This window comes from Trueperaceae bacterium (assembly GCA_023954415.1).
Classification (GTDB): Bacteria; Deinococcota; Deinococci; order Deinococcales; family Trueperaceae; genus JAAYYF01.
Window position 1 is genome coordinate 56,808 of record JAMLIB010000009.1, and the last position, 57,083, is coordinate 113,890.

Below are 57,083 nucleotides of genomic sequence, written 5' to 3' on the forward strand. Positions count from 1 at the left end.
ACCGTCCACCCGGACTTCGACGACACCCCGTTGTGGGACGAGGACGGCGACTACGACTACGCCAACGACGGCTGGGTCTTCCACACCCACTGGGTCGTGCTGGCGCCGGACGACCGCGTGGCCGGCGGGTTGTCGGCCGTCGAGTTCGAGCCCGGTTCCGGCGCTACGCTCCCGCCGACCAACGCAGGTATGCCCATGTACCTCGACTCGCCGGGGTTCTCGGTAGTCGTCGACGGCCCGCACCTGCGCGTCCTCGTGCCGGCGCAGAGGGTGAGGGGGCGGACCGAGTTCGGCTTCGACGCCGTGGCCGCCTACCTGCAAGTGAACACGAGCGACGAAGGCCGGCCCATGCTCGGCGTGTACGCCGTGTACGACGTGCTCTCCGGCGACCTCAGCCTGCCGTACCAGGTCACCGTCCGCTGAGCTTGGGCGCGGGTCAGGGGGTAGAGGTACCATCACGACGACGGTGCCCGGAACCTTCGACCTGGATGACCAGCACTCGGACCTGAACGCCAAGGTCGTCGCGGCCCTCGAGCGCCTCGGCACGGCCCTGCGTGGGCTGCTGCGCGCCGAGGCGAGGAAGCACGGCCTCAGCCCCATCCAACTGCAACTACTCATCCAGATCGGCCAGCGCGCCGCCGACGAGCAGGTCGGCGCGCTGGCCGAACGCTTCGACGTGACCGCCCCGACGGTGAGCGACGCCGTCGCGTCGCTGACGGCGAAAGGGCTCGTGGAGCGCCGCGCGGGCCAGGACCGCCGCACCGTGCTGCTCGCGCTGACGGAGCGGGGAGAGGGCGTGAAGCGCGCCGCGGAAGGGTGGGCCGACGGCGTGACGAGGCACGTGGCCGACCTCGCCCCCGCGGTGCGTTACGCCGTCTTCGACGGGCTCACGGCGCTGATCGAACGGCTGCATGACGACGGGGTCGTGACAGTGGCGCGAATGTGCCGGACCTGCCGGTTCCTGCGTGGGGGAAGCGCGCTCCAGGAAGCTACCTTCGCCGGGTCGGCACCGTACTGGTGTGCGCTCCTCGAGATCCCGCTACGGAACGAGGACCTGCGCGTCGACTGCCCCGAGCACCGACCGAGATAGAGGCGGTCCGGTCCGCGACGGTGGCGTCGCGGGCCGCTGTCTTGCGTGGCCGCCGCGACGGGTCGTCGTGTCGACCAGCGTGCCTCGCGGCTTTCCGTCTTGCTACAGTCGGGTGTTTGAAGCGCCAACGCCGCGGCCCCATGCTTCGGGTGCTCGGCGGGAACGGAAGGGGAACCACATGTGGCCATTCGGTAAGAACGCGCAAGGTCGGGTAGAGGACGCCATCAAGGACCAGGAGCTCACCGCCAAGCTCGGCTTGAAGGTGAGTGTCAAGGACAAGGTCGCCTTCATCTCCGGCCAGGTCCCGAACGAGCGGTACAAGAACCTCCTCAAGGCCATGGCCACCGGCATCAACGGCATCGAGGACGTGGACCTGACCGGCATAACGGTGGCGGAGGAGGCCCAAGCGGCCGGTGCCCAGGCGCAGGCGGGCGCCGTGGTGTCTACCGGCACCATGGCGTCGCCAGCCCCTGGCGGCTCCGCCGGTGCGGCGCAGCCCGCGGTTGACCCGAGCGCGTTGGCCAAGGCCGCGTTGGCCGGTATCAAACAGGAGCCCAGCCTGCAGAACAACCCGCTCGACGTCCTCCAGAAGGGCAGCACCGTCGTGCTGCGCGGCGCGGTTGACGATCAGGGCGAGTTCGACAAGGCGCGCGCCATCGCGCTCGCGGTCCCCGGCGTGACGGGCGTGGACGTCTCCGGCCTCCAGGTCATCGCGCACGCCTCCGAGCTCAACGTCACGGACAAGGACGGCGACGTCGTCTACACCGTGAAATCCGGCGACACGCTCTCGCACATCGCCCTCAAGTACTACGGCAGCGCCGGCCGCACGAGCTACATGAAGATCGCCGAGGCCAACGGCATCGCGGACCCCAACAAGATCCGCGTCGGCCAGGTCCTCAAGATCCCCGGCACCACGCAAGGCCCCGATCAGGTCCTGGCCTAGGGGCAGCTCGGGCTGTAGGAACCGGCGGCCAGGACTGGAGACCCGTGCCGGCGACCGGCTCGCGCCCCGCAAGCGTCGGGAGTCCGGCCGCGCACCCTTCCCGAACGCAAAGGTAGAGGCGCCCGTGATACGACGGGCGCCTCTGCTACTTCCGCTGGGCTGGCTGCTGCCCGGCCGGCCGCCTCGTGGACCTCGGCAGGCGGCGTAGGCTTAGGGCGGAAAGCCCGCCGAACCCTGTTACTGCATAGGGGCCTCGGCGCCGCCCGGCTGGTCGGCGGCGCGACCAAGACCCGTGCCCTGCGGGGTGACCAGGAACCACACGTCGTTGGCGCCCTGCCCGGTCGTGTCGCCAGGCAGCTGGTCGCCGCGGAAGTAGTAGAGCGGCCAGCCGTTGTACGTGAGCTGAAGGGTGCCGTCGGCACGCTCCGCGGTGCCGAGCAACGCAGCGTCGAACTCGTCGGAGACGGTCGGCAGGGCCTGCGCGTCGGCCACCAGGACGGGTGGCCAGTTCGCGGCGCAGGCGTCGCTACAGTTGCTCACGTTGCTCGTGTCGTTCAGGAAGAGGTAGAGCGAGCGGCCTTCGGCGTCCACCACGTAGGTGGCGCCGTCTTCGGCGGTGGCCACCGCCAGGCTGGCCGTCGGCGCGACCGCTTGGGCTAAGGCGAGCGTCGCGAGGGTCAGCGCTCCGAGCAGCAGAGCGCCGGTCGTCAGTCGGGTGAGGCGGTCGACAGGGCGGGGGCTGGCTAGTCGTTCCTTCATCCTGGTTCTCCCTTCCTCTGGCGGGGCTCCGGCCTCGGCCGTCAGCGTCCGGGCGGGTCAGTGCGCCGCTGCCTAAGGATGGGGGCTCGGGGTGAGTGGGAACGGAGATGGGCATGAGTTACACGGCACCGCGCGGGGCGGAGCCTTAACGTTCGAGCGCCGAGTGGCGCGAGACTCGGGCCTACGCGTCGGCGCCAACGGTCGTGGCGCTCCTGACCGCCGCGACCACCTGATCGGCCAGGCGCTCGACCTGGTCGCGGTCCGAGCCCTCGACCATCACGCGCACGAGGGGCTCCGTGCCGCTCGGCCTGAGCAGGATGCGCCCACCGGCGCCGAGCTCCGTCTCGGCCGCGGTCACGGCAGCGGCCACGACGGGCGCCGCCGCCACGCGGTCCCGGGTGCCGGGCGTCACCGCGACGTTCTTCAGTACCTGCGGGTACACGGGGATCTCGTCCATCCACGCCTCGAGCGGCTTGCCGGACTTGCGCACCGCGGCGAGGGTCATGAGGGCGGTCAGCATGCCGTCGCCCGTCGGCGCCTTGTCCAGGAAGAGCAGGTGACCGGACTGCTCGCCGCCCAGCTTGAGGCCGTGCTTCTTGAGCTCCTCGAAGACGTAGCGGTCGCCCACCTTGGCCCGGTGCATCACGACGCCGCGCTCCTTCAAGAACGTCTCCGTCCCGAGGTTGCTCATCTGGGTGGCCACGAGCCCGGGTTCCCCGCGCGACAGCGCGGTGATGGCCAACATATGATCGCCCGTCACGACTCGCCCTTTCGAGTCGACGAGCAGGGCGCGATCGGCGTCGCCGTCGAACGTCACGCCGACCTCGAACCCCCCCGCGACCACGTGCCGCGCCAGGGCGTCCGGGTGCGTCGAGCCGCAGCCGACGTTGATGTTCGACCCGTCCGGCTCGGCGTTGATGACCTCGAGCCGTGCGCCGAGCTTCGCGAACAGTTGCGGGGCGATCAGGTGGCTGGCGCCATGGGCGCAGTCGACGACGAGGCGCATGCCGTCCAGGTACGGCGCGTTGTCGAGCAGGTGCTTGACGTAGAGGTCGAGCGGCCCCGCCTTGCTGCCGGGCGAGGCGCCGTTCCCGTCCCACGGCTTCGCCACGCTCACGCTGCCGACGCCGTCGCCGACGACCCGGGCGAGGGCCGCCCCGTCGTCTGCTGCGAGGCCCTCGACCAGCTCCTCGAGGCGGGCCTCGACCTCGTCGGAGAGCTTCTCGCCGTCGCGGTTGAAGAGCTTGAGGCCGTTGTCGTCGAAGGGGTTGTGGCTCGCCGACACCATGAGGCCGGCGTCGGCGCCGAGGGCGCGGGTCAGGAAGGACACGCCCGGGGTGGGCAGCACGCCGAGCCATGTGACGTCGGCGCCGCGGGCCGTCATGCCGGCTGCGGCCGCGTGGGCCAGCATGAGGCCGGAGCGGCGCGTGTCCATGCCGATGAGGAGGCGGGGCCTGTCGCCCGTACGCGCGCGCACCGTCTCCGCCAGGGCCATGCCGAGGCGCAGCGCGAAGGTCGCGGTCATTGGGTGGATGCCGGCGACCCCACGAACGCCGTCGGTGCCGAAGTAACGCCGGTCAGACATGGGGGCAATGATACCCAGTCGCTCTCACGGCGCTCTTTCTCGATCCTTCATCGGGTGGCGTGTCCCCCGCGCGGTCGTTTGCACTAGAGGGCGAACCGCGCCGACGCTGGGCTGCGACGTCCGTTGCGCGCCCGCCGAACCGCGCCGCGGCTGGGCTACTTGGCGTCCAGCCAGTTCGCGCCAAGGCCGACGTCCGCGACGAGCGGCACCTTCAGGTCGATGACGCCGGCCATGATGTCGCGCACGACCGCCGCCGCCTCGCGGGCGCGTTCCGACGGCACCTCGGCGACCACCTCGTCGTGGACCTGGAGCAGCAAACGCCCGCCGAAACCGGCCAGCGCGGGCGCGAGCTCGAGCATGGCCAGCTTCATGACGTCGGCGGCGCTGCCTTGGATGGGCATGTTGTAGGCCACGCGCTCCGCCCCTTCCCGCACGCTGCGGTTGGGGCTCAACAGGTCCGGCACGGCGCGCCTGCGTCCCATGATCGTCTCGACGTAGCCGGTGGCCCTGGCGGAGGCGAGCGTGCCGTCGATGTAGGCGCGCACGCGCGGGTAGCGCTGGAAGTAGGTCGCGATGAAGGCTTCGGCCCGATCGTAGGCGATCTCGAGCTCCCGGCTGAGCCGTTGCGCCGACATGCCGTAGAGGACGCCGAAGTTGATGACCTTCGCCACCCTGCGCATGTCCGACGTGACGGCGTCGGGCTCGACGGCGTAGACGTTCGCCGCAGTGCTCCTGTGGATGTCCTCGCCGGTCATGAAGGCTTCGATGAGCGCGGGCTCCTCCGCTATGTGTGCGAGCATCCGTAGCTCGATCTGCGAGTAGTCCGCCACGAGGAGCGTCCGCCCCTCGCCCGCGATGAACGCGCGGCGTACCTCCCGCCCGCGCGCCGTGCGCACGGGCACGTTCTGGAGGTTGGGGTTGACGCTGGAGAGGCGCCCGGTGGCGACGACGGCCTGCTCGAAGGTCGTATGCACGCGCCCCTCACCGTCCGCGAGCGCCGGCAGGGGGTCAAGGTAAGTGCCCTTGAGCTTGGCCACCTCGCGGTGCTCGAGTATCAGGTCCACCGCCTCGTGCTGACCCCTGAGGGGCTCGATGGCTCCCACGGCCGTGCTCTGCTTGCCCGTCGCCGTCCGGTGCCCGGCGCGAAGGCCGAGCTTCTCGAAGAGGAGCCAGGCCACCTGGTCGCGCGAGGCCACGTTGAAGCCGCCCGTTCCGGCGATGGCGCCGAGCCGCGCCTCCAGGACCGCCAGCTCGGCGGCGGCCTCGGCCGACATGTCCGCCAGGAGCGGCAGGTCCAGGAGGATGCCCGCCACCTCCATGTCGGCCAGCACGTCCTGGAGCGGGCGTTCTATCCTCTCGTACACCTCGCGTTGCCTGCCCTGCAGGCGCGATCCGAGGGCCTTGACGAGCTCCGCGCTCACGGCGGCGTGGTCGCGGGCGCCAACGCCCCACTCGCCGACCCCGAGGCGCCGCGCCAGCGTCTCGGCACTGGCGCCGGCCGAGTCGAGGAGGTAGGCCATGAGCAGCGGGTCGTCGCCCGCGACCGCCTCCGCGCCGGCCAACCGGGACGCCACGACCAGCGCCTTGGCGTCGGCCGCGTTGACCACCCCGAGGCCCGCCACGCGCTCGGCGACGCCGGCACCGGCCTGCGCCTCCGCCACCCGACCGGCGGCGGCGAGCGCCAGGTCCGTGACCCGGGCGGCCGTCGGACGGACGTCGCTGAGGAGGTAGCCGTACGCCCAGTGAGCTTCGACGCCGGCGTCGACATCGAGGTCGGCGGCGACCTCGTCCCAGGGGGCCCGCTCGTACGCCGTCCGTTCGCTGAGGCCCAGCTCGAAGAGCAGGCTGCCGAACTCCAACTGCTGTAGGGCGGCCGTCAGCTCCTGGCGCTGCATGCGCCGCTCGCCGGCGGGCACCACCTGAAGCGCGACCTCGGCGTCCGTGACGATGCGCGACAGCTCGCGCGAGAGCTCCAGGGCCTCTAGGCCCTCGCTGATGGCGGTCGCCTGGGCCTTGCTCGGCAGGGAGCCCAGGTTCGCGAGCAGCGCGTCCAGGTCGCCGTAGAGCTCGAGGAGCTTGCGGGCGGCGATGGGGCCGATACCCTTCACGCCCGGGATGTTGTCGGAGGAGTCGCCGGTGAGGGCCCGGTAGTCCACCCACTGAGCGGGGGTCACGCCGTACTTGTCCACGACGGCAGCTGGGTCCATGCGCTGCTTCCCGTCCGGGCTCACGACGGTGACGTCGTCGCTCACGAGCTGCATGGCGTCGCGGTCGCTCGTGACTATCTCCACGAGCCACCCGGCGCGCGCGGCGCGCACGGCGAGGGAGCCGATCAGGTCGTCGGCCTCGAGGCCGGGGGTCTCGACCCGCTGCACGCCGATGAGGTCCAGGAGCGACCTGATGGCGTTGAGCTGGAGCGGGAAGTCGTCCGGCGCCTTGGGCCGGTGGGCCTTGTACTCCGCGTAGCGCGCCTTGCGGAACGTCGGGGCGGGCGCGTCGAACGCCACGATGAGCCCGTCGGCGGGTTCTTGGGCCCTGAGCAGGTCGAGGATGGCCCGCATGAAACCGTAGACTGCGTTCGTCGGCATGCCGGCGGACGTGGAGAGCTGGCGGATCGCGAAGTAGGCGCGGTAGGCGAGGCCGTGACCGTCGACCAGGACCAGGCGGGGGCGGCCTGGCGCGCGGCCGCCGCCCGTTCCAGCGCCCTCGGCGGCGGGCGCGTCCGGCCCGACGTCCGCTCCGAAGAGCGACGGCTGCAGTGGGTCGGCCCGCTTCTTGGCGCTCATGTCACACGTTCCAGGCTCCCGCGACCTCGAGAGTCGTACCGGTCACGTAGTCGGCCGCCGGGCTCAGGAAGTACCTGACCGCGCCGACCACCTCGTCCAGCCGGCCGACCCTGTCCATCGGCAGCTCGTGCAGCGGCTTGGTGACGCTGTTCTCGATGACGCCCGGGCTCACCACGTTGACCGTGATGCCGTTCTTCGCCTCGGCGAGGGCGAGGGCCTTCGAGTAGAGGATGACGCCGGTCTTGGCTATCCCGTAGGCCGCGATGCTCGGGCGGGCCTTGATGAGCTCGGCGCCCGCGTAGCCCAGGTTGACGATCCTGCCGCCGTTCGGGGCGAGCCGCAAGTACGGCACGGCCCGCTGGCACGTGTAGAAGGTGGCGTCGAGGTTGCTCGCGAACATCTCGCGCCAGACCTCGCCGGAGAGGTCCGCGAGAGGGCCCTGGTGGTAGTTGCCCACGTTGTTGACGAGCGCGTCGAGGCGTCCGAAGAGGGAGTGAGCGGCGTCGACGAGCCCGCGCGCCTCGGCCTCGTCGGTGACGTCCGCTTGCGCCGCGACTGCGTGGGCTCCGAGGGCGGTGGCCGCCTCGACCACGCCGTCGGCTTCCGCGCGGCTCCTGCGGTAATGGATCATCACGTCGTAACCGTCCGCGGCCAGCGCCAGCGCGATCGCCTTGCCGATCCCCTTGGCGGAGCCCGTGACGAGCGCGGCGGGGCGCCCGTGCCGGGCGCCGCGCGCGGGACGGCGCGTGGCCCCCTCGGGTCCGGACTCGCTCACGGGCGCCCCGCCGCGCGGTAACGCGCGACCCTCAGGGCCTGGACGCCAAGGAGGTACGGCAACTGACACCAGCAGATCACGACGTAAGCGTAGGGCATGCCGAGCGCGAGGGCCACCCCGAGCGCCAGGTACTGGGTGCTCAGGCCGAGGTTGACGAGCGCGCCGGTGGAGAAGAGGTCGGCCCAACGCTGCCGCTGTTCCGCGGTGGCGGCGGCCCACGGTGTGCCGCCCGCGAGCCGGAACAGAGCGGCGTCAGCGGCCTCGAAGGCGCGGTCCTGAGGGGCAAGGACGATCAGGTAGACGCGGCGCACGACCGCCAGGTACCAGGGGTCGCGCCGGCCCCTCGCTGCCGGCGTCGCTCGGGCTCGGAGCCCCCTCACCTCCTCGTAGCGTTTCTGGGCACCGAAGTCGGCGCTCAACGCGAGTGTGACGATCACGAGGGCCGCCGCGCTGCCCAACGCTGCGCCGCGCGCCGCCAGCGCCGCGAAGAGCGCCACGTTGACGGCGAGGTCGCAGACGGTGTCGAGGTAGCGCCCGAACTCGGTGACGCGTCCTGTCGCTCTGGCCAGGCCGCCGTCGGCGTTGTCTAGCACGGTCTTCACCTGCAGGAGCACCGCCGCGGCGAGCCAGTTGCCCGGGTGCGACGTCGCCACGAGGCCGGCGGCGAGGAAGCCGAGGAGCGTGTGCCCGGCGACGACGTGCCACGGCTCGAGGCGCGTGCGCGCGAGCAGGCGCACGACCGCGTTCGCCGCGGGCTGTACGACCGCCATCACGGCCTCTCGTCTCGGGCGAGGCTTGGCTGCTGTCGGCACGGGCCCAGGCTAACAGGGGTCGGGTCGTGGCGCCGGCGGCGGTTATCATCTCCTTCGCCTGCGGTGGGATGGGTCGGCGGGCGGCAGCCGCCCGCCGCGGCTCGAGGAGGGTGAGCGCATGGACGCGAAGTTCAAGTTGGTTACCTCGCGCAGCGTCGAGAACTTCGAGCGCCAGCTGGACGATTTCATGGCCGGCCTGGCTCGCGACGACATCGTGGTGGACATCAAGTTCTCGACGGCACCGATCGGCTCCGGCGTGGAGTACAGCGCCCTGGTGCACTACCAGACGACGGAGCAGTGGCTCGACTGATGCCGCGCGTGCCCCGCAGCATCGTCGTGTACTTCATAGAGGCCGCGCCCCGGGGCGTTGGTAAACTCGACGCGTGACGACAACGTTGGTGCTAGTCGTCGACGATGAGCCGTCGATGCTCAAGGTCAGTGAGCTGACCCTGGCCTCCGCCGGTTACGACGTGATCGCTTTCGAGGACCCGATCGAGGCCCTGGCGGAGCTCAGGGACGGGTTGAGGCCCGACGTGATCGTGTCCGACGTCTCCATGCCGCCCATGGACGGCTTCGAGTTCCACGGTCACGTGCGCGAGATCTCCGAGTTGCGCGGCGTGCCGTTCCTCTTCCTCACTGCCCTCGAGGACCGCAACTCCATGCGCAAGGGCATGACCCTCGGCGCCGACGACTACCTCACGAAGCCCGTCAAGAAGGAGGAGCTCCTGGAGGCCGTCGGCGTGCGCTTGAGGCGCGTCGAGGAGCTGAGGCGCCCGCTCACGGGCGTCGTGGCCGCGCACGGCTTCGGGCACCCCATGGTCGTGCGCGAGGGGCAGAGACTCGACTGGGACTCGTTGAAGGCGCTCGAGTTCCTCTTCTACCTGCTTGAGCACCGGTCCGGTGTCACCACCTTCGAGGTCGCCGAGGCCCTGTGGCCCGGCAAGACCGAGTCGAAGGCGTCTAGCAGCTTCCACACGACCCTCTACCGGCTCCGCAAGGTGATGGGCGGCGACGTGGTCGAGAGCGCCAACCGGCGCTACTACCTCCAGGAGAGCTTCCAGATCGGTTACGACGTCGACTCCTACCGGCAGTTGGCGCGGCAGGCGCGCGAGACGGGCGGCATGCGGGACTTCCTCGCGGCCATCAGGCTCTACACCGGTCACTTCATGGCCGGCTTCGACTCCAACTGGGTCGACAACGTCAGGCTCAGCCTCCAGGCGTCGCACCTGACGCTCCTGGAGACGGCGGCAGCCAAGGCCGTGGCGAGCGACGACGTCACGCAAGCGACGACGCTCTACCAGCTCATGACGGAGCACGAGCCTTACAGCGAGACGGCGTGGGAAGGGTTGGCCGACGCCTGGGAGGCGCGCGGGGAACGCGCACGCGCCGCCGAGGCGCGCGAACGCTTCGAGCGACTGATGATGGAAGGCTGAGGCGCGCGGCCGCTACCGCCGGCGCGAAGGAGAGAGCATGTACACGATCGACCTAAGCGGCAAGACGGGCCTCGTCATGGGCGTCGCCAACCAGCGCTCCTTGGCCTGGGCCATAGCGCAGCCCCTGGCCGACGCCGGCGCGCGCCTCGCGTTCAGCTACCAGTCCGACCGCCTGCGCCCTACCCTCGAGAAGCTCACCGAAGGCTTGGACGCGCCCCTCCTGGTCGAGTGCGACGTAGGGAGCGACGAGCATATCGACGCCATGTTCGAGCGGGTCGGCCGCGAGTTCGGCAAGCTCGACTACCTCGTGCACGCGCTCGCCTACTCGCCCGCGGCCACGTTCGAGCACCCGTTCGTCGAGACGACGCGGGACGACTGGCGTACCGCCATGGACGTGAGCGCCTACTCGCTCGTCGCCACCACCAACCGCGCCGCGCGCCTAATGACCGACGGCGGGAGCGTCGTAACGCTCTCCTACCTGGCCGCGGAACGCGTCGTGCCGCACTACAACATGATGGGCGTGGCCAAGGCCGCGCTCGAGGCGAGCGTGCGCTACCTCGCGTACGACCTGGGCCCCAAGGGCATCAGGGTCAACGCCATCAGCGCCGGCCCGATGCGCACCATCGCGGCGCGGTCCATCGCCGGCTTCGGTGACCTCTACTCGCAGGCGGGGGAGATGTCGATGCTGAAGCGCAACATCGACCACGAGGAGGTCGGCGGCCTCGGTCTCTCCCTGCTCGCCGACCGGCTGGGCGGCGGCATCACGGGCGAGACCGTGTACGTCGACGCCGGCTTCCACGCCATCGGGCTCTTCCTCCCGCATGGCAAGGAGTAGGCCCCAAAGCCCTCCCCACGAGGTAGGGGCTTTGAGGCTATACTCACGCGCATGATCCCACTCCACCGTCGGACGGGAACCACCTGGCGATGGCGGCGGCACTGAACCTGCCGTTCACCACGCGACTGCCCGAGCCCTGACCGGCAGCGCGACCACCCAGAGTCGTCCACGAACGGAGTCATCCATGCACGTTGTTGAAGCGGGTGAGGGCGTGCTCGGCCATCGAGCGCCCATCGAGCCCATCTACCGCGAGGTCCTGGCCGACCTCGAGACGCCGCTGACCGCCTACCTGAAGCTGGCCGGCCACCCGTCCTTCCTCCTCGAGAGCGTGGAGCAGGGCGAGCGCGTCGCGCGCTACTCGTTCATCGGCACGGGCCAGCGGCTGCGCATAGAGGCGCGCGGCGACCAGGTCACCTTGACGCGCCCCACGGGCACCGACACCGTCACGAGCAAGGACCCCCTGCGCGTCATGTGGGACGAGGTGGTGCGCGACACGCGGCCCGCCCCCGACCTACCCGCCTTCTGGGCCGGCGCCGTCGGCTACGCGAGCTACGACCTCGTGCGTCAGTACGAGCGCCTGCCTGACGCCAACCCCGATGTCATCGGCGCGCCGGACATGCTGTTCGTCGAGCCCGAGCTGGTGGTCGTGTTCGACCACCTCAAGCGCCGGCTGTTCATCGTCGCGCCGGCCGAGGTCGGCAACGCCGCGGACGCCGCGAGGGCGTCGGCGCTGGTGGACGCCGCCTACGACCGCCTGCGCGGACCGTTGCCGGGCGTGCCTGGCGACCGCGCCGGGCGCCTGGCCGAGTTCGAGCCCAGCTTGTCGCGCAAGGAGTACATGGCGGCGGTGACGCGCGCCGTGGAGTACATCCACGCCGGCGACGTCTTCCAGGTCGTGCCGAGCGTCCGGCTGTCGGCGGACCTCGGCGCCCACCCGTTCGCCATCTACCGCGCGCTGCGCACCATCAACCCCAGCCCCTACCTCGGCTACCTCGACCTGGGGGGCGTGACGCTCGTGGCCAGCAGCCCGGAGAGCCTCGTGCGCTCGGACGGCGCGCGGGTCGAGACGCTGCCCATCGCCGGCACGCGACCACGCGGCCGCGACGCCGCGCACGACGAGGAGCTGGCGGCCGAGCTGTTGGCCGACGAGAAGGAGCGCGCCGAGCACGTGATGCTCGTCGACCTGGGCCGCAACGACCTCGGCCGGGTCAGCGCACCGGGGAGCGTGGAGGTCGTGGACCTCATGCGCGTCGAGCGTTACAGCCACGTCATGCACATCGTCTCCGAGGTCGTTGGGCGGCTGGCGGCCGGTCGCACGCCCCTCGACGCCCTCTCGGCCGCCTTGCCGATGGGCACCGCCTCCGGCGCCCCCAAGGTGCGCGCCATGGAGATCATCGACGAGCTCGAGACCGTGCGGCGCGGGCCGTACGCCGGCGCCTTCGGCTACTTGGCGGCCGGCGGCGCGATGGACATGGCCCTCACGCTGCGCACCATGGTCGTGAAGGACGGCCGCATCCACCTGCAGGCGGGTGCCGGCGTCGTAGCGGACTCGGACCCCGCGGCGGAGTGGCAGGAGTGCATGAACAAGCTGGCCGCGCTGAGGCGTGCCGTGGAGATGGCGACGCGGGGGCTCGGCTGATGGCCGCTCCCAGGCTGCTGGTGGTCGACAACTACGACTCGTTCACCTATAACCTCGTCCAGTACGTGGCCGCGTTGGGCGCCGACGTGACCGTGTGGCGCAACGACGCCTTCGCGGTGGCCGACGTCGAGGAGCTGAGCCCGGACGGCGTCATCGTCTCGCCCGGCCCCTGCACGCCGCGGGAGGCGGGGGTGTCGGTCGAGCTCGTACGCGGCCTCGGCAAGCACCTACCCATGTTGGGCGTCTGCCTTGGTCACCAGGTCATCGGCGAGGCGTACGGGGGGCGGGTCGTGCGCGCCAACCGCCTCGTGCACGGCAAGACGGCCACCATCGAGCACGACGGGACCGGCGTGTTCGCCGGGCTGGGGAGCCCCGTCACGGCCACGCGCTACCATTCGCTGGTGGTCGTCGACCCGCCGGACGAGCTCGTTCCCAACGCCTGGACGACCGAGCCGGGCAGCGGCGAGCGGGTGCTCATGGGGGTGCGCCACGCCACGCACCCTGTCTGGGGGGTGCAGTTCCACCCGGAGAGCATCCTCACGGAGAGCGGCTCGGCCATGCTGGCGAACTTCCTGCGCTTCACACAGGGCAGCCGCGGCTAGGACGTGGCCGGAGCCGCCCCAGCCGTCTCCGTCGTCGTGCCGACCCACGACCGGCGCGCCCTCCTCGAACGCAAGCTGCGCGCGCTGGAGGGGGAGGGCGTCGACTTCGAGGTGATCGTGGTCGCCGACGGTTGTAGCGACGGCACGGAACGTTTCCTAGCCCGTTACGAACCGCCCTACTGTTTCTCCTGGTTGACGACGCCAGGCAAGCACGCCGCCTTCGCCCGCAACCAGGGCGCGCGCGTGGCGCGTGGCGCCGTCCTGCTCTTCAGCGACGACGACGTGATCCCCCGCCCCGGCTGGGTGGCGGCCAACCTCGCCCTCCACAAGGCGCCCATGCGGGTCGGCCTCAGCCGGGAGGCGCTCCCGGACCACCTGAGCAAGGGGTGGACGCTCAAGGTCGTGCGCGGCTGGTGGAACGTCGTCAGCCGCTCGCTGAGCGTCCCGGCCGCGCTGTTCTGGGAGGTGGGCGGCTACGACACGAGCTTCTCCTCCTACGGCGGGGAGGATCCCGACCTCGCGCTGCGCCTCAAGGCGGCCGGCGCCGTGTTCGAGCTGCTGCCGGAGGTGCTCGTCGAGCATTGGGACGAGGGGTTCCTTGACGACCTGGAGGCCAAGGCCGGCTCGGCCGGGGCCGCGCACGTGCGCGTCTGGCGCAAGCATCCGCGGCGCGACGTCGCCCTCGCCTTGGGCGTCCACCCCCTGTCGCTCGCCCTGAAGAGGGCGCTGCTCTCCGCGGCCGCCAGGCCGTTCTGGGACGACGCCCACTACCGCTACGAGCGAGCGTACGCCGCGGCCGCGCGGCGAGCGCTCGCGGAAGGAGCTGGACCTACGCGATGACTGGACTTCCGATCGGCGAGCTTCTCAACCGGATCTTCGACGGCGAGACGCTGGACAGGCAGATGGCGAGGGACGTCCTCGGCCGGCTCATGGACGGGCAGCTCTCGCAGGTGCAGGCGTCCGCCCTGCTGGCGGCCCTGCGCATGCGGGGCGAGACCGTCGAGGAGATCACGGGCTTCGCGGAGGCGATGCGCGCGAGGGCCATCAGGATCCCGGTGAACGTCGACGGTCCGCTGGTCGACACCTGCGGCACGGGCGGCACGGGCGTCGACACGATCAACATCAGCACGACGGCCATGTTCGTCGCCGCGGCCGGGGGTGCGCGGCTCGCCAAGCACGGCAACGTCGGCGTGACGCGCAAGTCGGGTTCTGCGAACGTACTGGCCGAGCTCGGCGCGGACCTGGACGCGAGCCCTGAGCGCCTCGCCGAGTCCGTCGCGGTCACCGGTATGGCGTTCATCTTCGCGCGCCGCTTCCACCCCGCCATGGGGTTCGTCGCGCCCATCCGCGCCGACCTGCAGGCTCGCACCATCTTCAACAACTTGGGGCCGCTCACCAACCCGGCCGGCGCCGACCGCCAGCTCATGGGCGTGTACGACCCGCGCCTCACCGAGACGCTGGCGGCCGTGCTGCGCGGCCTGGGGTTGAAGCGCGCCCTCGTCGTGCATGGCGACGTCATCGACGACTTCACGGTGACGGGGCCCAGCAAGGTGACGGAGCTCGCGGAGGACGGCAGCCTGACCACCTACGTGGTCACGCCGGAGGAGGTCGGCCTCGGCCGGCACCCGCTGGCGAGCTTCGCGGGCGGCGACCCGGCGACCAACGCCAGGCACCTGCGCGCCGTGCTGGCAGGGGAGGCCGGGCCGGGCATGCGCGACGTGACGCTCTTCAACGCCGGCGCCGCCCTCTACCTCGCCGAGCGCGCCGACACGCTGGCGGAGGGCGTCGCGCTCGCGACCGAAGCGTTGGACAGCGGGGCGGCGCTCGCCAAGCTCGAGGAGTACCTGGACTTCTCGCGGCGCCCCGCGGCTTGAGCTCGGGCGTTCGCCGCGGCGGACCCCAGGCCGCTCCGATCAGGCCGGTCGGCGCGGCGCGGGGTGGCCCTGGCGGCCCCGGCGTCGTCGAGCCGGCGTCACGGCTCATCTGCGGTTGCTAGCATGGTGGGCGTGAAGCTCGTCCAAGGCCTGTTCCTGCTGCTCTTGACGGCCGCGCTGTCGGTCGGCGCGCTGCTGGCTTCCTCGGGGCTGAAGTGGGCCCAGGAACTGCCGTCGCTCGAGTCGCTGGACGCGCTCGAGTTCTCCGCCACCTCGCAGGTCTTCGCCCGCGACGGCGTGACGCCCATCGGGGCCATCGTGCCCGTCACGGGAGAGGGGCGCGAGTCCACCAACCGCATCCCCGTGCGCCTCGACGAGGTGTCGCCCGCCGCGCTGCAGGCCATCGTCGCCTACGAGGACGACCAGTTCTACCGTCACTACGGGGTCGACGCGCCCGGCTTCTTCAGGGCCGTCTACGAGGAGTTCCTCGGCGACGCCTCCCGCGGCGGCTCGACCATCACGACACAGGTCATCAAGAACCTCGTACTGCACGACATCCGCTCGGAACGGTCGCTCGAACGCAAGATCAAGGAGATCATGCTGGCCCTCGAGCTCGAGCGGCGCCTGACCAAGCCCGAGATCTTGCAGCGCTACATCAACATGGTCTTCTGGGGCGGCAACGTCTACGGCATCCGCGCCGCGGCCCAGACGTACTTCGGCAAGGACCCCATCGAGCTGAACCTCGCCGAGGGCCTGTACCTGGCCCGGCTCATCCCGGCCCCGAACGCGCGCCACGACGACCTCCCCACGACCCGCCGCAGCATCCGCGAGGTCCTCGACAAGATGGTGAGGCAGGGCACGATCAGCTCGGAGATGGCCGAGCGGGCATGGCGCTACCCCCTGGAGCCGCTCGGTTGGGACGTCACCTACGACAGCGAAGGCAACATCGTCACGGCCGTGAGGACGGGGGCCGAGGTCGTCGTCCAGTCGAGCGTCAGCTCGGACTTGTCGCGCGCCGTCCTGATCGCCGTGCGCAACTGGCTGACCGAGCGGTACGGCGAGAGCGTCGTGTTCAGCAGCGGGGGCCTCAGGGTGACGACCACCATCGACGTGCAGGCGCAGGTGGCGGCCAACCAGGCGAGCCTCAACGGTGAGGTGCCGCCGGGCGCCCAGATGGCGCTGGTCGGCATCGATCCGAGCACGGGGGCCGTGCTCGCCATGGTGGGGCAGAAGCTCGTGGACGGCGTGGCGCCGGGCGAGTTCAACCGCGCCACCCAGGCGCTGCGGCAGCCGGGCAGCTCGTTCAAGCCCATCGTCTACGCCACCGCCATCGAGCAGGGCGCCATGAACCAGTCCACCATCCTGGTCGACGAGCCGACGAAGTTCCAGATCCGCGGTCAGCCGGCGTACGAACCCGGCAACCACGACCACACCTACGACGGCTTCCAGACGATCAGGGCGAGCCTCAACCGGAGCCGCAACATCCCGGCCGTCAAGGCCCTCGAGGCGGCCGGAGTCGACGCCGTCGCGGAGAAGGCGCGCGAGCTCGGCTACGACGTCATGCCCTACTACGCCATGGCGCTGGGCTCCTTCGAAGCGACGCCCCTGCAGCACACGGCCGCCATGGCCGCCTTCGCGAACGGCGGGGTGTACATCGAGCCGTACTTCATCGAGCGCGTCGAGGACTCGGACGGCAACGTCCTCTACCAGGCCGAGCCCCGCTCCGCGCGCGTTTGGAGCGAGCAGACGGCCTACATCATGCTCGACATGATGCACGGCAACGTCGCCGACCGCGAGCCCGCCTTCGGGCTCTCGAACCGCGCCGCCGTCCCCGGCCGCTGGATCGCCGGGAAGACGGGCACGACCAACGACGAGGTCGACATCTGGTTCGTCGGCATGACGCCAGGCATGGTGGCGAGCGTGTGGATCGGGAAGGACGACGCCACGAGCTTGCCGAGCCGTATGACGCTGAGTAACGGCAACACTGACCAGGTCAACAGCTCGCGCCAGCCCATCTACATCTGGAACGACTTCGTCACCGCGGCCCTGCGGGGGAGCCCGGCCACGGGCGAGGGTTTCCCTGTTCCGGAAGGCATCGTGTTCAAGGACATGGACCTGAAGACGGGCGCCGTCGGCGGCGGCGGGGTGCGGACCGCGTTCCGCTCGACCGACCAGGCGGTCGGCGGCGGCATCGACGCGGCCATCAAGCTCAGCCTCCCGATAGACACCGCGACGGGGAAGCGGGCCACCGTCGACACCCCTCCCGACCGCATCGAGATCATCGAGGTCGACCCGCGCGACGTGGGGAACTACCTCGAAGGCACGGGCTGAGACGACTGTGGGGGCGGGGGAGGAACAGGGAAGGAACAGGGCGATGAACGCGCTTCAGAACGAGACCCTAACCGCGGTAGCCGGCCTGCGCGTCGGCCACTACACGGACCTCGAGGCCCGCACGGGCTGCACGGTCGTCCTCACGCCGGAGGGCGGCTGCGTGGCCTCCGGCGTGGCGCTAGGCCCCGCACCCGGTTCGCGCGAGTACGTCTTGTTGCAGCCCGACAAGACGGTCCAGGCGGTCGACGCGGTCGTGCTGACCGGCGGCAGCGCCTTCGGGCTCGCCTCGGCCGACGGCGTCATGCGCTGGCTCGAGGAGCAGGGCCGCGGTTTCGACACGGGCGTGGCCCGCGTGCCCATCGTGCCGGCCGCAGTCCTCTTCGACCTGGCCGTCGGCTCCGCCAAGGTCCGTCCGGACGCCGCGGCGGGGCGCGCCGCGGCCGAGGCCGCCACCGACGCGCCCGTCGCGCAAGGGCGGGTGGGCGCCGGCACGGGGGCGACGGTCGGCAAGCTCCGCGGGCCGGGCAACGCCACCGACAGCGGCCTCGGCAGTCACGCCGCGCTTGTCGGCGGGGCGGTCGTCGCGGCCATCGGCATCAGCAACGCTGCCGGCAACGTGGTCGACCCCGACACGGGCAAGCTCGTGGCCGGGGTACCGGAGACGTTGGGCCTCGCCGCCGCTGCCGGCTTCGCCGCCATGCCGGGCAGCAACACGACGCTCGTGCTCGTCGCCACCGACGCCCCGATCACGAAGGCGCAGGCCAACGCGCTCGCGACGAGCGCGCACATCGGCATCGCGAGGGTGACGCGCCCGTCGCACACGGTGTTCGACGGCGACAGCGCGTTCGTGCTCTCGACGGGCACGGGCCCGGAGGTCCCGCTCGCGGCCCTCTCCGTCGCCGTTCAGGAAGTGGTGGCGGCCGCGCTCGTCAAGGGTGTGCTGGCCGGTCGCTTAAGGCAGGGCACCCCGCGGCCGACCCGGTAGCCGCGCGATAGAAGCGTGTAGGCGCTGGACCCGGGTCCAGCGCCTACACCGTTCAGGGAGGGGGGAGCTGCGCCCCCTTGGGCGTCACTGCCCGACGCGGTAGATCATGCCGCTGTCGTACGCGGCGACGTACAGCTCGCCGGCGGCGTCCTCGCCGAAGGTGCTCACGTTGAAGCCCGTCTCGAAGAGGGGCCTTGGCGCCCAACCGTCCGCCGCGCTCGTGCTCCAGACGCGGCCGGACACGAAGTCGGCGAACACGTAGTTGCCCTGGAGCGCCGGCACGTCAGCGCCGCGATAGACGTAGCCGCCAGTTATCGACGTGCCCCACTGCGGACCGTGCGGGTACTCGAGGACGGGGAGCGTGAGCCCGGCCTGGTCGCAGCTCGAGGCCGCGTAGCAGTGCAGGCCCTCCATGAGCTTCCAACCGTAGTTGAGCCCGCCGCCCGTGCCTGCCGGCGTGAAGTTGACTTCCTCGTACGCCTCCTGGCCGACGTCCGCGATGTAGAGGTCGCCGGTGCCCCTGTCGAACGAGAAGCGCCACGGGTTGCGGAGCCCGTACGCCCAGATCTCGGGCAGGGCGCCGTCCCTATCGACGAACGGGTTGTCGCTCGGCACGGTGTAGCCGGTGTCGCCTGACACGTCGAGGCGCAGGAGCTTGCCGAGGAAGGTGCCGAGGTCCTGGCCGTTGCCCTGAGGGTCGCCCCCGCTGCCGCCGTCGCCGAGGCCGACGTAGAGGTAGCCGTCGGGCCCGAACACGATCTGGCCGCCGTTGTGGTTGGAGTACGGTTGGGCCTGCGTCAGAAGGACCTCCTCGGACTCCGGGTCGGCGCGGTCGGGGTTCCCCGGCGTGACGGTGAAGCGCGACAGGACGGTCTGGCCCCCGTCGCCCGTGTAGTACACGTAGAAGCGCCCGGTCGCCTGGTAGTCGGCGGGGAAGGCGAGGCCGAGCAGGCCCCGCTCGCCGCCCGTGCTGAGCTCGCCGGAGAGGTCGAGGAACGGTTCGCGGAGCAGCTCGCCACCGCTGACGATGCGGACGGCGCCGCTCTGCTCCGCCACGAACAGGCGCTCGTCGCCCGCGTTCGTGATGACGACGGGCTGCCTGAGCCCGTCCGCCACGGGCACGAGCCGTTGCGCGACGACGTTCTGAGTGCAGGCGGCCAATGCCAACGTGAAGGCGAGGGCGGTCAGCGCGCCGATGTAACCGCGGAAGCCGCGCCGGCGCTGCGGGGGAGTGGGCTGCTCGGACATGCCTAGAGCCTAGTCGATATCATCCGTGAGGCCGGTGAGCGGAGGCTCAACCTCCTCTAAGGTCGCCCAGCGCGGCAACCACCTGAGGGTGAGCTCCCGGAGCTCCCGCTCGCTCAGGCTCGGACGGTCGTACATGCCGGCCGCGAGGCGCTGGCGCTGGGCCTCGAAGAGGATCACGGCCGCCGCCACGCTCACGTTGAGCGACTGCACCATGCCGAGCATCGGGATGATCACGTGTTGGTCGGCGAGCTCCGCGGCCCGGCGGCTGACGCCGTCCTTCTCGTTGCCGAGGAGGACCGCGCAGGGCACGGTGTAGTCCACCGCCCGGTAGTCGACCGCGTCGGCCGAGAGGTGCGCGGCGTAGATCCGCTTCCCGCTCGCCTTCATGGTCGCGACGGCGGTGGCGATGTCAGGGTGCACCACCAGGTCGACCCACTTGTCCGCGCTGGCGCTCGTGGCGCTGAAGGTAGCCACACCCCCGGTCGGCTTGACGGCGTGCACCGTGCCGATGCCGACGGCGTCGCAACTCCTCAGGATGGCCGAGAGGTTGTGCGGCTTGTGCACTTCCTCGGCGAGCACCGTCAGGTCCTGCTGGCGCTTCGCGAGGACATCGTGGATGCGCTCACGGCGCCGCAAGGTCATGGGCCGAGGATAACCGGCCGCCCGGCGAATGGGGCGCCGGCTCGCCGGACTGGGTTAAGGTGCTCGGATGTCGTTGCAGGCCGTGAAAGATCACCTCAGGCGGTTCGGGAAGGCGGAAGCGGTCCTAGAGTTCGCGGAGTCGAGCGCCACGGTGGCGCTGGCGGCCGAGAAGGTGGGGACGGAGCCGGCCCGGATCGCGAAGACCCTGGCGTTCTACGACCCGGAAGACCAGACGCGCGCGCTCCTGGTGGTGGCCGCCGGCGACGCCCGGCTCCACAACGGCTCGTTCAAGCGTCGTTTCGGGGGCAAGCCGAAGATGGTGGCGTCCGAGGACGTCGAGGCGCTGACCGGCCACCCCGTTGGTGGCGTGTGCCCGTTCGCCAACCCGGACGGCGTCAGCGTCTACCTCGACGAGTCGTTGCGGCGCTTCGACGTCGTCTACCCCGCCGCCGGCACGGCGGCGTCGGCCGTGCCGTTCACGCCGGCCGAGCTCGAGGTCGCCGCCGGCGCGGCCGGGTGGGTGGAGGTCACTAACGGCTGGCGCGATGGTAGTGGGGTCGAAGCTGCCGAGTGAGCCGCGCGCGAGGCCCACCGAGGGCTCGCGCGCGGTTTCATCGTCGGCAGCTAGCGGGGCGCCGGCTCCAGGACCGTGAAGGTCACGTAGTCCTGCAACGTGTGCGTGTCTACCGAGAGCACGCGCCACATGAGCACGTAGCTGCCCGGGGCGAGGGGCTCGGCCGGCGTCAAAGTGACCTTCGCCGAACGGCCTTGACCGGGAGCCAACTCGAACGCGAGGGCGCGGTCGTCCGGCCCGGAGGTTCCGATCACCTCGGTCACCAGAAGGGCGGCCATGCCGTTGAGCTTGGCCGCGTGATCCTCATCGGCTCCGTCGGGGGCGTCCTCGAGCCTGAACAGCTTGAAGGTGGAGAAGCCGACCTCGAGCTCCTCGCTGAACTCCAGGACGAGCGTTCCCGGCGCGGCATCCAACACGGCGCCGCCCGCGGGCGTGGAGCTCTCCAGGTAGGCGTGCGCCTGCGCGAACGCGAGGAGCGCGGCAGCTGCCAGGACCAGGCCGGCGCGCCTCATGGCGCGGTGCTGGAGGGCGTCGCGGTGGCGGGAACCGTGATGACGGCGGCGTCGAGCACCGCCGGGTCTCTGTGCGCCGGCTTGTCGAAGTAGGCCTCGAAGCTGGCGTCACCGATGAAGCCGTCGACCCTGAACGTGTAGTTGCCCTGGACGGAAGGGATGAAGTTGCCCGTGTACCAGCCTTCCTTCGCCGCGTTGACCCGCAGCGTGAGGGTGAGCTCGCTGCCGTCCGGCGCCACGATGACGGCCGTGAGGCTCTTCTCGAGCCCCGCCACGGCCTCGCCGTTCGCGTTCCGAACCGCGAGGTCGATGCCGTTCATCTGACCGGTGTAGGCGGGGTTCACGAGGAGGCCGACTATGACCGTGTAGGCGCCGTCCAGGACGGCGATGGATTGGTGGGCGTAGGCGGCGCAGGTGAGGGTGAGGGCGGCGAGGGTGCTGGCGAGGGCGGTGGTGATCCGGCGTCTTCTTGTCATGCGGTCGCTCCTGACGGGATGGGGTGATTGTGGTTCGCCCGACCCGCACGGGCCCGCGTCGAAACGTGGCGTGCCGGGCCGGTCGGGGTATGAGTGTGGTCATCGAGCTTGAGTGGCCGCTGGAGGAAGATCGGCCGTGGAGGTGGCCCGCGGGCCAACGTCGGTTCGTGCAGCCACGACCGGAGCCGGGGCTCTCGCCGAGGTGGCAGCGCGTGAACAGGTGACCGTACGGGGGCAGCGCCTACCTCGGCGAGCGGTATCGCCGCGCTGAGCAGGCCGACCTGCTGCAGGTTGTGCACGTGCTCGGACGTGCCTTCCGGATGCTGATGGCCCGGGAAGTCCGTTCGAGCCGCCCAGCTGGGCAGGCTCACGAACAGGAGCAGCAGGGTGCAGATGAAGTGCGCGGCCGCGCCCGCTCGCAACGCTCGTGCCTGTCGTGCCGTGAACGTCATCATGCTCCGACTTGCGAGCATACGCGCATTCGTGCGTGAGCGCTGTTCAAGCGCTCTTCCAACCCGGTGCCCGAGGCCTTGCGCTGGCCCAGCGGAAGCGGGCCCCACCTACCGCCGTGCGGACACGACGCTTCTGCGCCACCGACATCGGTCACGGAGACTCCTGTCGGAGCCCGCTATGCTGGCCTCCAGAACCCATCCTGACGTGTTGGAGGTCGCGAGCTTGACCGACGTTCCGAGGAGCACGAGGATCCCGGTAGGTGAGGACAGGCTTGGCCGGAGCCGGTCCGTGTTCGGCGTGATGCCGTTCGCGATCAAGGTCTCCTCCCGAGACAGTGGGGGCGCCTCTCTCGTGATCGAGCAGGCGAACGCCTACCGCGGAGGGCCGCCTCGACACCTTCACCACGACCAGGACGAGTGGTTCTACGTGGTCGAGGGCGAGTACGTCATCAGCATCGGCGAGGAGACGCACCGCCTCATGCCCGGCGACTCCGTGCTGGCTCCGCGGCGCGTCCCCCATGCGTGGGCGCTGGTCGGGCATGCGCCAGGGCGCATGGTCATCGCGTTCTGGCCGGCCGGGAGGATGGAGGAGTTCTTCGATGCGGCCGTCGAACTCGACGGCACCCCCGCGCCGGATGTGGCGCGCCCACTGTTCGCGGCGTACGGCATGGAGGTCGTGGGTCCGCCGCTAGCCGTGGAGTAGGCACGCGGCGCGGGTCTGTTCAGGCTTCCTGCGCGTCCGGGACGGGCCCGTGAGGCGCAACGCGTCGGTTCGCCACGGTTCCAGAGTAGGCTGATGCACCCATGAGCGAGTCAGCTCCCACGGTCGAGATACGACCGGCCGTCGCTGCGGACGCCCCGGCCATCGCCCAGGTACACGTGACGACGTGGCGCGAGACCTACGCCGGACTGCTGCCAGACGACCTGCTGGCGAACCTGTCCGGCGAGCGGCGCGAGGCCCAGTGGGCGGCTCAGATAGCGGCCGCCGAGGCGCCGGGCAACACGAGCCGCGTCCTGGTCGCGACGGCGTCAGGCCGAGGGGTAGTGGGCTTCGCGTCCTGCGGGCCGGAGCGCGAACCGGAGCACGGTTTCGACGCCGAGCTCTACACCATCTACCTGTTGGCCGAGTTCCACGGCCGCGGCATCGGTAGGGAGCTCTTCGTGCGCATGTGCGAGCAGGCGCTCGCCGTCGGGTTCCGGTCGCTGCGCCTATGGGTGCTGGAGGGCAACCCTACGGCCGGCTTCTACGCTCACCTCGGCGGGGAGCCGGTCGGTCGGAAGAGCCTCGTACTGGGCGACGGCTCGTACTTCGAGACGGCGTTCGGCTGGCGCGACCTCTCGACCCTCACCCCGCGCTAGGGAGCCGGTGCCGCTGGTCGAGGTCGCCCTGCACGCTTGACGCCCCGCCTCCGCGGGCGATATCATCGTTTTCGCCTTGTGGACGGTGTTGCAAGCGTTCACGGCGCCCGAGCCGAGGTGGCGGAATAGGTAGACGCGCCAGCTTGAGGGGCTGGTGGCCGCAAGGCTGTAGGGGTTCAAGTCCCCTCCTCGGCACCAAGGAAAAGGCGAACCGCGAGGTGGGACCGACGCTAGCGTCGGTCCCACCTTCGCTTGGTGAGCGGCGCGAGGCTCGATGCACGGGGCGAGAACGGCCCTCGCTGCGCCGATCGGAGGCCGGCACCGCCGTTGAGGCGGAAGCCCGCGCGCCCGCGGTGGACTTCCGCCTATCCCGCTGGGAGCCGCCTGGGCGACGCGTGATAGCTTGACCCATGCCTCTGGTCGACCGCCGCCTTGGAGCCCGCCGCCTCGGAGCCGATCGCGAAGCGGATGGCGCGGCCGATCGCGGCGGGGGCAGGGGCCAGCCGCCCGCCAGCTTCCCGTTCCCCCGCTTCCGGCCGGGGCAGGGCGAGGCGCTGACGCGCGCGCGCGAGGCGTTCTCGGAAGGCAAGCGTTTCGTTGTCATCGAGGCGCCCACCGGCGCGGGGAAGAGCGCCGTCGCGGTCACGCTCGCGCGCGAGGCCAACTCGGCGTTCGTGCTCACCAACCAGAAGGTCCTGCAAGACCAGTACGTCCGCGACTTCCCCGACCTCGCCCTCCTCAAGGGGCGGGCCAACTACGACTGCCTCGTGGCGCCCACGCACGCCGCGGCCGCCCCGTGCATCGTCGGCCGCCGCTTCCCCCAGTGCGACGACTGCCCGTACTTCACGGCCAAGGACGTCGCCATGCAGGCGAACGTTGCCATGCTCAACTACGCGTACTTCCTGGCGGAACTCAACTACGCCGGCGGCTTCGCCCCTCGTGAGCTCCTGATCCTGGACGAGGCGCACAATGCCGAGGGCGCGCTCATGAGCTTCGTGCAGGTCGTCCTGAGCGAGGGCGCGCTCCTGCGCGCCGGCCTGCAGCGCCCCCTGCCGCCCGATCTGGGCGACGAGCTCGCCTTCGAGTTTGCCGAGCTGCTCCTGCCCGAGCTGCGCGAGCGGTCCACGGCCGTCGAGCTGCTCATCAAGCAGGAGGCCGGCGAGGAGGCCTCGCTGCAACACCTGAAGACGAAGCAGTGGCTCGACGGGCAGGCCGGCCGCATCGAGCTCCTCCTCGACAGCCATGAGTCCGGCGAGGTCGACTGGGTAGTCGAGCGCCGCGTCGAGCGTGACGGCGCCAGCATCGTCTTCAAGCCCATCGAGGTCGCGGCCCTCGCGAACGAGTTCCTGTTCGCCTACGCCGACAAGGTCCTGATGCTCTCGGCCACGATCCTCGACGCGCCCACGTTCCTGCGCAGCCTCGGCATCGAGCCGGAGGAGGCGGAGGTCGTCGCGGTGCCGTCGACCTTCCCGCCGGAGAACCGCCCCATCGTGGTGTGGCCGGTCGCGCGCCTCACTCGTCACTACCAGGACCGCGACCTGCCGCTGCTCGCCAAGGCCGTCAACGAGCTCGCCCTGCGGCACGAGGACGAGAAGGGCGTCGTGCACGCGCACTCCTACAAGATCGCGAGCTACCTGGCCAAGAACCTCGACGCGGAGGTGCGCTGGCGCGTCGTCACCCACGAGGGCGCCAGCGGGAGGGAGGCGGCGCTCGCCAAGCACATGGCGGCCTCCGAGCCGACAATCCTGCTCACTCCGAGCATGACGGAAGGGATAGACCTGGCCGAGGACCTCTCGCGCTGGCAAGTGCTCTGCAAGGTGCCGTACCCGTACCTTGGCGACAAGCAGGTGGCGGCGCGCATGGAGCGCGACCGCGACTGGTACGACTGGCGCACGACCCTGAGCGTCGTGCAGGCCTACGGGCGGAGCGTCAGGAGTGAGGAGGACCAGGCGGTCACGTACCTGCTCGACGCCGACTTCCCGAACTTCCTCCGGCGGCAGTACCGGCGGCTGCCGCCCTGGTTCGTAGAGGCGCTCGAGAACTGAGTGCGGGCCGGCGACCGGCTCGCGGCCTCGATCAGGCGAACGGGAGGCGCGTCTGGCGCTCGAGGTTCGTGCGCAGCACCATCGTCGTCTCGGTGCGCTCGACGCCCTCGGTGGTGAAGAGGCGGTCGAGGAAGGCGTCGAGGGCGACGGTCGAGGCGAGGCGCACCTTGGCGATGAACGAGTACGTGCCCGCCACGGCGTGCAGCTCCTCGATCTCCGGGTACTCTAGGAGCCGCTCGACGAGCCGCTGGGCCGGCTTGCGCGGCTGCGGCGCTATGGCCACGTACGCCGTGATCGTCAGGCCCACGGCGACCGGGTCGATGTCGGCGTGGTAGCCGCGGATCACGCCGGCCTGCTCGAGCTTCTTGACCCGCTCACCGATGGCGGGGGCCGACAGCCCGACGGTCTTGGCCACCGACGCGTGCGACGCCCGACCGTCGACGAGCAAGATCTCCAGGATGCGGCGGTCCACGGCGTCGAACTCCATGCTCAGGCCCGAATGTATCACGTGTCCCGGCAGGAGTATCCTGCCGTGTGCGAGTCCTGTTCATCGGCGACGTGTTCGCCACCCCAGGCATGCGGGCAGCCCAGGCGTACCTGGCGGCGGTGCGGCATGAGTACGACTTCGTGATCGTCAACGGCGAGAACGCGGCCGGCGGCTTCGGCATCACCCGCCGCCACTTCGAGCAGCTGCGCTCGGCCGGCGCCGACGTCGTCACGCTCGGCAACCACGCCTTCGATCAGTCCGAGGTCGTCCCCCTGCTCGAGGAGACGCCGCGCCTGCTCCGCGCCGCCAACTTCCCGCCCGGCACGCCCGGGCTCGGCTGGGCGGCGTACGACGTGCCGAGCGGCGGTCGCATCGTGGTGGCGCAGCTGATGGGCCGGGTCTTCATGGACCCGCTCGACGACCCGTACCGGGTGGTCGACGCGATCCTCGAGGAGGTCCCTAGCGGCATGCCCGTCATCGTCGACTTCCACGCCGAGGCGACGAGCGAGAAGAAGGTCATGGGCTACCACCTCGCCGGCCGCGTGAGCGCCGTCCTCGGCACGCACACGCACGTCACCACCGCCGACGAGCAGGTGTTCAAGGGCACCGCCTACATCACGGATGTCGGCATGACGGGCGTGCAGGGCTCCTCGATCGGCATGGCGTTCGAGGAGGTGCACACCCGCTTCGTCACGAAGCTACCGGCCAAGTACCGGCCGGCCGCCGGACAGGCGAGCGTGAGCGCGGTGGCCATCGAGCTGGACGGGGCGAGGGCCGTATCTGTGACCCGCCTGCGCTGGGAGCACGGCGACAAGGACCCGGAGTGACGGCCGAACGGGCGGCCTACGGGCCCGCCGAGGCCGGACCGCGCCGGCAGCGCGGCGACGTGGACGTGCCGCGATGACCGACCAGCCGCCCGTCGTGGCCGCCAGCTTCAAGCTCCTCTCGAGCGACGTCGACTTCCTCGCCACCGCCCTCGGCGACGTGCTGCGCGAGCTGGAAGGGGAGCGCCTCTTCCGACTCGTCGAGCGCGTCAGGCACCTCACCAAGCGGCTGCGCGCCGGCGACGCCGGGGTGGCGGCGGAGCTGGACGAGCTCCTGCGTTCGCTCGACACGGCGACGGCCGAGCGGCTGGTGCGCGCCTTCACCGTCTACTTCCAGCTCGTCAACCTCGCCGAGGAGATCCACCGCGTCCGCGTCAACCGTCACCGCGAGCGCGGCGCCACCGTCGACGAGCCCCGTGCCGAGAGCCTCGCGGCCGCCGTGAAGGCCCTGCGCGACCTCGGGCTGAACCGCAAGGAGGCCGCGGCGTTCCTGCGCGACCTCGACCTGCAGCTCACCGTCACGGCCCACCCCACCGAGGTGAAGCGCTACACGGTCAGGCTCAAGCTCGAGCGCATCGGCGAGGCGCTCAGGCGCCTGCACGAGACGGAGCTGGCGCCCCGCGCCAGGGAGGTCCTCAAGGAGAGCATCCACGCCGAGATCGCCACGCTCTGGCTCACCCGCGAGGTGGCGCTCGAGCGACCGAGCGTCCTCGACGAGGTGAAGAGCGCGCTCTACTACTTCAGGCGCTCGCTGCTCGACGTGGTGCCGCGCCTGATGGCCGAGCTAGAGGAGGCGCTCGACGCGTACTTCCCCGAAGGCGCCACCGGCCGCGCCGGCCACCGCGGCCCACCGAGCGACGCCCCTGCGCCGGTCCTGCGCTTCCGCTCCTGGATCGGCGGCGACCGCGACGGCAATCCTTACGTGACCCCCGAGGTCATGCGCGAGGCGTTCGCCCTGCAGGCGGGGGTGGCCAACGAGGCCTACGTCGCGGACGTGGAGGGCCTCGTGCAGCGCCTCTCCCAGTGGGAGGGCCGGCTGATGCTCACGGAGGAGTTCCGCGCGGCGCTGGCGCTGCGCGACGACTCCGAGGGCCGCAGCCCGCGCTTCGAGGGTGAGCCGTACCGCCGGTGGCTCGAGCATATGTACAAGGCGCTCGTGCGGGAGGGCTCCGATCCGGGCGCGTACCCCGGCGGTGAGCCGGGCTACCGCGCCGACCTCGCGCGCCTCGAGGCGGCCTTGCGCTTCGGGCACGGTGGTCGGCCGGCCGATGCCTTCGTACGGCCCGCCATGCGCCGCGCCGCCGCGTTCGGCTTCCCGTTGGCGCCGCTGGACATCCGGGAGCACAGCCGTGTGCACGAGGTGGCGGTCGCGAGCGTCCTGGCCGCGGGCGCCGTCCACCCCGACTACCTGGCGCTGCCGGAGAGGGAGCGCATCGCCGTCCTGGCCCGCGAGCTCGCCTCGCCGCGGCCCCTGCTCGGGCGCGGTGCAAGCATGGCGCCGGAGGCCGAGCGGGCGCTCGCCTTCCTGGCCGAGTTCCGGCGCGCCGCCGACCTGCACGGCGCCGGGGCCCACGGCAGCACCATCGTCAGCATGACCGAGGGCGCGTCAGACGTCCTGGAGGCCCTCCTCCTCGCCAAGGAGGCGGGCGTCGGCGAGATCGAGGCCACGCCGCTCTTCGAGACGCTCGCCGACCTGCGCGCGGCGCCGGGAGTGATGCGTGAGCTCTTCGCCGTCCCCGCCTACCTGGCGCACGTGCGACGTCGCGGCGTGCAAGAGGTCATGATCGGCTACTCGGATTCGAACAAGGACGTCGGCTTCGTGTCGGCCTCCTGGGCGCTCTACCTGGCGCAAGAGGAGCTTGCCGGGGTGTGCAGGGAGATCGGCGTCCCGCTGCGCATCTTCCACGGGCGCGGCACGAGCATCGGTAGGGGAGGGGGACCTGCCGGCGCGGCCATCCTCGCCCAACCGCCTGGCAGCCTGGCAGGACGCATGCGCCTCACGGAGCAGGGCGAGGCGCTGTCCGACCGCTACTCCGACCCCGACCTCGCTCACCGCCACCTCGAGCAGGTGATGCACGCCTTCATCCTGGCCAGCGCCCGCGACGCGCGTGAGCTCCCCACCGTCGACGAGCGTTACCGCGCCGCCATGGACGCGGGCGCGGAGGCGGCCATGACCCGCTACCGGTCGCTCGTGCAGGACGAGGGGTTCATGGAGTTCTTCAAGCAGGTCACGCCCATCGAGGAGCTCGCCCAGCTCAACCTCGGCTCGCGCCCGACGCGCCGCGCCGGCGCCCCGAGCATGGCCAACCTGCGCGCCATCCCGTGGGTGTTCGCCTTCACCCAGTGCCGCGCCAACCTCCCGGGCTGGTACGGCCTTGGGGCGGCCCTCGAGGCCATCGGGCCGGAGCCGGGGCGCGAGATGTACCGTGAATGGCCGTTCTTCACGACGATGATCGATTTCGCGCAGATGAGCTTAGCGAAGGCCGACATGCCCATCTTCCGGGCGTACCTCGGCCTCGTCGACGCCTCGCTGCGGCACTTCGGGGAGCGCATCGAACGCCACCACGCCCAGACGACCGCGCTGGTGGAGGAGATCACGGGCGCCCCGCTGCTCGCCCAGGACCCGGTGCTGGCGCGGGCCTTGCAACTGCGCAACCCGTACGTCGACCCCATCAGCCGCCTGCAGGTCGAGCTCCTGCGCCGCCTCAGGCGGCAGCCGCCCGAGGGCCCGGACCGCGAGGCGCTCGCGTACGGGGTGATGCTCTCGCTGATGGGTGTGAGCGCGGGCATGCGGAACACGGGCTGATCGGACTGGTCGGACCAATACCGTCGCGCTACGCGTTTCTCATGTGCGGCGCGCTAGCATGGCGCAAGCTGTAAACCGCGCAAGGAGCGTGGAATGACTGTTACTGAGCTACTCCTAAGCGGCGGACCGATCCTCGTCGTCATCATCCTGGTATCGATCTACGCCGTCTACCTCTTCGTCGAGCGGCTACTGAAGCTCAACCGCGAGCGCTCGGACACCTCGAGCCTCATGCTGCGCGTCAACGCCGCCGTACGCGAGCGCGACCTGGACTCCGCGCTCGACGCGTGCGAGCGCCACGGCGGGCCTACGGCGCGGGTCCTGAAGGCGGCCCTGGAGCGGTTGCCGTACGGCAGGCCGGCGGTGGAAGCCGCGTTCGAGGAAGCCATCATCAGCGAGGAGCAGAACCTCACGCGCGGGCTGACCCCGCTCGCGATCATGGCCAAGATCCTCCCCATGCTCGGCCTCCTCGGCACCGTGACGGGCATGATCATCTCGTTCTCCGAGATCTCCTTGCACGGCTCCGGCGATGCCGGGCAGCTCGCCTACGGCATCGGCCAGGCGCTCGTGACGACGGCCGCGGGCCTCATCGTCGCCATCCCCGTCCTGGTCGGTCACGGCTACCTGAACAGCCTGGTGTCGAAGCTCCTCGGCGACATCGACAAGCGTCGCGAGGAGCTGATGGGCAACATCGTGCGGGCTGTCGCCGACAGGCGCGAGGAAGCCGGGGCGACGACCTACAGGCAGGGCGGCGAGCAGCAAACCGAACGCAACGTCGACATGCGCGGGGTGCGTCCGGCCCCGCAGGCCTGAACCGTGTCCAGAGCGAGACTCAGACGCGGGCGGAGGCTCGCCATCGACCCGGAGCTCGACCTCACGCCGATGGTCGACGTCGTGTTCCTGCTCATCATCTTCTTCATGGTCTCGACCACGTTCATCACCGTCGAGACGGGGTTGCCCGTCGACCTGCCTGACGCCCAGATGAGCGTTGCGGAGCCATCGAACCTCCCAACCGTTACCGTCATGAAGGACGGCGCCGTGTACTTCGCGGGCGCTCGCGTGAGCGAAGCCGAGCTGGTAGAGATGGTCAGGGCCGAGATAAACCGCTCGGGCAACTCGACCATCGTCCTCCGCGCCGACAGGGAGCTCCCGCACGGCACCGCGGTGCGCATCATGGACCTCATCAAACAGGCCGGGGCCCAACGCATAGCCATCTCGACCGGCGGATGATGGTGGAAGGGCCGGCATGACGAGCGATATTCACCGCGAGGTGCGTCCGTGGCAGGACCCGGACAAGCGCCGGGCCATGGCGGTGTCGTTGACACTCCATATGCTCGTCCTGCTCGTTGCCCTCGTCTATGGGCTTCGCCCTCGACCAGAGCCGGTCCCTCCGTACATCGTCATAGACGTCGGTACCCCCGCATACGCGGAGGCGACCACGCTGGCACCGACGGCCGAGAGCCCGGCACCCCCCGCCCCTTCACCGCAAGTGGCGTCCGAGCAGATCGGCACGCCGCGTGACCTGGCAGCGGAGCAGCGCGAGACGACCGCGCCGGAAGAGCGGCCCATAACGTTGCAGCCGCCGGCACCGGAAGCACCGCCGGCCCAAGCAGCCCAGCCGCAGGAGACCGTGCCGGATGAGAGCGCTGCCGCCGAGGCGCCTCTGGCACCCGCGCCGACCCCGCAGGTCGTGGAGGCTGCGCCGCCTACCGAGCCGTTGCCGCTCGCCGAGGCTCCGGCCACCCCGTTGCCCGAGATCGATCCGGTGGCCATCGCGCCTCGTCCGCTCGTCGACCCCGTCGTCATCCCCACACCGCCCGCGAGCGCCAACGTGACGGCCGCGCGTTCGGTCGCGGCCCAGCCGACCGCTACCGTGAGTGAGGCCGCTGCGCTGACCAACCCGCAGGTGAGCGCCGCCATCGCCGCTCCGCAGACGATCTCGGCCCCGACGGCGAGCGCCCAGGTGGCTCAGTCCGTCGGGCTCGCGGCCCCGACCGCCCAAGCGGCCGTCGCGGCAAGCACGGCCTTGGCCGCCCCGGCGGTCTCCGCCCAGATAGCGAGCGGAACCGCCCTCTCCACCTCGGGCGTCGCGGCCAGCGTCGCCGGTACGCGTCCGCTCGCCGAGCCCACGGCCACCGCCCAGGTCGGCACACGGCGCGACGTGAGCGTCGTCCCCCAGGTAGCCGTCGCGCAGGTCGCCGAGATCCCGGCGCCCGCCGTCAGGGCCGACATCGTCTCGGCCATCACCGCGGTCGGTGCTCCGGGTGCAGACGGTACACGTACGGGCGATACCGACGTGGCCGCCACCGTCCAGAACAACCGCACGCCCGGCGGCAACGCTTCTACGGCCGGCCAGACCGGCCCCCTCGACCCGAACGCGACGGCCGACGGTCGCGGTCTCAACGCGGGGCCGGACGGCGTGGGACAGGGGACGGGCGCTCCCGCCCAGGCTGCGCGCCTGCCGTTCTCCTTCACTCGCGAGAGGCCGTTGGCCGTCCTGGTCGACAACGTCGGCGGCTACCCGCAGACCGGCCTGCGCGAGGCGAGCATGATCGTCGAGATGCCCGTGGAAGGCGGCCTGACGAGACTGATGGCCTTGTACGACAGCAACTTTCCCCGGCGCGTCGGACCGGTCAGGAGTGCCCGCGACTATTTCGTCGAGCTGGCGCAGACGAGCCAGGCCGTGCTCGTGCACGATGGCGGTTCGCCCGGTGCGATGATCGCCATCGCCAACTCTTCGCTGCCGACCCTGAACGCCTACAACAACGGTCCGCTCTTCACGCGCGAAGGGGAGCGTTCCGCGCCATACAACCTCTACGGCTCGGGCCCGGACCTCAAGTCGGCGATGCTGCGCCTAGTTCCCGAGACGTCTCAGGTCGTGAGCGGGCAGGTGTTCCAGCCGACGGACGCCGCTGTGGCGGTAACGGAAGTGAGCGTCAGGTACAGCGGCGCCTACACGTCGGGTTTCCGGTACGACGCCGTGCTCAACGCCTACCGTTGGGTGCGCGACGGCACGCCGGCCAGTCACCCTGACGGTCAGATCATGCTCTATGACGCGGTGTTGGTGGGCGAGATCACTGCGCGCGTGCTGCCGGGCGACACGGAAGGGCGTCTGTACATCCCGCTCGAGGGTGGCGAGGCGACGCTCTACTTGAGGGGTCGCGCCGAACCCGGTCGGTGGGTGCTCTCGACCGGTAAGGGCGTGCAGTTCCGCACCCTCGGAGGCGAGGTCGTCGACCTGGCCCCGTTCCGCACGTGGGCCATGCTGACCCCCACGTACGAGGGCCGTCAGGAGCAGTGAGCCGAGCCCCGTTCAGGTAGACGCAGGCAGGCGCGGCACGGTCTCGTCGAAGAACAGCCCGTGCAGGCGCAGCCTGTACTCGGCGCTGCTCGTGTCGATCTCGAGCCACGCGTACTCGTCCTTGTGACCGTTCGTGTCGAGGAGCAGTGCCCGCCCCTGCGACGCCACGTTGACCCCGCCGCGCACTGGGGTGTGCCCGTACACGCCAAGGCGGTAAGGGGTGCCGTCGAGGAAGTCCTTGTCCTCCTGCAGCCAGCGCCGCCGGTTCTCGAGGTAGAAGGCCTGGTCGTAGACGTTGTGCTCGGGGAGCGGCCCGACGTGGGCGAAGTGCAGCCCTTCGACCGCGAGCTCCCTGGGCCAGCCGAGGATCCAGTCGCGCAGCTCCGGCTCGAGCTCCTCGCCGTGGCCAGGCTTCCACTCAAGGTGCGACACGTCGTCGGTGCGCAGCGGACCCTGCTCGACCGTGGCGGCGTTGAAGTCGTGGTTGCCGAGGAGGATGACCATGTTGCCGCTCGGCACGCGGTCCTGGAAGCCCTTGACCTCGCGCAGGAAGCGCACCTGGATCGCCTCGGCCCGCTGCAGGTGGCGCGGGTTGTACTCGTCGTAGCGCCGCACGTTGATCAGGTCGGCGTAGCGCTGCCTGCTCTTGGCGTGCACGAGGTCGCCCAGGAGCACCAGTCGCGTGTCGCTGCCGCGCAGGGCGTCCGTAGGCCGGTTCTGCTCGTCTGCGAGGCCGGCCTCGCGGAGCATGCGCCACAGCTTGTCAGGTTGCACGTGGATGTCGCCGATGACGACGATACGCACTCGGTCAGCTCACTTCCGATCGATCAACGCCCGGCGTACGTATCGAGGCGGGGCAGAGGGTCGATCATCTGGCCGTCTACGCGGATCTCGAAGTGCAGATGCGATCCGGTCGAGTTCCCAGTGCTACCGACGAGCGCGATGACGTCGCCGGCGGCGACCTCGTCGCCTACCTCGACCTTGAGCGCGGAGGCGTGACCGTAATAGTACTCGGTGTTGCCGCTCGTGACTATCACGAGGTTGCCGTACCCACCGTGCCAGCCGGAGAGCGTCACGGTGCCGGCGTGCGCGGCGCGGATCGGGTCGCCCGTCTCGCCGTCGATATCTATCCCCGTATGGAAGTTGCTCCCGCTTACGCGCAACTGCCGGTAGCCGAAGCGCGAGGTGATGGAGCCGATGAGGGGCCACATGAGCGTGCCGTCGCCGGTCGTGGGCGCGGCCGGAACGGCGAGGACGGCCTTGGTAGGCTCGATGTCCGTGCCGGGAAGCACGCGGAGTTGCTGGCCGACGTAGAGCGTGTCGCCCTTGAGCGAGTTGGCGCTCTTGAGGGCAGCGATGGTGCTGTCGTAACGCTGGGCGATCGACCACAGGGTCTCACCCGGACCGACGACGATCTGCATGGGCACAGGACCGCCGACGTCCGTCTCGGACGCGCTGGCGTACTGCCCCGGGATAGAGAGTATGGCTCCGACGCGCAAGGTGGCCGCTGACGAGAGGCCGTTGGCGCTGGCGATGGCGGCCACTGTCGTGTCGTACCGGCGGGCCAACGCCCAGAGGGAGTCGCCCGCGGCCACGGTGACCGTGAGCGGCTCGGGGGCCTTGTCGCCGGTCGCCAGCCGCAGCTCCTGGCCGGGGTGGATGAGCGTGCCGTCGAGGTCGTTGAACGCGATGAGGTCGGCGACCGAGAGGTCGTTGGCCAAGGCGATGTCGTAGAGCGTGTCGCCGGCGCGCACCACCACCGTCTTGACCTGCGCCGCCGGCTCCTCGTCCTCGCCCGGCACGGTCAAGACCTGGCCGGGGCGGATGGCGTCGGAGGAGAGGCCGTTCAGTTGGATGAGATCGGCGACCGTAGTGTCGTAACGGCGTGCCAGTGCCCACAGGCTGTCGCCCGGCTGCACGGTGATGGTCTTGGCGGATGCCGCTGCGGTCCCCAAGACGACCACTGCGAGAACGGAACGGACCAGGCTTGAGGGACGCACGCCGTCAAATGTACCAGAACCGGCGCACCACGCAACAGGAAAAACCCGGCAATCGCACACCGGAACGTCAGGTGCGGTCGGTTCTGATGTTCCCGGCCGGCCTTCTCGCCGTCACCTGCGCTTGAACGACGGCACCCGCCGGGCCGTTGCTTGAGGGGGGAGCGGGTGCCGGTCGCTTCAGTCCCGCGGATCGACCACCAAGTCCCTAGATAGGCGACCACCGAGCTCGACCTGGATCAGGCAGTACCGTTCGGTCTCCATCGCGGAGCTGGTGTCGTGGATGATCTTCAGCTCGAGCACGGTGGCCTCGCGGATCAGATCCAGCGTGGGCAGCGATGTGATGTCGTCATGCATCTCGGGCTCCTAGTGCCGTTAACGTCTCCGCGGCCCCGTCCGAAGGGTTGCCTCGGGCGGATCCGACGCCACGGTAGCCTCGTCGCTCTTACAGGAATCTCACCGGCCCGGCGCGCTCGAAGCGCCTGTGGCTGACGGCCGGGCGGCTCGCCGCGGCGGCTGTCAGTCGGCGAGGACGCGCGTGCCGCCACCCGCCAGCGCCCGCTCCACGCCGTCGGGGTCGCGCCCGTCGGCGACCACCGCGAACGGCGCGCCCATGGCCAAGGCGTCCAGCGCCGCCTCGACCTTGGGGATCATGCCGCCGGCGATGCGTCCGTCCTCGATGCGCGCACGGGCCTCGGCGCGCGTGAGAGTGCTCAAGAGGGAGCCGGGCACGGCGGGGTCGTCCAGGACTCCCGGCACGTTCGTCAGGAACACGACGCCCTCGCCGAGCGCCCCGGCGACTGCGCCGGCCGCCTCGTCGCCGTTCACGTTCAGGGCGTTCCCTTCGGCGTCGAGCGCGAGGCAGGCGAGGACCGGTACGAGCCCGCCGCCGCGTAGCGCGCGCAGGACGCGCGTGTCTACGTGGGTGACGCGCCCGACGCGACCGAGCGCCGGGTCGCGCACCTCGGCGGTGATGCAGCGGGCGTCGCGCGCGGTGATCCCCACCGCCGGGCCGATCTCGAACGCCAGCTCCTTGGCGAGCATGGTCAGGACCCGCTCTATGACCACCACGGACTCGGGGCTCGTGACGCGCAGCCCGCGCTCGAAGCGGTGTTCCAGGCCGGCCTCGTCGAGGGCGGCCTGGATGTAGGGTCCGCCGCCGTGCACCACCACCGGGGGGACTGCTCGGGCCGAAGCGCCGCCGCCCTTGCCGGCGAGGTTCCGCAGGCCGCCAGCCACGGCGCGCCGCGTGGCCGGTTCCGTCATGGCGTTGCCGCCGTACTTGATGACGATGCTCACGGGCGCAAGTGTACGTTGTGGAAGGAGGTGGCATGGAGCGAGATCAGATGGGACCAGGTCGGTTGGATGAGCTCAAGTTCGGCACGGACGGCTGGCGCGAAGTCATCGCGGAGCGTTTCACGGTCGCCAACCTGGGCCGCGCCGCCCAGGCGTACGCCGAGCACCTCCTCGCACACGGCAAGGGAACGGTGCTCGTCGGGTACGACACCCGCTTCCTCGGCCGTCGCTTCGCCAACCTGGTGGCCGAGGTGTTGACGGGCAACGGCATCGAGGCCCTCGTGAGCGCGGACTACGTGCCTACCCCCGCCCTGTCGCACGCCGTGACGCGCTTGGGCGCATGTGGCGGCGTGATGGTCACGGCGTCCCACAACCCTGCCGAGTACTCCGGCTTCAAGCTGAAGGCCGCCTACGGCGGCTCGGCCTCCGACGCCACCTACCGCGACGTGGCCGAGCGCGCCGCGAGGATCGCGCCGACCGACGTGCGCCGTTCCGGGGTGCCTGGCGCCTTCGACGCGCGCGAGGGCTACTTCGCCGCGCTCGACCGGCTCGTCGACATGGCGGCGATCGCTCGCTCCGGCGTGCGGTTGGTGCACGACGCCATGGGCGGCGCCGGCGCCGGCTGGCTCGTCGGCTACTTCGCCAGGCACGACCTGCGCGGTCGGATCGAGGAGGTGCGCGGGAGGCCCGACCCCACCTTCTACGGTGTCAACCCGGAGCCGATCGCCGCCAACCTCGCCGCCACCATCGCCCACATGCGCGCCGCCGCGCCAGGCGTGGCGTTCGCGGCCGCCACGGACGGCGACGCCGACCGCATCGGCGTCGTCCTACCCGGCGGCGAGTTCTTCGACTCCCATCAGATCTTCGCCGTGCTCCTCGACGCCCTGCAGAGGCGTGGCGAGCGCGGCGCCGTGGTCAAGACCTTCACCGTCAGCCGGATCGTCGAACGGTTGGCTCGCGAGCGTGGGTTGGAGGTCGTAGAGACGCCGGTCGGCTTCAAGCACGTGGCCGACGCGATGCTCACCGGAGGGGTCCTGATCGGGGGCGAGGAGTCTGGTGGCATAGGCGTGAGCGCGCACCTGCCGGAGCGCGACGGGCTCGCCAACGCGTTGCTGCTCCTCGAGGCGGTCGCCGTTACGGGGGTCTCGCCCTCCGAACGCTTCGCCGCGCTCGAGGAGGAGGCCGGGTGGCGTCACGCTTACGACCGCCTCGACCTGCACCTGGACGGTGCCGAGGCGCTGGCCCGCGCCGCTGGGAGCCTGGACGTCCCGCCCTCGCGCTTGGCCGGCAAACGGGTGACGAGCGTCGAGCGCCTCGACGGGGTGAAGCTGAACCTGGCCGACGACGCTTGGGTGCTCGTGCGGGCGAGCGGCACCGAGCCGCTCTTACGCGTGTACTGCGAGGCGGCCGATGCAGAGACGGTCAGGGCGGTGCTGGCGGCGGTGACGGCGTTGGTCCTGGGCTGACAAGGGCGGTGGCCGTCGATCTCGGGTGACGATCGCCTCGACGCGACGACCCGACCGCCACGACGGTCGGTCGGCCGCTGGCCGTCAGACGGAGCGGAAGCCTTTCGGGCTCCTCGAGAGGACCTCGTGACCGTCGCTCGTGATGACGGCCAGGTCCTCGATGCGCAGCCCCGTGAACCCCGGGAGGTAGACGCCGGGCTCGACCGTGACGATCATGCCGGGTTGGAGGACCGTGTCGCTCTTCTTGCTCAGGCGCGGCTCCTCGTGGATGACGAGGCCGGTGCCGTGGCCGAGCGAGTGCGTGAAGTACTCTTCCAGGCCGTGCCTGGCCAACGCGGCTCGCGCCACGGCGTCGATCTCGCGGCCCGTCCTGCCGGGCGCGAGGGCGGCAAGCGACGCTTCCTGCGCCTCCAGGACGGCCTCGAACAACCTGCGCTCTTCCGCGCCGACGGCGCCGACCGCCACCGTGCGGGTCATGTCCGCGTGGTAGCCGTTCACGACCGCGCCGAAGTCCAGGGTCACCAGCTCGCCTGCCGCGAGCTCCTTCTGGGACGCGACCCCGTGGGGCATCGCGCCTCGCGTGCCGCTGGCGACGATGATGTCGAACGCCGAGCCCTCCGCCCCGGCCAAGCGCATGGCGCTCTCGAGGCACAGGGCCACCTCGATCTCCCGGACGCCGGGCCCCATCATCGCCAGGGCGGCGGAGAACGCCTCGTCGGTGACGCGCGCCGCCTCCCGGAGGGCCGCGACCTCGCGCTCCGACTTCACCGTCCGCAGGGCGGTGAAGAAGCCGTCGACGGCCACCGGCTCGCTTCCGAGGCGGCGGGCGATGGCCCGGTTGCGCCCCAGCGTCATGTGCTCGCCCTCGACCGCCAGGCGCCGGCCGGCGAGCTTGTCGGCCACGGCCTCGTCGATGCTGGGGACGACCTCGATCTGGATCGCCACCTCTTGACCGGCCTGGGTCGTGTAGCGCGCGTCCGTGTAGAGCGTCACCGCGTCTTGCGTCAGGAGCACGGCGCCGTCCTCGGGTGCGGAGAAGGCGGACAGGTAGCGCACGTTGGGAGGGTTGGTCACGAGCAGCGCGTCGGCCCCCGCCGCGCGCAAGCGTTCGCGGAGGGTCCTCAGGCGCCCCGCCAGCTCCGGGTCCTGAGCGGCCGTCACAGCGAGGCCTCGGCGATCTTCAGGTAGTCGTCCAGTTCGAGGCTGGCGCCGCCGATGAGGCCGCCGTCCACGTTGGGTTGCGCCAGCAGCTCGGCGGCGTTGCTCGGCTTCATGCTGCCGCCGTACAGGATGCGCACCCGCTGGCCGGCGGAGGGGTAGAGGCGGGCCAGCTCCGCCCGCACGGCGGCCCCCATCGCGGCAGCGTCCGCGGCCGTGGCCGTGCGGCCCGTGCCGATGGCCCACACGGGTTCGTAGGCCACCACCAGGCGTTCGGGAGCGTCGACGGCGACGCCCTCGAGTGCGCCCCGCACCTGCGCGAGCACGACGCGTTCGGCGTCCCCCGCGTCGCGCTCCGCCTGCTTCTCCCCGGCGCACACGATGGGCACGAGGCCGTGGGCCAGGGCCGCGCGGGTCTTGGCGTTGACGAGCGCGTCCGACTCGGCATGGTAGGAGCGCCGTTCCGAGTGGCCGATGACTACGTAGCGCACGCCGAGGTCCGCGAGCATGGCGGCGGAGACCTCGCCCGTGAAGGCGCCGGACTCGTGGGCGCTGACGTCCTGCGCCCCCACGGACACGCTAGACCCGAAAGTCAGCTGGGTCAGTGCGGGCAGGTGCGTGAAGGGGACGATCAGGGCGAGTTCGCCGGCGTAGGCGGGCGAATCACCCAGGCGGGCGAGCAGCTCGCGCGTCCAGGCCGCTGCTTCCGATGGGAGCCGGTTCATCTTCCAGTTCCCGGCGATTAGTTGCCTAGGGCGGGACATGCGGTCAAGGATACCGTAGGGCGCGTTACGGCGGCACTTCGCCTCGCGGTGGTGCGCCCGGGCAGCCCGCGCCCTGACCGAGGCACCCACCGGCGCCGTGGTAACGAAAGTCCTCAGCCGCCTCGGGTGATCGAGGCGGCTGAGGACGGCACGGCTTCGGCCGTGGGGCAGACAGTCTCGCGCTTAGGCGCGCACGCCGCTTGGCGGTACCACCTCGCGCTTGCGGCGCGGCTTCGGCGCCCCGCCGGTCGTGCCGGAGCGCGACTCGGCCGCCCGCGCCTCGAGCGCCGCGAGGCCGCCGACGAGCGTCACCTCGAGCACGGAGTCGAGGTCCTGGACCGGATGCATCGTCAGCGTCTTCGTGAGGTGCGCCGCGATGTCCTTCATGTCCGCCTCGTTCTGCGACGGGTAGACGATGTGCTTGATGCCGGCGCGCTTGGCGCCAAGGACCTTCTCCTTCAGGCCGCCGATGGGCAGCACGCGGCCGCGCAGCGTGATCTCGCCCGTCATCGCCACTTCCTTGCGGATGGGAACGCCCGTCAGGGCGCTGATGAGCGAGGTGGCGAGCGCGGCCCCGGCGCTCGGCCCCTCCTTCGGAGTGGCGCCGGCGGGGATGTGGATGTGGATCTCAGAGTCATCCAAGAGCGGGCGCTTGATGCCGAAGCGCTCGGCGTTGGTCTTGGCGTAGGTGAGGGCGGCGCGCGCCGACTCCTTCATGACGTCGCCGAGCTGGCCCGTGAGCACGAGGCCGCCCTTGCCGGGCGTGACCGAGGTCTCGACGAAGAGGATGTCGCCCCCGACCGGGGTGTAGTACATGCCGGTGGCGACGCCGACGAGGTTGTCCTCCGCCTCCGACTCCGGCGTGAAGCGCTGCGCGCCGAGGTACTGCTCGAGGCTGCGTTCCGTGATCTTCACGCGCTTGGCCTCGCCGTCCGCGATGCGCCTCGCGGCCTTCCGGCACAGCGTGCCGATGAGCCTCTCGAGGTTGCGCACGCCCGCCTCGCGCGTGTAGGACGTGATGACCCGCGCCAGGGCCCCGTCGGTGAGGTCGACCTGCTTGGGCTTGAGGCCGTTCTCGACGAGCTGCCGCGGCACCAGGTAGCGCTTGGCGATCTCGAGCTTCTCCTGCTCGATGTAGGAGGAGAACTCGATGGCCTCCATGCGGTCTAGGAGCGCCTCGGGGATCTGCTGGACGTAGTTGGCCGTCGCGATGAAGAGGACCTCGGAGAGGTCGAACGGCACGCCCAGGTAGTGGTCGACGAAGTTGGAGTTCTGGGCCGGGTCGAGGACCTCGAGGAGCGCCGAGGAGGGGTCGCCCTGGTAGGAGCTGCCGAGCTTGTCGACCTCGTCGAGGAGGAACACGGGGTTCTTGGCGCCGGCCTGGCGGATGCCCTGGATGATGCGGCCGGGCATGGCGCCGATGTACGTGCGGCGGTGGCCGCGGATGTCCGATTCGTCGCGCGCGCCGCCAAGGCTGATGCGCACGTACTCGCGCCCGAGCGCCTTGGCGATGGACTGGGCGATGGAGGTCTTGCCGACCCCGGGAGGTCCGACGAAGACGAGGATAGGACCCTTGTTGACCTCGAAGGCGTCCAGCTCGCCCTTGGCGGCCCGCTCGCTCTTGAGCTTGCGGACGGCCAGGTACTCGAGGACGCGGTCCTTGACCTTCTCGAGGCCATAATGGTCGGCATCGAGGATCTCCTCGGCCTTGCGCATGTCGAGGCGGTCCTCGCTGCGCGTGTTCCACGGCAGCTCGACGATGGACGTGAGGTAGGTCCGGATGACCGAGGCCTCCGCCGAGTCGGGGTGCATGCGGCTGAGGCGGTTCAGCTCGCGCTGCGCCTCCTTCATGACGGCCTCGGGGAGCTCGAGCGCCTGTAGCTTCTCGCGGAACGCCTCGACCTCGTCCTCCTCGTCGTCGGAGCCGGAGAGCTCCTTCTGGAGGGCCTTGATCTGCTCGCGGAGGAAGTACTCGCGCTGGTTCCGGTCGATCTCCTCCTTGACCTCGCGCTGCAGGCGGCGCTGGGTCTCCTGGAGCTCGATCTCGGTGTCGATCAGGAGCAGGACGTGCTTGATGCGCTCGGCGAGGGTCGGCGCCTCGAGGACCGACTGCTTGTCGGCGAGGCGGAAGTCGAGGTGGTAGGCGACGTAGTCGGCGAACTGCCCGGGGTCCTCGAGGTTGAGGACGAACTGCGCCACCTCGTTCTGCACGTTGCGGCTTCCCCCCTCGACGAGCTCGCGGAACTTCTCGCGCAGCTCGCGGAAGGCGGCCTCCAACTCCACCGCGTCGCCGACGGGCACCTCGATGGGCTCGACGCGGGCCTCGATGAGCTCGCTGCCCGAGTACTCGAGCACCTTGACGCGGGCGAAGGCCCTGACGAGCATCTGGATGGAGCCGTCGGGGTTCTTCTTCATCCGCATGATGTTGCACGCGGTGCCGACCTCGTAGAGGTCCTTCGGGGCCGGCTCCTCGACGTCGCGGTCCTTCTGGCTGACGATGACGATGGTGCGGTCGCGGTCAAGGGCGGCGTTGATGGCGCGGATGCTCACGGGCCTGCCCGCATCGATGGGCATGACCATGGTGGGGTAGAGCACGGACCCGCGCACCGGGCATACCGGGATCGGGGCCGTGAAGTCTGGTCTGTTGGTGACCTCTGACATGCTGGTCTCCTAGTGCCGGTCGCGGCGTGAGGGCGAAGGGGTCGTGACGGTGTTGGGGCGATCGAGGTTGCCGTGGTCAGAGCGGCGGCCGGGGCCGCCGCGCGGTTGTGGGTGGCTGCATGCTTGAGTCAAGATTGCTCAAGTTTACTGCGTAAACACTGCTCACGTGTTTCCCAGCACACGAGGCGCGAGCGGCTCCTCGAACTCCGCCACACCACCGGGCGCCTGGGCGCCTGCTGCTGTGGCGGAGTTCGCGTGGGCTCGATTCTACACTCTGGCAGGGCGCGTCGAGGCGGTCGTGGTAGCGTGGCGCCGTCATGGACGACGTCGTCATCGCCTTGCAGCGCGCGCTTGAAGCAGCAGCCACCGCCGTCGGAGCTCCGGGTACCAACGTCCAGGTGCAGGAAGTGCCGGACGGCCGGCCCGGCGATTACGGCAGCCCCGTGGCCTTCGCGCTCGCCAAGACGCTCGGCAAGAACCCGGCGGCCATCGCCGCCGACGTCGTCGCGGCGCTGAACCTGCCGGCCGGCGTGGCGGAGGCGAGGGCGGTGGGGCCGTACATCAACTTCCACCTCGACCCGGCCGGGTTCGTCCGCCAGGTCGCCCTCGAGCCGCGCCGCCCGAGTGCCGAGCGCCTCAAGGTCGTCGTCGAGCACACGAGCGTCAACCCGAACAAGGAAGCGCACGTCGGCCACCTGCGCAACACGGTCCTCGGCGACGCGAGCGCGCGCATCCTCGCGGCCGTCGGGCACGACGTCGAGGTCCAGAACTACATCGATGACACCGGCCGGCAGGCGGCAGAGAGCATCTTCGCCGTCACGTACTTCAACGCGCGCTACTCGCCCGAGACGGACCGCAAGTACGACCATTGGCTCGGCGAGCTGTACGTCCGGCTCTCTGCCGCGAAGGAGCGCGACGGCGAGGCCATCGAGCGCGGCGTCAACGAGGTCATGCACCGCCTGGAGCGGGGCGAGCTGCGCCGGGAGGTCGAGCGCGTGCTCAAGGCGCAGCTCGAGACCTATCACTCCCTCGGGGTCGAGTACGACCTGCTCGTCTGGGAGTCTGACATCGTCCAGGGCGGGTTGCTGCGGCGGGGGCTCGACGTGATGGAGGAGAGCCCGCACGTGTCGCGCCCCGACTCCGGCAAGTACGCGGGTGCGCTCGTCATGGACGTCAGCGAGTTCCTGCCCGGGTTGGAGGAGTCGCTCGTCGTCCTCGTTCGGTCTGACGGCAACGCCATGTACGTGGCGAAGGACATCGGCTATCAGTTCTGGAAGGCGGGCCTGTTCGACGGGCTGACGTTCGAGCGCTTCGCGCAGCAGCCGAGCGGCCGGCCCCTTTACACGTCGAGCCAGCACGGCGAGCTGCACCCGGACGGCCGGTCGTTCGCTCACGCGGACGAGATCATCAACGTGATCGACGTCCGCCAGAGCCACCCGCAGACCATCGTGCGGACGGCCCTCGCGCTGTCGGGCACCCCCGAGGGCGTTCGTGCGTTCGAGAACTCGCACCACCTCGCTTACGAGGTCGTCACGCTCGAAGGCCAGGCCATGAGCGGCCGCAGGGGCATCACGCTGTCCATCGACGAGGTGGCCGAGGAGGCCACCCGCCGAGCCCGCGCCGTGGTGGAGGAGAAGAACCCCGGACTGGCGGACGTCGACCAGGTCGCGAGGCAGGTCGGCATCGGGGCGCTGCGCTTCGGGATGCTGAAGGGCGAGGCCAAGAAGGTCATCGACTTCCGGTGGGAGCAGGCGTTGTCGTTGCAGGGCGACTCGGCGCCGTACGTTCAGTACGCCCACGCCCGCGCCTGCAGCATCCTGAGGGCCGCCCAAGTCGCCGGTATCGACCTGGAGACCGCGCTGGCGGGAGCGGACTTCGCCCGCCTCGGCCAACTCGAGGTGCGCTTGGCGCGTGTGATACGGCGGTTCCCGGAGGTGGTGGAGGGGGCCGCCACCGCCCTCGCCCCGCACCAGGTCGCGCAGTACGCGCTGGACCTGGCGACGGCCTGGAACGGCTACTACAACCACAAGGGGGAGGACGGCCGGCCCGACACGCAGGTCATGCGCGCCGAGGAAGGCCTGCGCGAGGCGCGCCTGCTGCTCGTGGACCGGGTGCGCGCCACGCTCGCAGCCGCGTTGGGGCTGCTCGGGATTGCGGCGCCGGAGCAGATGTAGCTCGCGGCGCGCCTGTGCCAAGCGTCGCGGGGCTGCTGCCGTAGCGACCCGCTACGGGTCTGCCAGTCGCTTACTTGAGGTTGCGCGCCAGTAACTCCACGGGGTGACTCGCCGTCTTGCCCGTCCCGTCACTGACCTGATGCCGACACGAGAAGCCCGGTGCCGCCGTCTCGCCTTCGAACTCGCGCACGGCGGGGAAGAGGCGCTGCTCGCCGATGGTCATGCTCAGGTCGTGGTGCGAGTAGCCGAACGAGCCTGCCATGCCGCAGCAGCCGGCGTCGAGCACGCGCACGTCGTCGCTGATCCACCCCAGTAGCGCCTTCGTGGCGCTGGCGCTGGCGGGCAGCACGGCCTTCTGCTGGCAGTGGCCGTGGAACTGCACGGCGCCGGCGCCCTTCCGGAACACGTCGGCCGGCTTGAAGCGGCCGCTCGTCCACTCTTTGGCGAGGAACTCCTCCAGCATCCGCACGTTGCCCGCCACGGCGAGCGTCTCCTCGCCGGGGACCAGGTCGGGGTAGTCGTCCGTGAACGCCGCCACGCAGCTCGGCTCGAGGCCGACCACCGGCACGCCGCGCGCGACGTACTCGTGCAGCGCCGCCACGTTGCTCCGCGCCATGCGCTGCGCCTCGCGCGCCAGCCCCTTGCTGATCTGCGGCCGGCCGCAACAGCCGTACGGCACGAGCTCGACGTCGTAGCCGATGCGCTCCAGCACGGCCACGGCGGCCTGGCCGACCTCGGGCTGGTTGAACATCGTCCAGGTGTCGGCGAAGAGCGCCACCTTGCCGAGCGTGCCCGGGGTGGGCCGAGTGCGGCGGCGGAACCAGGCGTCGAAGCGCCGCGGGGCGTAGCTGGGTAGTACGCGGCGCTCGTCCACCCCGACGGTCTTCTCCAGGAGCCAGCGCACTGGCTTGAGCGGCAGGAAGAAGTTGGCGACGGGCGCGAGCGCCTGGGCCAGCGGCGCCACCCGCCCGACGTTGCCCATGGCTCGCGCGGCCAGCGGCGTGCCCTTGACGTCGTAGTAGTGCTGCAGCCACTCGTACTTGAGCTTGGCCATGTCCACGCGGCTGGGGCACTCGGACTTGCACGCCTTGCATTCGAGGCAGAGGTCGAGGACCTGGTAGACGTCGTCGCTCGTCGGTCCGCCCGGCAGGCCGCCGGTGAGCGCCTCGCGGAGCACGTTCGCGCGTCCGCGTGTGGAGTTGTCCTCGTCGCGCGTGCCCATGTAGGACGGGCACATCGTCCCGACGCCGACCTTGCGGCACGCGCCGACGCCCGTGCACGCCTCGACGGCGCCGAGGAAGCCGCCCTGCTCGGAGAAATCGAACACGGTCGGCAGCTCGACGGCCGGGTAGTCGGTCCCGTACCGGAGGCTCTCCGTCATCGCGGGCGCCTCGACGATCTTCCCGGGGTTCATTAGCCAGTCCGGGTCGAAGGCGCGCTTCACCCCGATGAACGCCTCGTACAGCCTGTCGCCGAACAGGCGGCGGTTCTGATACGAGCGGATGAGGCCGTCGCCGTGCTCGCCGCTCCATGAGCCGCCGTACTTCACCACGAGGTCGAAGACCTCCTCGCTGATGGCCTGGAACCTCGTTATGCCCGCCTCGTCCTTGAGGTCGAGCAGCGGTCGCACGTGGATGACGCCGACGGACGCGTGCGCGTAGAACACGGCCCTGGTGCCGTGGCGCTCGCACACCGCGATGACCTCGGGGATGTACTTGGCGAGGTGCTCGACGGGGATGGCGGCGTCCTCGATGAACGGCGTCGGCTTGGCGGCGCCGGGCATCGTGGCGTAGATCCCGAGGCCGTCGCGCCGGAAGTCGGAGATCTCCTTCTGCTGCTTCGGGTCCTCGGCCAGGTAGGCGGCGTACGCCAGCGCGGCCACGTCAGGGTCGGCCTCCAGGCGCGCGAGGGCGCGGCGGCACTCTGCCAGGTCCTCGCCGTCGAACTCGACGAGGAGGACGGCCTCGGGGTCGTCCACCACCCAACCCATCATCGGGGCCATGGCCGGGTTCTCGCGCCCGAGCACGATGAGGTCGCGGTCGATGATCTCGACGGCCGAGGGGCCGTGCCTGTTCACGAACTTCACCGCCTCGAACGCGGCCGTGAGGGTGCGGAAGTGGAGCATGGTCACGACGCGGCGCCTCGGTACAGGGTGCAGCGCCAGCTTGAGCTCGAGGATGAGCGCCAGCGTGCCCTCGCTGCCCGATACGAGCTTGGCGAGGTTGAACGGGCGCTGGCCCGCCGCTCCCGCGTGCGTCAGCTCGTCGAGGTTGTAGCCGCCGACGCGGCGCATGACCTTCGGGTAGCGCTCCGCGATCTCGTCGGCGTTCTCGGCGACCAGCGCATGGACGGCCCGGTAGAGCTCGCCTTCCCGGCCTGGCGCCGTCAACTTGGCCGTGAGGTCGGACCCCGTCAGCGGCTTCAGCTCCAACTCCGTGCCGTCGACGAGCAGGACCCGGGCCTCCATGACCTGATCGACGCTCTTGCCGTACTTGATGGAGCGGGTGCCGGCCGAGTTGTTCGCGACCATGCCGCCCACGTTGGCCCTGTCGGTCGTGGCGACGTCCGGGGTGAACTGCAGCGCGTGCTCGGCGAGCTTGGCGTTGAGCTGATCGCGAACGAGCCCGGGCTGCACCCTGACCCACCGCTCCTGCACGTTCAACTCGAGGAGCGCCGTCAGGTGCTTGGACATGTCGATGACGAGGGCGGCCGCCACCGTCTGACCGGCCAGGCTCGTGCCGCCGCCCCGAGGTAGGACGGGGACCTTGAGCTCGTGCGCGACGCGCACCGCGGCCCTGACGTCGTCCTCGTCGAGCGGGACCACGACCCCAACGGGGGAGATGCGGTACGGGCTGGCGTCGGTGGCGTACAGCGCCCGCGCGAGGGCGTCGAAGCGCACCTCGCCCTTGACGACGGCTCTAAGGCGCCGCGCGAGCTCGGCGTTCGGGCTCGCGGGCTCCGGCGGCGCCAAGGGTTCGCGGAGGCGCCCGTCAGTGGCTTCCGGTGCTCTCCACGGGCTGCTCGACATCGGGCAAGTATATGTCGCTCGCCGGCGCGGCCTCGGGGCCGAACAGGCGCGCGAGAGTAAACGCGAACCCCCCGTCATCGAGATGCCGGTAGGCGTGCACGAACGTGCGTAGCCGGTACCTGCGCACCAGGCCGTCCATGAGGCTCGCCGATTCGTACGGCGACACGCGCGTGCCCGGGGCAAGGCGGACCGCGCGCCCGTGGTCGTCGAGCAGTCCGAGCTCGTCGAGGGCCGTCCTGATGCGCCCCGCCTTCGGCTCCAGGAAGGGGAGGGCGGCCCCGCGCTTGAGCGCGCTCAAGCCGCGTCTCAACTCGGCGACGGTCGGGTACTCCTTGGCTGTACGTTCCAGGGCGTGCAGGGCGTCGGGCGTGAGGGCCATGACGACCTCGCCGCCGCCACGCGCCGCGCTCTCCAGCGTGGCGACCGGATCGGGACCGACATCGGTGAGGACGTAAGAGCCGGCGGCGTGGACGCCCTTCACCGGTAACCGTCGCACGTCGGGCGCCCGAGTGGCCGTATCCGGCGGCTCTTCCTCGGCTACCGCAAGGGGCAGGGGGGCCGCGGCGCGTACGGCGGTGGCCCGGAACTCGAGGGTCCGCTTGTCGCGGAACTCGCTCTCCTCCAGCGTCACCGCCGCGTTGACCAGTCCGCCTACCGGCAGGCTCTCTGCCAGGTCGCCCATGCGCCAGCCGACCCCCCTCACCCCGCCGATCCTGAGCTGCAGCGTGTTCCCGTCCTTACCGACCGCACGCGCGGCCTCCAGGCCGTCGGACAACGCGAAGAGGGGCGCGGGGTGACCCTCGCCGAACGGCTCGAGTTCCTGCACCGAGCGCCAGAGGCCGCCCTCGATCTCCTCGCCGCAGAGGATGGCGTCCGTCACGACCTCGGGCACGGGCCGGGGGAAGACCCGCGCGTAGGCGTAGATGGCCGTCTGGAACGCCCCGAAGTTCGCCATGTCGAGCGCGAAGCCCGCCGCCTGCCTGTGCCCCCCGTACCTGAGGAGGTGCGCGGAGGCGGCGCGGAGCCCCGCCACGGCGGAGATGCCAGGGGTGGAGCGCACGCTGCCCTTGCCGGCCGCGGCTATGTAGACGGGCAGGTAGTAGCGCTCGAGCAGCTTGCTTGCGACGATGCCCATCACACCCGGGTGCCAGCCCGGGTCCTCCAGGACCAGGGCCGGCGCTTCCGGGTCGGCCTTGCCCAAGGCTTCCTCGAACATGGCGTCCTGGATGCGGCGGCGCTCGCCGTTGCGAGCGTCCAGGTAGGTGGCGAGCTCCGCGGCGCGGCGCTCTGAGGCGGTGGTGAGGAGCTCCAACCCCGCGTCGGCCTCACCCAGCCGGCCGGCGGCGTTGAGGCGTGGCGCGAGGACGAAGGCGACCTCGCGGGCGCTCACGGGCTCGGAGAGCTTCGCCAGCGCGACGCTCGCGCGGATGCCAGGCCAGCGCGAATCCGCCATGCGCGCGAGCCCTTCCTTGATCAGCGCCCGGTTCTGGCCGAGGAGGGGTGCTACGTCCGCGATCGTGCCGAGCGTGGCGAGGTCGGCGTACTCGAGGGGAGGGTCGAGGCCGAGCAGGTCGCGCACGGCCCAGAGGAGGTGGAAGGCGACGCCGGCGCCGGTCAGCTCCGGCAACCCGTGACCGGCCGCGGGTGAGAGGCCGGGGTGGACGACGAGGCAGTCGGGCAGGGCGCTGCCGGGCGTGTGGTGGTCGGTGACGATCACTTCGACGCCGGCCGCCTGCAGGCCGGCGATCTCGGCCAGGTTGGTGACGCCGCAGTCCACCGTGATGAAGAGGTCGGCCCGCTCGGCGTGCTCCGGCACCCTGTCCGGGTGGATGCCGTAGCCGTCCGTGAGGCGGTCGGGGATGAAGGCCGCCGCCGCCGCGCCGAGCTCGCGCAGGCCGAGGAGCAGCGTCGCCGTGCCACTGATGCCGTCGGCGTCGTAGTCGCCATGGATCAGGATGCGCTCGCCAGCGCGGACGGCTCGGGCCAGGCGCTCAGCCGCCAGCGGGAGCGTCGGGTTGGGGCTCAGGACCAGCTTGGGGTCGAGATGGTCAGGGGCGGCGTCTCGCAGGCCGCGCGACCAGAGGACGGCGGCGAGCGCAGGCGGCACCTGCAGGGCGCGGCTCAGCGCCGCGACGGCGCTAGGCGGTGCGGGTGGCCTTACGGACCAGCGCACCGCTGGGACGCCGGAGCGCATCAGCCGGCTTCGTCGTCGCTTACCGGGACCTCATGGAACGGGTTGCCGCGATCGGGGATGACGGGCACGTCCGGCTCGGTGGCCGGATAGGTGGCGGGAGGACCGGCGCGGACCGCGGTGGCGCGTTCCGAGAGGGGCGGTCTGGCCTGGCTCTCGAGCTCGGCGACGCGGGCGCGGAGCCTCGTCACCTCGCGTGAACGTTGCCACGCAGCGATGCGAGCGGGCAGGAACCCGACGAGCCACCCGAACACGAGGGCGAAGCCGACGACGTAGGCGACCGGCAGCGGCGGCAGGAAGCTCTGGAAGACGGGCAGCTCCACTTGCTGCCTGTTCGCGGTGTGGAAGAGCCACAGGTACGCGGCCAGCGCGACCAGCAGGATGAGTCTGATGATGCGGACGCTCTTCACGGCCACCTCCGGGCCGTAGTTTACAGGTTGGATGCCGCCCCGCGATGCTCGGGTCGCTCCGGGTCGTCGGTAACCCCGACCGACGCGCGCCCCGCCCGCCGGAAAGTACAATCGGGCCTCGTGGAACTCGCCGCCCCGCCATCGCCGCAGCCGGTCGCTCCCAGACCCGTCAAGGTCATGGCGGCGATGTCCGGGGGCGTCGACTCGTCGGTGGCCGCCGCCATCCTCACGGAGCGCGGCTACGAGGTCGTGGGCAGCATGCTGCGCTTCTGGCCGGACGACAAGCCGACCGGCGCGTTCGACCTGTGCTGCAGTCCGGACGCGGCCTACGACGCGCGCAGGATCGCCGATGGCTTGGACGTACCGTTCTACCTTCTCGACTTCCGCGACACGTTCCAGGAGATCGTCATCGACCCGTTCGTGCCGACCTACGAGGCGGGCAGCACGCCCAACCCGTGCGTGTGGTGCAACCGCCACATCAAGTTCGGCGCCTTCGTGGCTCGCGCGCAGGCGCTCGGCTGCGAGTTCATGGCCACCGGCCATTTCGTCAGGCGTGTGGACGGCGCGCACGGTCCCGAGCTGCACCGCGGCCTGGACGACGACAAGGACCAGACCTACTTCCTCTGGGCGCTGCCGCGCGGCATCCTCAAGTACCTGCTCTTCCCGCTCGGGGAGCTCACCAAGGCGCAGGTCCGCGCCATGGCCGCGGAGCGCAGCATGCGTACGGCGCAGAAGAAGAGCTCCTCGGGCCTATGCTTCGTGCCCACGACGGTGAAGGCGTACCTGGACGAGGCCACCAAGGCCAGGCCGGGACCGATAGTCGACGCCTCCGACGGCCACGCCGTGGTCGGCGAGCACCGGGGCGTCGTCTACTACACCATCGGGCAGAAGAAGGGCCTCGGCCTCTACAAGTCGCACGTGGAGCGCTACGTCATCGACCTCCTGGCCGAGACCAACGAGGTCGTGGTCGGCACGCGCGAGATGTGCCGTTGGCGCGGCCTCGAGGCCAACCGCCGCAACTTCCTCACGCCCGACGAGCACATGCCGCGAAGGGTGGAGGCGCAAGTGCGCTATCGCCAGAAGCCGGAACCGGCCACGCTCACGCTCCTGGACGGCGATGCCTTCCGCCTGGATTTCGACGACCCGCAGTTCGCCGTCGCCAAGGGCCAGAGCGCCGTCATCTACGTTGGAGACAGGCTCCTGGGTGGCGGGGTCATCACGGCGCGCTCGGTCTGACACGCCGCAGGACGGGTGTGCGGCGGCCTCGCAGGAGGCCCGGATGCCGAGCGCAAGGCAAGGGTGGGGCGGTCGCCACGTCGTGACCGGGTCTTTCCGATACAATCTTGCTCAGGAGGTTCAACCATGGGAGGCCTCATCGTCCTGATCGTCCTGGCCGCGCTCATCTTCTACGCGGTCTCGATCTACAACCGGATAGTCGCTTACGAGAAGCGTTACCAGAACGCTTGGAGCCAGATAGACGTCCAGCTCAAGCGCCGCGCCGACCTCATCCCCAACCTCGTCGAGACGGTCAAGGGTTACGCCGCGCACGAGAGCACGGTGTTCGAGGAAGTCACCAGGGCGCGCGCCGCCCTAATGAACGCGCAGGGCGTCAACCAGTCGGCCGAGGCCGCCAACGCGATGTCGGCCGCCCTCGGGCGGCTCTTCGCCGTGGCGGAGGCGTACCCGGAGCTCAAGGCCAACGAGAACTTCAGGCTGCTGCAGGAGGAGCTCTCCGGCGTCGAGAACAAGATCGCCTACGCGCGGCAGTTCTACAACGACGCGGTCATGCAGTACAACACGCTCATCGAGACCGTCCCCGCCGTGTTCCTCGCCGGCCCCATGGGCAAGAAGCCCGCCGTGTTCCTCGAGATCCCCGAGGGCGACAAGGCCGTTCCGCAGGTCTCGTTCGGCAGCGCTCCGAGCACGGGGGCCTGAAGGACCGCCCGGCATAGGCAGCCCGCTGCCCTCGAACGACCGCGGCCGCGGCCGCGGCATCCAAGGACAAGCTCGCCCCCGGCTCGCCTTCACGAGAGGCGCCGGGGGCGAGTCGGAGGTGAGGTGGCGCTAGCATGAGCGATCAGGTCAGGCAGCTGGGCGAGCAGTTCACGGTGCCCGGCACGGGCCGCAAGATCAACCTGCTCGACTACCAGGCGGCCAACAAGCGCAGCACGTGGCTGCTCGCGCTCTTCACGGTCCTGCTGTTGGCGGCGGCGGCCTACCTCCTCGCCCAGGCCGTCGACCCCGGGTCTGCGCTGTTCTTCATAGGTGTGGCCGGAGCGCTCGGGTTCGGGCAGGCGGCCGTCGGCTTCTGGTTCTCGGACCAGATAGCCCTGGCGGCGTCGGGTGCACGCGTGGCGACGGTCGACGAGCACCGCTACCTCGTCAACGTGGCGGAGGCCGTCGCGATCGGCGCCGGCGTGCCCATGCCCAAGGTGTACGTCATCGACTCACCAGCGCCCAACGCGTTCGCCACGGGCCGCGACCCGCAGCACGCCTCCATCGCTGTCACCTCGGGGCTGCTCCAGCTCCTGGACAGGCAAGAGCTGGAGGGCGTGGTCGCCCACGAGCTGGCCCACGTGCGCAACTACGACATCCGGTTCATGTCGATGCTCGTTGCGACTCTCGGGGCGCTGCTCGTCCTCAGGGACATGGTCTTGCGGTGGGGCATGTACGGCGGCCTCGGCGGCGGGCGCGGCTCCTCGCGGCGCGACAGCCGCGGGGGCGGCAACGGTATGGGGCAGGGCATAGCGTTGATCCTGCTCGTCGTGCTCCTCGTGATCGGGCCGATCGTAGGCACGCTCGTGCGCCTGGCCGTGAGCCGAGGCCGGGAGTACCTGGCGGACGCCACGGGGGCGTACATAACCCGCAACCCGGAGGGTCTCGCCATGGCGCTCGAGAAGCTGGCCGGCTACTCCGGCCAGCGCCTCGAGGTGAGCGAGGGCGTGCGGCACATGTTCTTCGTGAATCCGGCCATGCATATGGGCGGGGGCGGAGAAGCCGGTATCTTCTCCACGCACCCGCCCATCGCGGAGCGCATCAGGCGCCTCAGGAACATGTGATCGGCGCCGGGCGTCTGCCTGGGTCCTAGGGGACGCTCACCCCTCCGTACACGACGTAACGGTTGTTCTCGTAATCGCCGACGATCAGCAGGTCGCCCGTCTGGTACACACCCGTGGGGAAGCCCAAGCCGTTGGCGGTCGGGTCGAGCGACCCGGCGTTGGCCGTCGTGTTGTCGAAGTTCGTCTGCCCGAGCACGAGGTCGGCATCCGCGCCGTTCGCCGCGGGGACGCTCTGCCACACGAGCACGCGGTTATTCCCCGAGTCGGCGACGAAGAGCTGGTTGACGTTGCCGTGGACCGACGACGGGTAGTCGAGGCCCGAAGCGCCGGTGTTCGGCGCGAGCGCCGTGAAGCTCGTCTGCCCGAGGACGCGGTCGGCGGCGGCGAAGTTGGTCGTGGGCAGGCTGTCGTAGACCAGCACGCGGTTGTTGAGCGAGTCGGCGACGTAGAGCCGCTGGCCGTCGCTCCAGACGTCGAGGGGGCCGCTCAGCGTCCGCGCGGTGGGGCTGGGCTCGGCCGCCCCGTCCTGGTCGTCGTCGTTGTTGGCGCAGGTCGTGAAGCTCGCCTGCCCGATGACGACGTCCGCGGCGGCGCCGTCGGCGGTCGGGAGCGACCAGATGAGCACCCGGTTGTTGTCGGTGTCGGCCACCGCGAGCTTGTTGCCGACGAACGCGACGCCGGCGGGATGGTCGACCTTCGTCGCCGCACAGCCCGGCACGTTGTTGAGGAAGTCGCCTTGGCCCAGCACCAGGTCGGCGGGAGCGGCCTGCGCCGTCGGGGCGGCGTTCCAGACGAGCACCCGGCTGTTGTTCCCGTCGGCCACCGCTAGACGAACGCCGTCGGTCGCAGTGCCTGCCGGGGCATGCAGACCGGTCGCCCCCTCGCGGCCGCTCGTGTCGTCGAACTGGTCCTGGCCGAGGACGAAGTCGGGGGAGGCGCCGCTGCTGCTGGGCACCACGCCGTAGCCGAGCACGCGGTTGAGCTCTTCGTCGGGCAGGTAGAGGTGTCCGCCCAGCGCCGACGGGCGCCCGGACGGGCCGTCGATCATCTTGCGCGGCGTCGCTTCCGTGACGGAGACGAGGTCGTCCTGGCCGATGGCGAAGGCCGCCGCCTGGTACGTGCCGAGCGTGACGAACGGGTACTCGAGGTTGACTTCGGCGTAGACGGTGTTCCCCGCCGTCGACGTGGCCTCGACGGCTACCTTGTTGGCGTGGTCGTGCAGCTCGATGTCGGCCGTGATGACGCTGCCGGACCGGGTGGCCGTCTCCGCGACGCCGTTCAACGTCACCGTGTACGAGCCCACGTCCGGCATGTTGACGAGCGTGGCCATCAGGCTGATGACACGGCTGCCGCTGATCACCTGGCCGTCCGTGTGCGAGGTGATGACGACGCTCTGGGTGAGCGTGCCGCCGGGCCCAGGGCAGGCCGTCAGTAGGAGGGCGAACGGCGCGAGGACAAGCGCCGTCAGCGCGAGCCTCAAGCGGGTGAGCTTCCGCGTGGATCGCGGCATACGGGACTCCAATCGGGCGGCAGCACCTGATGTGGGTTCGGCTGCGGCCACAAGGCGAGGGGCACCGGTCCACACTTCGGAGTGCGGTGTTGTCGGCGATTATGCGCCAACTCGCATGGCCGCGGGGCGCAACCGCACCCGCGCCAAAAGGGAAGGTCCCGCGCACGCCCTTCGCGCGGGACCTTCGACGGCCTCGGGGAGAGGTCGGCCTGCGGTTGCTTAGGCTTCGGTGCCGTCCTCGGAGTCGTCGCCCTCGGCGAAGCTCTCGACGTCGGCGGCGTCCGCTACGTCCGCGTCGGCCACATCGGCGGCGTCCGCGCTCTCGGCGGCCTGCGCGGCGGGGCGCTTGCCCTGCCTGAAGGCGGCCGTGAGCAGGGCGGCCGCCTCGGCCGCGTCGATGGCGTTCTCGGGATCGACGGGCTCCTCGGCCTTCACGCTCGGCGCCGGCTTGGCGGCGGGCTCGGCCTTCTCGGCCTTGGCAGGAGCCTCGGCCTTGGCCGGCTTGGCGGGCGCTTCCTCGGCTTCGGACTTGGTGTCGCCCAGGCCGAACTGCGCGAAGAGGTCGGCGTAGACGTCACCGAGCTTCGTCGTGTTCTTGGTCGAGGCGGCGTCCGCGACGTAGCTGTAGTCGTAGTCGATGTCGCGGCTACGGCGACCGCGGCGACCGCGGTTGCCACCAGCGGCGGGGCCGGCCTGTGGCATGCCGCCACGGCCTTGGCCGCCGGCGGGAGCGTTGCCGCCGAACTCGGCCGCGTTCTCCGGCGTGAAGGGGAGCATGCGCTTGCGAGAGAGGCTGGCGCGCTGCTCGACCGGGTCGATGTTGAGGATGACCGCGGTGATCTCGTCGCCCTTCTTGAAGTGGTCGTTGATGTTCTCGATGTGGTCGTGAGAGAGCTCGGAGATGTGCACCAGGCCTTCGATGCCCTCTTCGATCTCCATGAACACGCCGAAGTCCGTGATGCCCGTGATGGGGCCCGTGACTTCCGTACCCGGCGGGAAGCGATCCGGCAGGCTGCTCCACGGATCGGGCTGGGTCTGGCGTAGACCGAGCGAGATGCGCTGCTGCTGCATGTCGATCTTGAGGATCATCGCTTCCACCTGGTCGCCTTCGTCGAGGGCTTCCTTGGGGTGGCGGATGCGCTTCGTCCAGCTCATCTCGCTGACGTGGATGAGTCCCTCGAGCCCGGGCTCGATCTCGACGAAGGCGCCGAACGGGGTGAGGTTCGTCACCGTGCCCGTGATGCGCTGGCCGATGTTGTAGTGGGCCAGCACGTTCTCCCACGGGTTGGAGACGAGCTTCTTCATGGAGAGGTTGATGCGCTCGCGCTCGAGGTCCATGTCGAGGACCTCGACGCGCACCTTGTCGCCGAGCTTTACGACGTCGCGCGGGTGGCTGAAGCGGCCGTGCGTCAGCTCGGAGCGGTGGACGAGGCCGTCCACGCCGCCGAGGTTGACGAACACGCCGAAGTCCGTGATCTCGACGACCTCGCCTTCGAGGCGGGCGCCGGGCTCGAGCTTCTTGAGCGTGTCTTCCTTCAGGTGGGAGATCTCGTCCTGGAGGATCGAGCGCCGCGAGATGATGACGCGGTTGCGCCGGCGGTTGAGCTCGATGATCTTGACCTTCATGCGGCGGCCGACGTACGGCGCGAGGTCGTTGACCCTGCGGATGTCGACCTGGCTCGCCGGCAGGAAGGCGCGGACGCCGAGGCTGGCGACGAGGCCGCCGCGGACCTTCTCGACGATCTCGACCTCGACCGGCTTGCCGTTCTCATGGATGTCCTGGAGGAGGTTCCAGGCGCGTTCCTGATCGGCGCGCTTCTTGGACAGCGTGATCGTGCTGTTGGGGATGTCCGAGCGGATGACGTACACCTGGATGTCGTCGCCGGGCTTGAAGTACTTGGCGGCTTCCTCGGCGTTCGACTCGTGCTCGAAGAGCTGGTTGTAGGGCAGCATGCCCTCGATCTTCGCGCCGACGTCGACGACGATGCCTTCCTGAGCGAGCATGATGACCTGGCCGGTCGTGATCATGCCGCGGTGGACGGGCTTGCGCGCCAGCTGTTCGTCGCTGGCCGCGAGCACGTCTTCCATGGTGATCTCGGCGTCTGCCGAAGCGGGGGTTGCAGTCTCGGAGGAAGACCCTTGAACGGTGCTCGTGTTGTCAGCCTGCGTGCCTACACCCTGGTCGGCGGACGCGGCT

At 70.6% G+C, this 57,083-nt stretch carries 48 protein-coding genes, 1 tRNA gene and 1 pseudogene (2 of these 50 cut by a window edge); 27 read left to right on the plus strand and 23 right to left on the minus strand.

Features of this window, described 5'->3' with window-relative positions; translation table 11 throughout:
• From M9914_11605 to M9914_11615, 3 genes are all read left to right on the plus strand, one after another.
• Positions 1 to 423: the 3' portion of a hypothetical protein gene (locus M9914_11605; protein ID MCO5174822.1), read on the plus strand. The gene continues 330 nt to the left of window position 1, outside the view; the window shows 423 of its 753 coding nt (coding positions 331-753); its start codon lies beyond the left edge, outside the window; the stop codon is at positions 421 to 423.
• A 43-nt stretch (positions 424 to 466) separates the two neighbouring features.
• Positions 467 to 1,090 carry a MarR family transcriptional regulator gene (locus M9914_11610; GenBank protein ID MCO5174823.1) on the plus strand — a complete coding sequence of 208 codons (624 nt, stop codon included), beginning with the start codon at positions 467 to 469 and terminating at the stop codon, positions 1,088 to 1,090.
• 178 nt (positions 1,091 to 1,268) lie between these two features.
• Positions 1,269 to 2,033: a LysM peptidoglycan-binding domain-containing protein gene (locus M9914_11615; GenBank protein ID MCO5174824.1), complete on the plus strand. Its 765-nt coding sequence runs from the start codon at positions 1,269 to 1,271 to the stop codon at positions 2,031 to 2,033.
• 237 nt (positions 2,034 to 2,270) lie between these two features.
• On the opposite strand, the gene M9914_11620 is transcribed toward M9914_11615, so the two are convergent.
• The 5 genes from M9914_11620 to M9914_11640 all read right to left on the minus strand — a co-directional run bounded on the left by M9914_11620 (position 2,271) and on the right by M9914_11640 (position 8,708).
• Entirely contained in the window at positions 2,271 to 2,792 is a 522-nt protein-coding gene (locus M9914_11620) for a hypothetical protein (GenBank protein ID MCO5174825.1), read from the minus strand.
• Positions 2,793 to 2,973: 181 nt separating this feature from the next.
• Positions 2,974 to 4,377, minus strand: a complete 1,404-nt coding sequence (glmM, locus tag M9914_11625) for a phosphoglucosamine mutase (GenBank protein ID MCO5174826.1) — start codon at positions 4,375 to 4,377, stop codon at positions 2,974 to 2,976.
• Between the two features lie 155 nt (positions 4,378 to 4,532).
• Positions 4,533 to 7,163 (minus strand): DNA polymerase I, encoded by a 2,631-nt coding sequence (gene polA / locus M9914_11630; protein MCO5174827.1) that lies wholly within the window; start codon positions 7,161 to 7,163, stop codon positions 4,533 to 4,535.
• A gap of 1 nt (position 7,164) precedes the next feature.
• Positions 7,165 to 7,938 carry a bifunctional dihydropteridine reductase/dihydrofolate reductase TmpR gene (tmpR, locus tag M9914_11635; protein MCO5174828.1) on the minus strand — a complete coding sequence of 258 codons (774 nt, stop codon included), beginning with the start codon at positions 7,936 to 7,938 and terminating at the stop codon, positions 7,165 to 7,167.
• A complete protein-coding gene (locus M9914_11640; GenBank protein MCO5174829.1) occupies positions 7,935 to 8,708 on the minus strand; it encodes a CDP-alcohol phosphatidyltransferase family protein in 774 nt (257 codons plus the stop codon). Before M9914_11640 ends, tmpR begins: the two co-directional genes overlap by 4 nt.
• A gap of 160 nt (positions 8,709 to 8,868) precedes the next feature.
• Between M9914_11640 and M9914_11645 the strand changes: the two genes are divergently transcribed.
• From M9914_11645 to M9914_11685, 9 genes are all read left to right on the plus strand, one after another.
• Complete coding sequence (locus M9914_11645) at positions 8,869 to 9,060, plus strand: hypothetical protein (protein ID MCO5174830.1); 192 nt, start codon at positions 8,869 to 8,871, stop codon at positions 9,058 to 9,060.
• 73 nt (positions 9,061 to 9,133) lie between these two features.
• Complete coding sequence (locus M9914_11650) at positions 9,134 to 10,183, plus strand: response regulator (protein ID MCO5174831.1); 1,050 nt, start codon at positions 9,134 to 9,136, stop codon at positions 10,181 to 10,183.
• A 37-nt stretch (positions 10,184 to 10,220) separates the two neighbouring features.
• Positions 10,221 to 11,018 carry an enoyl-ACP reductase gene (locus M9914_11655; GenBank protein ID MCO5174832.1) on the plus strand — a complete coding sequence of 266 codons (798 nt, stop codon included), beginning with the start codon at positions 10,221 to 10,223 and terminating at the stop codon, positions 11,016 to 11,018.
• A gap of 184 nt (positions 11,019 to 11,202) precedes the next feature.
• A complete protein-coding gene (gene trpE, locus M9914_11660; protein ID MCO5174833.1) occupies positions 11,203 to 12,657 on the plus strand; it encodes an anthranilate synthase component I in 1,455 nt (484 codons plus the stop codon).
• A complete protein-coding gene (locus M9914_11665) occupies positions 12,657 to 13,259 on the plus strand; it encodes an aminodeoxychorismate/anthranilate synthase component II (protein ID MCO5174834.1) in 603 nt (200 codons plus the stop codon). Before trpE ends, M9914_11665 begins: the two co-directional genes overlap by 1 nt.
• A gap of 3 nt (positions 13,260 to 13,262) precedes the next feature.
• Positions 13,263 to 14,099: a glycosyltransferase gene (locus M9914_11670; protein MCO5174835.1), complete on the plus strand. Its 837-nt coding sequence runs from the start codon at positions 13,263 to 13,265 to the stop codon at positions 14,097 to 14,099.
• Positions 14,096 to 15,133: an anthranilate phosphoribosyltransferase gene (gene trpD / locus M9914_11675; protein ID MCO5174836.1), complete on the plus strand. Its 1,038-nt coding sequence runs from the start codon at positions 14,096 to 14,098 to the stop codon at positions 15,131 to 15,133. Before M9914_11670 ends, trpD begins: the two co-directional genes overlap by 4 nt.
• A 132-nt stretch (positions 15,134 to 15,265) precedes the next feature.
• A complete protein-coding gene (locus tag M9914_11680; protein MCO5174837.1) occupies positions 15,266 to 17,464 on the plus strand; it encodes a penicillin-binding protein in 2,199 nt (732 codons plus the stop codon).
• 43 nt (positions 17,465 to 17,507) lie between these two features.
• The gene (locus tag M9914_11685; GenBank protein MCO5174838.1) at positions 17,508 to 18,449 is read left to right on the plus strand and encodes a P1 family peptidase; all 942 of its coding nucleotides are present in this window, start codon (positions 17,508 to 17,510) and stop codon (positions 18,447 to 18,449) included.
• An 84-nt stretch (positions 18,450 to 18,533) separates the two neighbouring features.
• On the opposite strand, the gene M9914_11690 is transcribed toward M9914_11685, so the two are convergent.
• Positions 18,534 to 19,697, minus strand: a complete 1,164-nt coding sequence (locus tag M9914_11690) for a PQQ-dependent sugar dehydrogenase (GenBank protein ID MCO5174839.1) — start codon at positions 19,695 to 19,697, stop codon at positions 18,534 to 18,536.
• A gap of 9 nt (positions 19,698 to 19,706) precedes the next feature.
• Positions 19,707 to 20,339, minus strand: a complete 633-nt coding sequence (trmH, locus tag M9914_11695; GenBank protein MCO5174840.1) for a tRNA (guanosine(18)-2'-O)-methyltransferase TrmH — start codon at positions 20,337 to 20,339, stop codon at positions 19,707 to 19,709.
• 67 nt (positions 20,340 to 20,406) lie between these two features.
• On the opposite strand from trmH, the gene M9914_11700 reads away from it, so the two are divergent.
• On the plus strand, positions 20,407 to 20,913 hold the full coding sequence (locus M9914_11700; GenBank protein ID MCO5174841.1) for a YbaK/EbsC family protein: 507 nt from the start codon (positions 20,407 to 20,409) through the stop codon (positions 20,911 to 20,913).
• 50 nt (positions 20,914 to 20,963) lie between these two features.
• Here M9914_11700 and M9914_11705 read toward each other — a convergent pair whose 3' ends face one another.
• Together M9914_11705 and M9914_11710 are read right to left on the minus strand one after the other, a co-directional pair.
• Complete coding sequence (locus M9914_11705; GenBank protein ID MCO5174842.1) at positions 20,964 to 21,425, minus strand: copper resistance protein CopC; 462 nt, start codon at positions 21,423 to 21,425, stop codon at positions 20,964 to 20,966.
• Entirely contained in the window at positions 21,422 to 21,901 is a 480-nt protein-coding gene (locus M9914_11710; GenBank protein MCO5174843.1) for a hypothetical protein, read from the minus strand. The genes M9914_11705 and M9914_11710 overlap by 4 nt, the downstream gene beginning before the upstream one ends.
• Positions 21,902 to 22,531: 630 nt before the next feature.
• Here M9914_11710 and M9914_11715 point away from each other — a divergent pair.
• From M9914_11715 to M9914_11730, 4 genes are all read left to right on the plus strand, one after another.
• Complete coding sequence (locus tag M9914_11715; protein ID MCO5174844.1) at positions 22,532 to 23,056, plus strand: cupin domain-containing protein; 525 nt, start codon at positions 22,532 to 22,534, stop codon at positions 23,054 to 23,056.
• A gap of 101 nt (positions 23,057 to 23,157) precedes the next feature.
• Positions 23,158 to 23,712, plus strand: a complete 555-nt coding sequence (locus M9914_11720) for a GNAT family N-acetyltransferase (GenBank protein MCO5174845.1) — start codon at positions 23,158 to 23,160, stop codon at positions 23,710 to 23,712.
• Between the two features lie 111 nt (positions 23,713 to 23,823).
• Positions 23,824 to 23,910, plus strand: a tRNA-Leu gene (locus M9914_11725).
• A 212-nt stretch (positions 23,911 to 24,122) separates the two neighbouring features.
• On the plus strand, positions 24,123 to 25,757 hold the full coding sequence (locus tag M9914_11730; protein ID MCO5174846.1) for an ATP-dependent DNA helicase: 1,635 nt from the start codon (positions 24,123 to 24,125) through the stop codon (positions 25,755 to 25,757).
• Between the two features lie 31 nt (positions 25,758 to 25,788).
• On the opposite strand, the gene M9914_11735 is transcribed toward M9914_11730, so the two are convergent.
• On the minus strand, positions 25,789 to 26,265 hold the full coding sequence (locus tag M9914_11735; protein ID MCO5174847.1) for an Lrp/AsnC family transcriptional regulator: 477 nt from the start codon (positions 26,263 to 26,265) through the stop codon (positions 25,789 to 25,791).
• Between the two features lie 26 nt (positions 26,266 to 26,291).
• Here M9914_11735 and M9914_11740 point away from each other — a divergent pair, with 26 nt between their 5' ends.
• The 5 genes from M9914_11740 (at position 26,292) to M9914_11760 (ending at position 33,172) form a co-directional block, all read left to right on the plus strand.
• On the plus strand, positions 26,292 to 27,071 hold the full coding sequence (locus tag M9914_11740) for a YmdB family metallophosphoesterase (GenBank protein MCO5174848.1): 780 nt from the start codon (positions 26,292 to 26,294) through the stop codon (positions 27,069 to 27,071).
• Between the two features lie 73 nt (positions 27,072 to 27,144).
• The gene (gene ppc, locus M9914_11745; GenBank protein MCO5174849.1) at positions 27,145 to 29,874 is read left to right on the plus strand and encodes a phosphoenolpyruvate carboxylase; all 2,730 of its coding nucleotides are present in this window, start codon (positions 27,145 to 27,147) and stop codon (positions 29,872 to 29,874) included.
• 93 nt (positions 29,875 to 29,967) lie between these two features.
• Positions 29,968 to 30,684: a MotA/TolQ/ExbB proton channel family protein gene (locus M9914_11750; protein ID MCO5174850.1), complete on the plus strand. Its 717-nt coding sequence runs from the start codon at positions 29,968 to 29,970 to the stop codon at positions 30,682 to 30,684.
• 3 nt (positions 30,685 to 30,687) lie between these two features.
• The gene (locus M9914_11755; protein MCO5174851.1) at positions 30,688 to 31,101 is read left to right on the plus strand and encodes a biopolymer transporter ExbD; all 414 of its coding nucleotides are present in this window, start codon (positions 30,688 to 30,690) and stop codon (positions 31,099 to 31,101) included.
• 16 nt (positions 31,102 to 31,117) lie between these two features.
• Complete coding sequence (locus M9914_11760) at positions 31,118 to 33,172, plus strand: DUF3048 domain-containing protein (protein MCO5174852.1); 2,055 nt, start codon at positions 31,118 to 31,120, stop codon at positions 33,170 to 33,172.
• 12 nt (positions 33,173 to 33,184) lie between these two features.
• Here M9914_11760 and M9914_11765 read toward each other — a convergent pair whose 3' ends face one another.
• The 5 genes and pseudogenes from M9914_11765 to argB all read right to left on the minus strand — a co-directional run bounded on the left by M9914_11765 (position 33,185) and on the right by argB (position 36,468).
• A complete protein-coding gene (locus M9914_11765) occupies positions 33,185 to 33,976 on the minus strand; it encodes a metallophosphoesterase (protein ID MCO5174853.1) in 792 nt (263 codons plus the stop codon).
• A gap of 23 nt (positions 33,977 to 33,999) precedes the next feature.
• Positions 34,000 to 34,383 (minus strand): M23 family metallopeptidase, encoded by a 384-nt coding sequence (locus tag M9914_11770; protein ID MCO5174854.1) that lies wholly within the window; start codon positions 34,381 to 34,383, stop codon positions 34,000 to 34,002.
• Positions 34,384 to 34,519: 136 nt separating this feature from the next.
• Positions 34,520 to 35,091, minus strand: a pseudogene (locus M9914_11775) (LysM peptidoglycan-binding domain-containing protein).
• A gap of 258 nt (positions 35,092 to 35,349) precedes the next feature.
• Positions 35,350 to 35,526, minus strand: coding sequence for a hypothetical protein (locus M9914_11780; GenBank protein MCO5174855.1), 177 nt, complete (start codon positions 35,524 to 35,526; stop codon positions 35,350 to 35,352).
• Between the two features lie 162 nt (positions 35,527 to 35,688).
• Entirely contained in the window at positions 35,689 to 36,468 is a 780-nt protein-coding gene (gene argB / locus M9914_11785; protein ID MCO5174856.1) for an acetylglutamate kinase, read from the minus strand.
• A 32-nt stretch (positions 36,469 to 36,500) separates the two neighbouring features.
• Here argB and M9914_11790 point away from each other — a divergent pair, with 32 nt between their 5' ends.
• Positions 36,501 to 37,931, plus strand: coding sequence for a phosphoglucomutase/phosphomannomutase family protein (locus M9914_11790; GenBank protein ID MCO5174857.1), 1,431 nt, complete (start codon positions 36,501 to 36,503; stop codon positions 37,929 to 37,931).
• An 84-nt stretch (positions 37,932 to 38,015) separates the two neighbouring features.
• Here M9914_11790 and M9914_11795 read toward each other — a convergent pair whose 3' ends face one another.
• From M9914_11795 to lon, 3 genes are all read right to left on the minus strand, one after another.
• Entirely contained in the window at positions 38,016 to 39,092 is a 1,077-nt protein-coding gene (locus tag M9914_11795) for a Xaa-Pro peptidase family protein (GenBank protein MCO5174858.1), read from the minus strand.
• Positions 39,089 to 39,853: a triose-phosphate isomerase gene (tpiA, locus tag M9914_11800; GenBank protein ID MCO5174859.1), complete on the minus strand. Its 765-nt coding sequence runs from the start codon at positions 39,851 to 39,853 to the stop codon at positions 39,089 to 39,091. Before tpiA ends, M9914_11795 begins: the two co-directional genes overlap by 4 nt.
• Before the next feature lie 183 nt (positions 39,854 to 40,036).
• Positions 40,037 to 42,514: an endopeptidase La gene (lon, locus tag M9914_11805; protein MCO5174860.1), complete on the minus strand. Its 2,478-nt coding sequence runs from the start codon at positions 42,512 to 42,514 to the stop codon at positions 40,037 to 40,039.
• A gap of 317 nt (positions 42,515 to 42,831) precedes the next feature.
• Between lon and M9914_11810 the strand changes: the two genes are divergently transcribed.
• Positions 42,832 to 44,688 carry an arginine--tRNA ligase gene (locus M9914_11810; protein MCO5174861.1) on the plus strand — a complete coding sequence of 619 codons (1,857 nt, stop codon included), beginning with the start codon at positions 42,832 to 42,834 and terminating at the stop codon, positions 44,686 to 44,688.
• 70 nt (positions 44,689 to 44,758) lie between these two features.
• Here the strand turns inward: M9914_11810 and M9914_11815 are convergent, their stop codons facing one another.
• From M9914_11815 to M9914_11825, 3 genes are read right to left on the minus strand one after another with little or no spacing between them, the layout of a single operon-like run.
• Positions 44,759 to 47,716 carry an FAD-binding protein gene (locus M9914_11815; protein ID MCO5174862.1) on the minus strand — a complete coding sequence of 986 codons (2,958 nt, stop codon included), beginning with the start codon at positions 47,714 to 47,716 and terminating at the stop codon, positions 44,759 to 44,761.
• A complete protein-coding gene (locus M9914_11820) occupies positions 47,679 to 49,910 on the minus strand; it encodes a DHH family phosphoesterase (GenBank protein ID MCO5174863.1) in 2,232 nt (743 codons plus the stop codon). The genes M9914_11815 and M9914_11820 overlap by 38 nt, the downstream gene beginning before the upstream one ends.
• Positions 49,910 to 50,317, minus strand: coding sequence for a LapA family protein (locus M9914_11825; GenBank protein MCO5174864.1), 408 nt, complete (start codon positions 50,315 to 50,317; stop codon positions 49,910 to 49,912). Before M9914_11825 ends, M9914_11820 begins: the two co-directional genes overlap by 1 nt.
• A gap of 120 nt (positions 50,318 to 50,437) precedes the next feature.
• On the opposite strand from M9914_11825, the gene mnmA reads away from it, so the two are divergent.
• The 3 genes from mnmA (at position 50,438) to M9914_11840 (ending at position 53,376) form a co-directional block, all read left to right on the plus strand.
• Entirely contained in the window at positions 50,438 to 51,553 is a 1,116-nt protein-coding gene (mnmA, locus tag M9914_11830; protein MCO5174865.1) for a tRNA 2-thiouridine(34) synthase MnmA, read from the plus strand.
• Positions 51,554 to 51,679: 126 nt separating this feature from the next.
• Entirely contained in the window at positions 51,680 to 52,252 is a 573-nt protein-coding gene (locus tag M9914_11835) for a LemA family protein (protein MCO5174866.1), read from the plus strand.
• 134 nt (positions 52,253 to 52,386) lie between these two features.
• Complete coding sequence (locus M9914_11840; GenBank protein MCO5174867.1) at positions 52,387 to 53,376, plus strand: M48 family metallopeptidase; 990 nt, start codon at positions 52,387 to 52,389, stop codon at positions 53,374 to 53,376.
• Between the two features lie 25 nt (positions 53,377 to 53,401).
• Here M9914_11840 and M9914_11845 read toward each other — a convergent pair whose 3' ends face one another.
• Positions 53,402 to 54,886, minus strand: coding sequence for a hypothetical protein (locus tag M9914_11845; protein MCO5174868.1), 1,485 nt, complete (start codon positions 54,884 to 54,886; stop codon positions 53,402 to 53,404).
• A 219-nt stretch (positions 54,887 to 55,105) separates the two neighbouring features.
• Positions 55,106 to 57,083: the 3' portion of a 30S ribosomal protein S1 gene (locus M9914_11850; protein ID MCO5174869.1), read on the minus strand. Its footprint extends 83 nt past the window's final position; the window shows 1,978 of its 2,061 coding nt (coding positions 84-2,061); the start codon falls outside the window, past its right edge; it ends in the stop codon at positions 55,106 to 55,108.

Bases quoted from the DNA above. Each gene is read 5' to 3' on its own strand.
- ppc (MCO5174849.1), top strand. From the start codon at position 27,145: ATGACCGACCAGCCGCCCGTCGTGGCCGCCAGCTTCAAGCTCCTCTCG.
- M9914_11840 (MCO5174867.1), top strand. From the start codon at position 52,387: ATGAGCGATCAGGTCAGGCAGCTGGGCGAGCAGTTCACGGTGCCCGGC.
- M9914_11815 (MCO5174862.1), bottom strand. From the start codon at position 47,716: ATGTCGAGCAGCCCGTGGAGAGCACCGGAAGCCACTGACGGGCGCCTC.
- M9914_11835 (MCO5174866.1), top strand. From the start codon at position 51,680: ATGGGAGGCCTCATCGTCCTGATCGTCCTGGCCGCGCTCATCTTCTAC.
- M9914_11760 (MCO5174852.1), top strand. From the start codon at position 31,118: ATGACGAGCGATATTCACCGCGAGGTGCGTCCGTGGCAGGACCCGGAC.
- polA (MCO5174827.1), bottom strand. From the start codon at position 7,163: ATGAGCGCCAAGAAGCGGGCCGACCCACTGCAGCCGTCGCTCTTCGGA.
- M9914_11790 (MCO5174857.1), top strand. From the start codon at position 36,501: ATGGAGCGAGATCAGATGGGACCAGGTCGGTTGGATGAGCTCAAGTTC.
- M9914_11845 (MCO5174868.1), bottom strand. From the start codon at position 54,886: ATGCCGCGATCCACGCGGAAGCTCACCCGCTTGAGGCTCGCGCTGACG.
- M9914_11730 (MCO5174846.1), top strand. From the start codon at position 24,123: ATGCCTCTGGTCGACCGCCGCCTTGGAGCCCGCCGCCTCGGAGCCGAT.
- M9914_11685 (MCO5174838.1), top strand. From the start codon at position 17,508: ATGAACGCGCTTCAGAACGAGACCCTAACCGCGGTAGCCGGCCTGCGC.
- M9914_11715 (MCO5174844.1), top strand. From the start codon at position 22,532: ATGCTGGCCTCCAGAACCCATCCTGACGTGTTGGAGGTCGCGAGCTTG.
- tpiA (MCO5174859.1), bottom strand. From the start codon at position 39,853: ATGTCCCGCCCTAGGCAACTAATCGCCGGGAACTGGAAGATGAACCGG.
- lon (MCO5174860.1), bottom strand. From the start codon at position 42,514: ATGTCAGAGGTCACCAACAGACCAGACTTCACGGCCCCGATCCCGGTA.
- M9914_11645 (MCO5174830.1), top strand. From the start codon at position 8,869: ATGGACGCGAAGTTCAAGTTGGTTACCTCGCGCAGCGTCGAGAACTTC.
- M9914_11655 (MCO5174832.1), top strand. From the start codon at position 10,221: ATGTACACGATCGACCTAAGCGGCAAGACGGGCCTCGTCATGGGCGTC.
- M9914_11640 (MCO5174829.1), bottom strand. From the start codon at position 8,708: ATGGCGGTCGTACAGCCCGCGGCGAACGCGGTCGTGCGCCTGCTCGCG.
- M9914_11810 (MCO5174861.1), top strand. From the start codon at position 42,832: ATGGACGACGTCGTCATCGCCTTGCAGCGCGCGCTTGAAGCAGCAGCC.
- M9914_11700 (MCO5174841.1), top strand. From the start codon at position 20,407: ATGTCGTTGCAGGCCGTGAAAGATCACCTCAGGCGGTTCGGGAAGGCG.
- M9914_11820 (MCO5174863.1), bottom strand. From the start codon at position 49,910: ATGCGCTCCGGCGTCCCAGCGGTGCGCTGGTCCGTAAGGCCACCCGCA.
- M9914_11690 (MCO5174839.1), bottom strand. From the start codon at position 19,697: ATGTCCGAGCAGCCCACTCCCCCGCAGCGCCGGCGCGGCTTCCGCGGT.
- trpD (MCO5174836.1), top strand. From the start codon at position 14,096: ATGACTGGACTTCCGATCGGCGAGCTTCTCAACCGGATCTTCGACGGC.
- M9914_11720 (MCO5174845.1), top strand. From the start codon at position 23,158: ATGAGCGAGTCAGCTCCCACGGTCGAGATACGACCGGCCGTCGCTGCG.
- M9914_11665 (MCO5174834.1), top strand. From the start codon at position 12,657: ATGGCCGCTCCCAGGCTGCTGGTGGTCGACAACTACGACTCGTTCACC.
- glmM (MCO5174826.1), bottom strand. From the start codon at position 4,377: ATGTCTGACCGGCGTTACTTCGGCACCGACGGCGTTCGTGGGGTCGCC.
- M9914_11710 (MCO5174843.1), bottom strand. From the start codon at position 21,901: ATGACAAGAAGACGCCGGATCACCACCGCCCTCGCCAGCACCCTCGCC.
- M9914_11770 (MCO5174854.1), bottom strand. From the start codon at position 34,383: ATGTGGCCCCTCATCGGCTCCATCACCTCGCGCTTCGGCTACCGGCAG.
- M9914_11615 (MCO5174824.1), top strand. From the start codon at position 1,269: ATGTGGCCATTCGGTAAGAACGCGCAAGGTCGGGTAGAGGACGCCATC.
- trpE (MCO5174833.1), top strand. From the start codon at position 11,203: ATGCACGTTGTTGAAGCGGGTGAGGGCGTGCTCGGCCATCGAGCGCCC.
- M9914_11750 (MCO5174850.1), top strand. From the start codon at position 29,968: ATGACTGTTACTGAGCTACTCCTAAGCGGCGGACCGATCCTCGTCGTC.
- M9914_11780 (MCO5174855.1), bottom strand. From the start codon at position 35,526: ATGCATGACGACATCACATCGCTGCCCACGCTGGATCTGATCCGCGAG.
- M9914_11705 (MCO5174842.1), bottom strand. From the start codon at position 21,425: ATGAGGCGCGCCGGCCTGGTCCTGGCAGCTGCCGCGCTCCTCGCGTTC.
- M9914_11620 (MCO5174825.1), bottom strand. From the start codon at position 2,792: ATGAAGGAACGACTAGCCAGCCCCCGCCCTGTCGACCGCCTCACCCGA.
- trmH (MCO5174840.1), bottom strand. From the start codon at position 20,339: ATGACCTTGCGGCGCCGTGAGCGCATCCACGATGTCCTCGCGAAGCGC.